At 62.3% G+C, this 57,671-nt stretch carries 48 protein-coding genes (1 of these 48 running past the window's edge); 26 read left to right on the plus strand and 22 right to left on the minus strand.

What is annotated here, in order from left to right; all coding sequences use genetic code 11:
• The 3 genes from B5P46_RS12660 to B5P46_RS12670 form a co-directional block, all read left to right on the plus strand.
• Positions 1–132 (plus strand): transposase (locus tag B5P46_RS12660; protein WP_164986452.1); only part of this gene is annotated, 132 nt, incomplete at its 5' end.
• Positions 133–886: 754 nt separating this feature from the next.
• Positions 887–1,930: a porin gene (locus tag B5P46_RS12665; protein WP_129418949.1), complete on the plus strand. Its 1,044-nt coding sequence runs from the start codon at positions 887–889 to the stop codon at positions 1,928–1,930.
• A 465-nt stretch (positions 1,931–2,395) separates the two neighbouring features.
• Positions 2,396–2,890, plus strand: coding sequence for a hypothetical protein (locus tag B5P46_RS12670; RefSeq protein WP_206735345.1), 495 nt, complete (start codon positions 2,396–2,398; stop codon positions 2,888–2,890).
• A gap of 6 nt (positions 2,891–2,896) precedes the next feature.
• Here the strand turns inward: B5P46_RS12670 and B5P46_RS12675 are convergent, their stop codons facing one another.
• Positions 2,897–3,616 (minus strand): hypothetical protein, encoded by a 720-nt coding sequence (locus B5P46_RS12675; protein WP_129418951.1) that lies wholly within the window; start codon positions 3,614–3,616, stop codon positions 2,897–2,899.
• A 232-nt stretch (positions 3,617–3,848) separates the two neighbouring features.
• On the opposite strand from B5P46_RS12675, the gene B5P46_RS12680 reads away from it, so the two are divergent.
• The gene (locus B5P46_RS12680) at positions 3,849–4,361 is read left to right on the plus strand and encodes an MgtC/SapB family protein (RefSeq protein WP_129418952.1); all 513 of its coding nucleotides are present in this window, start codon (positions 3,849–3,851) and stop codon (positions 4,359–4,361) included.
• 60 nt (positions 4,362–4,421) lie between these two features.
• Here B5P46_RS12680 and B5P46_RS34420 read toward each other — a convergent pair whose 3' ends face one another.
• Both B5P46_RS34420 and B5P46_RS12685 read right to left on the minus strand, forming a co-directional pair.
• The gene (locus tag B5P46_RS34420) at positions 4,422–4,598 is read right to left on the minus strand and encodes a hypothetical protein (protein ID WP_164986486.1); all 177 of its coding nucleotides are present in this window, start codon (positions 4,596–4,598) and stop codon (positions 4,422–4,424) included.
• 58 nt (positions 4,599–4,656) lie between these two features.
• On the minus strand, positions 4,657–4,887 hold the full coding sequence (locus B5P46_RS12685; RefSeq protein ID WP_129418953.1) for a hypothetical protein: 231 nt from the start codon (positions 4,885–4,887) through the stop codon (positions 4,657–4,659).
• A 353-nt stretch (positions 4,888–5,240) separates the two neighbouring features.
• On the opposite strand from B5P46_RS12685, the gene B5P46_RS12690 reads away from it, so the two are divergent.
• Positions 5,241–6,329, plus strand: coding sequence for a DUF475 domain-containing protein (locus tag B5P46_RS12690; RefSeq protein WP_129418954.1), 1,089 nt, complete (start codon positions 5,241–5,243; stop codon positions 6,327–6,329).
• A 99-nt stretch (positions 6,330–6,428) separates the two neighbouring features.
• On the opposite strand, the gene B5P46_RS34425 is transcribed toward B5P46_RS12690, so the two are convergent.
• The 4 genes from B5P46_RS34425 to B5P46_RS12705 all read right to left on the minus strand — a co-directional run bounded on the left by B5P46_RS34425 (position 6,429) and on the right by B5P46_RS12705 (position 9,809).
• Positions 6,429–6,599 carry a hypothetical protein gene (locus B5P46_RS34425; RefSeq protein ID WP_164986487.1) on the minus strand — a complete coding sequence of 57 codons (171 nt, stop codon included), beginning with the start codon at positions 6,597–6,599 and terminating at the stop codon, positions 6,429–6,431.
• A 171-nt stretch (positions 6,600–6,770) separates the two neighbouring features.
• Positions 6,771–8,288, minus strand: coding sequence for a tripartite tricarboxylate transporter permease (locus B5P46_RS12695; protein ID WP_129418955.1), 1,518 nt, complete (start codon positions 8,286–8,288; stop codon positions 6,771–6,773).
• An 88-nt stretch (positions 8,289–8,376) separates the two neighbouring features.
• A complete protein-coding gene (locus tag B5P46_RS12700; RefSeq protein ID WP_129418956.1) occupies positions 8,377–8,868 on the minus strand; it encodes a tripartite tricarboxylate transporter TctB family protein in 492 nt (163 codons plus the stop codon).
• Positions 8,865–9,809 (minus strand): Bug family tripartite tricarboxylate transporter substrate binding protein, encoded by a 945-nt coding sequence (locus B5P46_RS12705; RefSeq protein WP_129418957.1) that lies wholly within the window; start codon positions 9,807–9,809, stop codon positions 8,865–8,867. The genes B5P46_RS12700 and B5P46_RS12705 overlap by 4 nt, the downstream gene beginning before the upstream one ends.
• A gap of 334 nt (positions 9,810–10,143) precedes the next feature.
• Here B5P46_RS12705 and B5P46_RS12710 point away from each other — a divergent pair, with 334 nt between their 5' ends.
• Together B5P46_RS12710 and B5P46_RS12715 are read left to right on the plus strand one after the other, a co-directional pair.
• Positions 10,144–10,827, plus strand: coding sequence for a winged helix-turn-helix transcriptional regulator (locus tag B5P46_RS12710; RefSeq protein WP_129418958.1), 684 nt, complete (start codon positions 10,144–10,146; stop codon positions 10,825–10,827).
• A 221-nt stretch (positions 10,828–11,048) separates the two neighbouring features.
• Entirely contained in the window at positions 11,049–11,894 is an 846-nt protein-coding gene (locus B5P46_RS12715) for a class I SAM-dependent methyltransferase (RefSeq protein WP_129418959.1), read from the plus strand.
• A gap of 239 nt (positions 11,895–12,133) precedes the next feature.
• Here B5P46_RS12715 and B5P46_RS12720 read toward each other — a convergent pair whose 3' ends face one another.
• From B5P46_RS12720 to B5P46_RS12730, 3 genes are all read right to left on the minus strand, one after another.
• A complete protein-coding gene (locus tag B5P46_RS12720) occupies positions 12,134–13,180 on the minus strand; it encodes an ABC transporter substrate-binding protein (protein ID WP_129418960.1) in 1,047 nt (348 codons plus the stop codon).
• A gap of 64 nt (positions 13,181–13,244) precedes the next feature.
• Positions 13,245–14,114, minus strand: coding sequence for an ornithine carbamoyltransferase (locus B5P46_RS12725; protein ID WP_129418961.1), 870 nt, complete (start codon positions 14,112–14,114; stop codon positions 13,245–13,247).
• Between the two features lie 50 nt (positions 14,115–14,164).
• The gene (locus B5P46_RS12730) at positions 14,165–15,250 is read right to left on the minus strand and encodes a MerR family transcriptional regulator (protein ID WP_206735346.1); all 1,086 of its coding nucleotides are present in this window, start codon (positions 15,248–15,250) and stop codon (positions 14,165–14,167) included.
• 336 nt (positions 15,251–15,586) lie between these two features.
• Between B5P46_RS12730 and B5P46_RS12735 the strand changes: the two genes are divergently transcribed.
• The 14 genes from B5P46_RS12735 (at position 15,587) to B5P46_RS12800 (ending at position 39,662) form a co-directional block, all read left to right on the plus strand.
• The gene (locus tag B5P46_RS12735; RefSeq protein WP_129418962.1) at positions 15,587–17,455 is read left to right on the plus strand and encodes an adenylate/guanylate cyclase domain-containing protein; all 1,869 of its coding nucleotides are present in this window, start codon (positions 15,587–15,589) and stop codon (positions 17,453–17,455) included.
• 97 nt (positions 17,456–17,552) lie between these two features.
• Positions 17,553–18,230 carry a response regulator gene (locus B5P46_RS12740; protein WP_129418963.1) on the plus strand — a complete coding sequence of 226 codons (678 nt, stop codon included), beginning with the start codon at positions 17,553–17,555 and terminating at the stop codon, positions 18,228–18,230.
• Complete coding sequence (locus tag B5P46_RS12745) at positions 18,227–19,609, plus strand: sensor histidine kinase (protein WP_129418964.1); 1,383 nt, start codon at positions 18,227–18,229, stop codon at positions 19,607–19,609. Before B5P46_RS12740 ends, B5P46_RS12745 begins: the two co-directional genes overlap by 4 nt.
• Before the next feature lie 160 nt (positions 19,610–19,769).
• A complete protein-coding gene (locus tag B5P46_RS12750) occupies positions 19,770–23,096 on the plus strand; it encodes a DUF2126 domain-containing protein (protein WP_129418965.1) in 3,327 nt (1,108 codons plus the stop codon).
• A 40-nt stretch (positions 23,097–23,136) separates the two neighbouring features.
• Positions 23,137–25,554 (plus strand): circularly permuted type 2 ATP-grasp protein, encoded by a 2,418-nt coding sequence (locus B5P46_RS12755; RefSeq protein ID WP_129418966.1) that lies wholly within the window; start codon positions 23,137–23,139, stop codon positions 25,552–25,554.
• Positions 25,555–25,559: 5 nt separating this feature from the next.
• Positions 25,560–26,438: a transglutaminase family protein gene (locus B5P46_RS12760; RefSeq protein ID WP_129418967.1), complete on the plus strand. Its 879-nt coding sequence runs from the start codon at positions 25,560–25,562 to the stop codon at positions 26,436–26,438.
• 116 nt (positions 26,439–26,554) lie between these two features.
• Positions 26,555–27,784, plus strand: coding sequence for a vWA domain-containing protein (locus tag B5P46_RS12765; protein WP_348639849.1), 1,230 nt, complete (start codon positions 26,555–26,557; stop codon positions 27,782–27,784).
• A 277-nt stretch (positions 27,785–28,061) separates the two neighbouring features.
• Positions 28,062–30,524: a glycogen/starch/alpha-glucan phosphorylase gene (locus tag B5P46_RS12770; protein WP_129418969.1), complete on the plus strand. Its 2,463-nt coding sequence runs from the start codon at positions 28,062–28,064 to the stop codon at positions 30,522–30,524.
• Positions 30,521–32,728, plus strand: coding sequence for a 1,4-alpha-glucan branching protein GlgB (gene glgB, locus B5P46_RS12775; RefSeq protein ID WP_129418970.1), 2,208 nt, complete (start codon positions 30,521–30,523; stop codon positions 32,726–32,728). The genes B5P46_RS12770 and glgB overlap by 4 nt, the downstream gene beginning before the upstream one ends.
• A 19-nt stretch (positions 32,729–32,747) precedes the next feature.
• Entirely contained in the window at positions 32,748–34,010 is a 1,263-nt protein-coding gene (gene glgC / locus B5P46_RS12780; RefSeq protein ID WP_020051642.1) for a glucose-1-phosphate adenylyltransferase, read from the plus strand.
• A gap of 3 nt (positions 34,011–34,013) precedes the next feature.
• A complete protein-coding gene (gene glgA, locus B5P46_RS12785) occupies positions 34,014–35,456 on the plus strand; it encodes a glycogen synthase GlgA (RefSeq protein WP_129418971.1) in 1,443 nt (480 codons plus the stop codon).
• Between the two features lie 6 nt (positions 35,457–35,462).
• Positions 35,463–37,094, plus strand: a complete 1,632-nt coding sequence (locus tag B5P46_RS12790) for an alpha-D-glucose phosphate-specific phosphoglucomutase (protein WP_094087425.1) — start codon at positions 35,463–35,465, stop codon at positions 37,092–37,094.
• A 12-nt stretch (positions 37,095–37,106) separates the two neighbouring features.
• On the plus strand, positions 37,107–39,083 hold the full coding sequence (gene glgX / locus B5P46_RS12795; RefSeq protein WP_129418972.1) for a glycogen debranching protein GlgX: 1,977 nt from the start codon (positions 37,107–37,109) through the stop codon (positions 39,081–39,083).
• 90 nt (positions 39,084–39,173) lie between these two features.
• Entirely contained in the window at positions 39,174–39,662 is a 489-nt protein-coding gene (locus B5P46_RS12800) for a MaoC family dehydratase (RefSeq protein ID WP_027667785.1), read from the plus strand.
• A 15-nt stretch (positions 39,663–39,677) separates the two neighbouring features.
• On the opposite strand, the gene B5P46_RS12805 is transcribed toward B5P46_RS12800, so the two are convergent.
• Genes B5P46_RS12805 through B5P46_RS12830 form a run of 6 tightly spaced genes read right to left on the minus strand, consistent with a single transcriptional unit; the run spans position 39,678 to position 45,660 of the window.
• Positions 39,678–40,076: a VOC family protein gene (locus tag B5P46_RS12805; RefSeq protein WP_129418973.1), complete on the minus strand. Its 399-nt coding sequence runs from the start codon at positions 40,074–40,076 to the stop codon at positions 39,678–39,680.
• A 44-nt stretch (positions 40,077–40,120) separates the two neighbouring features.
• Positions 40,121–40,669: a sarcosine oxidase subunit gamma gene (locus B5P46_RS12810; protein WP_129418974.1), complete on the minus strand. Its 549-nt coding sequence runs from the start codon at positions 40,667–40,669 to the stop codon at positions 40,121–40,123.
• On the minus strand, positions 40,662–43,655 hold the full coding sequence (locus tag B5P46_RS12815) for a sarcosine oxidase subunit alpha (protein ID WP_129418975.1): 2,994 nt from the start codon (positions 43,653–43,655) through the stop codon (positions 40,662–40,664). Before B5P46_RS12815 ends, B5P46_RS12810 begins: the two co-directional genes overlap by 8 nt.
• Complete coding sequence (locus B5P46_RS12820) at positions 43,652–43,993, minus strand: sarcosine oxidase subunit delta (RefSeq protein ID WP_129418976.1); 342 nt, start codon at positions 43,991–43,993, stop codon at positions 43,652–43,654. Before B5P46_RS12820 ends, B5P46_RS12815 begins: the two co-directional genes overlap by 4 nt.
• Positions 43,994–44,005: 12 nt before the next feature.
• On the minus strand, positions 44,006–44,407 hold the full coding sequence (locus B5P46_RS12825) for a hypothetical protein (protein WP_129418977.1): 402 nt from the start codon (positions 44,405–44,407) through the stop codon (positions 44,006–44,008).
• Positions 44,407–45,660, minus strand: coding sequence for a sarcosine oxidase subunit beta family protein (locus B5P46_RS12830; protein ID WP_129418978.1), 1,254 nt, complete (start codon positions 45,658–45,660; stop codon positions 44,407–44,409). Before B5P46_RS12830 ends, B5P46_RS12825 begins: the two co-directional genes overlap by 1 nt.
• 255 nt (positions 45,661–45,915) lie before the next feature.
• On the opposite strand from B5P46_RS12830, the gene B5P46_RS12835 reads away from it, so the two are divergent.
• Entirely contained in the window at positions 45,916–47,022 is a 1,107-nt protein-coding gene (locus B5P46_RS12835; RefSeq protein WP_129418979.1) for a FecR family protein, read from the plus strand.
• Positions 47,023–47,027: 5 nt separating this feature from the next.
• Here B5P46_RS12835 and B5P46_RS12840 read toward each other — a convergent pair whose 3' ends face one another.
• Positions 47,028–49,199, minus strand: a complete 2,172-nt coding sequence (locus B5P46_RS12840) for a CHASE2 domain-containing protein (RefSeq protein WP_129418980.1) — start codon at positions 49,197–49,199, stop codon at positions 47,028–47,030.
• Between the two features lie 560 nt (positions 49,200–49,759).
• Here B5P46_RS12840 and rpsU point away from each other — a divergent pair.
• The 4 genes from rpsU (at position 49,760) to B5P46_RS12860 (ending at position 53,540) form a co-directional block, all read left to right on the plus strand.
• Positions 49,760–49,972, plus strand: a complete 213-nt coding sequence (rpsU, locus tag B5P46_RS12845; RefSeq protein ID WP_018072771.1) for a 30S ribosomal protein S21 — start codon at positions 49,760–49,762, stop codon at positions 49,970–49,972.
• A gap of 134 nt (positions 49,973–50,106) precedes the next feature.
• Positions 50,107–50,976, plus strand: coding sequence for a tetratricopeptide repeat protein (locus tag B5P46_RS12850; RefSeq protein ID WP_129418981.1), 870 nt, complete (start codon positions 50,107–50,109; stop codon positions 50,974–50,976).
• A 314-nt stretch (positions 50,977–51,290) separates the two neighbouring features.
• Positions 51,291–52,943, plus strand: a complete 1,653-nt coding sequence (locus B5P46_RS12855) for a sensor histidine kinase (protein WP_129418982.1) — start codon at positions 51,291–51,293, stop codon at positions 52,941–52,943.
• A gap of 114 nt (positions 52,944–53,057) precedes the next feature.
• On the plus strand, positions 53,058–53,540 hold the full coding sequence (locus B5P46_RS12860; RefSeq protein ID WP_129418983.1) for a DUF992 domain-containing protein: 483 nt from the start codon (positions 53,058–53,060) through the stop codon (positions 53,538–53,540).
• 92 nt (positions 53,541–53,632) lie between these two features.
• On the opposite strand, the gene B5P46_RS12865 is transcribed toward B5P46_RS12860, so the two are convergent.
• The 5 genes from B5P46_RS12865 to B5P46_RS12890 all read right to left on the minus strand — a co-directional run.
• On the minus strand, positions 53,633–55,027 hold the full coding sequence (locus tag B5P46_RS12865; RefSeq protein ID WP_129418984.1) for an NAD(P)(+) transhydrogenase (Re/Si-specific) subunit beta: 1,395 nt from the start codon (positions 55,025–55,027) through the stop codon (positions 53,633–53,635).
• A gap of 7 nt (positions 55,028–55,034) precedes the next feature.
• The gene (locus B5P46_RS12870; protein ID WP_003542949.1) at positions 55,035–55,433 is read right to left on the minus strand and encodes a proton-translocating transhydrogenase family protein; all 399 of its coding nucleotides are present in this window, start codon (positions 55,431–55,433) and stop codon (positions 55,035–55,037) included.
• On the minus strand, positions 55,433–56,581 hold the full coding sequence (locus B5P46_RS12875; RefSeq protein WP_129418985.1) for a Re/Si-specific NAD(P)(+) transhydrogenase subunit alpha: 1,149 nt from the start codon (positions 56,579–56,581) through the stop codon (positions 55,433–55,435). Before B5P46_RS12875 ends, B5P46_RS12870 begins: the two co-directional genes overlap by 1 nt.
• 154 nt (positions 56,582–56,735) lie before the next feature.
• On the minus strand, positions 56,736–56,960 hold the full coding sequence (locus tag B5P46_RS12880) for an aa3-type cytochrome c oxidase subunit IV (RefSeq protein ID WP_003542954.1): 225 nt from the start codon (positions 56,958–56,960) through the stop codon (positions 56,736–56,738).
• Between the two features lie 243 nt (positions 56,961–57,203).
• On the minus strand, positions 57,204–57,671 hold the 3' portion of the coding sequence (locus tag B5P46_RS12890; RefSeq protein ID WP_129418987.1) for an N-acyl amino acid synthase FeeM domain-containing protein. 285 nt of this gene lie beyond the right edge of the window; the window shows 468 of its 753 coding nt (coding positions 286–753); the start codon falls outside the window, past its right edge; it ends in the stop codon at positions 57,204–57,206.

Here is a 57,671-nt window from a genome sequence, read left to right on the forward strand (position 1 = left end):
CACCGAAAAGCCCATCTGCCAAACTGGACCCACATGTACAATTGGCATCGTCCTCATGGTAGCCTGAAATCAAAAACACCCATCGGTCGCCTCGGTCTCAACCGAGACAACCTGTTGAGGCTCCACAGCTAGACCCGGCACTTTGCGGAGCGAGTTTGCACGTGATTGGCTCGACCATGATCCGGGGCTGGATTTCAATTGGCTGTGGGATCGCCCCGCACGCGGGAAACCGGTCAGCATCAAGCTTTGGCTGATCCCGATCACGATCCTCGCGGCTGGGATAGCGATCCTCTGGGACGATTTCAAAAATCCCTAGCGAGACGACTGCTCTTCCCGTTCGACGCCCGAGCGCTCGCCGGCAAGCTGGTGAAAAGGGCAAATAGAGCGATTCCAGCACAAGTGCGCGCCAGATCTTCGTCGCTTCTCGTCGAGGCGACGTATCGTCAGCCACCGATCACTGCCCGTTAGAACCTGTGGCCAATATCGGCATGCCCCGGCAGACCCTGGCGGTCGCTGGCCTTCCTCCGACTCGCGCAGATGGCTGTTACGGCGTGTTCACATATGAGGACACGCTCATTCGAGCATCAATTGCATACCGCTGCTGAATGCTCAGCCCCGCGTTGCTCACCTATCCGGAAGCGCGGGTTTGTGACGGACAGATGACGGGTTTGTGACAAAGCGCGTGTTATTTCAGCAACATAGCCACGACAGCCTTCTGTCATGATCGATATCGTTATTGCGGCACAACATCCCTTATGTAATTTCCGCGGCGAGGCAGGCACCGAGCCAAAATGGTGCCGCTTCGGTCACACGGGTTGAAGACACGTAGGGACTGCCGAGGGCAGACGGTCTTCATCCTTTTGCATCTGAACTGGAGGTTTATTCCATGAACATCAAGAGCCTTCTTCTCGGCTCCGCTGCTGCACTTGCAGTAGTATCCGGCGCTCAGGCTGCCGACGCTATCGTTGCTGCCGAGCCGGAACCGGTTGAATACGTTCGCGTCTGCGACGCTTACGGCACCGGCTACTTCTACATCCCGGGCACCGAAACCTGCCTCAAGATCAACGGTTACATCCGTTTCCAGGTTGACGTTGCTCCGAACGCCAGCTCTATCAACGCTGCTGGCGGCGGTTCTGTTGCGAACGACTCGGACTGGGACGCTCGTACGCGCGGTCAGGTTCAGTTCACGGCCAAGAGCGACACCGAATACGGCCCGCTCACCGGCGTAATCGTCATCCAGGCTAACGCCGACAACGCTACGAACCAGCAGACCAAGCTCGACTCTGCTTACCTCGACATCGCCGGCTTCCGCGCTGGTCTGTTCTACTCCTGGTGGGACGATGGCCTCTCCGGCGAAACGGACGACATCGGTTCTCCGGTCACGCTGCATAACTCCATCCGTTATCAGTACGAAACCGACGCTTTCTACGCTGGCATCAGCGTTGACGAGCTGGAAGACAGCCCGTTCTACAATGGCGAAACTGCCAACAACGTTGGCGTTGCCGTCGGTCTCGGCGGCAAGGCTGGTGCATTCAGCTATCAGATCACTGCCGGTTACGACACCGACAACGAAGAAGGCGCCGTCCGTGCTATGGGTACGGTTGCTGTCGGTCCGGGCACGCTCGGCCTCGCAGTTGTCTACGCGAGCAACCCGAACGCCTACTACAACAAGGCTGAATGGGCTGTTGCTGCCGAATACGCCATCAAGGCGACTGACAAGCTGAAGATCACCCCGGCTGTTCAGTACTACAACAACTACGGCATCACTGCTGGCGAGTTCAACGACGACAATGATGCCTGGAAGGTCGGTCTGACGGTTGATTACCAGATCGTCGACAACCTCTCCACCAAGATTTCGGTTCAGTACCTCGATCCGGACAATGCTAGCGACGTTACCTCGGGCTTCTTCCGCCTGCAGCGCGCGTTCTGATAAAAGGCTGCCGGCTAGACAGTATGTCGTCCGAAAACCGTTCACACTTTTCGGCATCATGCTCTAAACCGGCAGCTGCAAATTCCTGATCTGACTGACCTCCGATTGGGAAAGAATGGGCCTGGACTTCCCTGCCTGGGCCCATTCCCCTTGACCAGACATGCGTCCAAGACAGCATGCTCGATGAGTGCCTTGCCACTGTCGTATCACATCGGTTCATTGCCGATGTCCGGCAGCCTATGTCGTTGCTGAACCTGGTAACCAGCAAGCTCAACCAACTTTTCATCCATCTGCCGCCGATCGCCAAGCTAGCCCGGCGGCCGACAAAATTTTTGCGCCTCAGCAATAACGGCGCCAAATTCGGACACAGAGCCATGCCATGGCGAACCGAGGGTGAGGTAGTGATTCGCTTCGCCAGGACATGGGGCCACGACATGGGGCCACGACATGGGGTTTGAGATCGAAATGAAGTTATCCGCGCTTGCCGCTGCCGCCCTTTTTTCCGCCGTCCTCGCCTTGCCGGCCTCTGCCGCGCCGGCCGCGCCCGCCGAGACCTTTCCTGGTGCTCCCGGCGTAATCACGCTTTCCGGCAAATGCGCCAAGCTGGTCGTCGCCAAATTCGACGCCACCAAGGGCTGCAGGAACGAGCTTGCCAGTGTCACGCTGGCCAATGGCGTGGTGACCTTCATCTTCACCTCGGATGGCAAGGCGCTGGGCTTCCAGGGCGACGGCAGCGGCATCAAGCCTGCCTCCAATGGCAATGCCCGCCTGCCGCTCAGCCTCGTCACCACGGGTGTCGGCAACAAGATGACCGGAGAGGTCAAGGTCGCCGGCTTCTGCACCTTCGGCAATCCCTATGCCGGCAAGCCGATCGCGATCGAATGCACCGCTGAAAGCAAGGACTCCTCCTTCACCGGCAGCTTCCGCACTGGCGGCAAGCTGGTGAAGAAGGGTAAGTAACCGCCCTCAAGCGCACCAGGCACTGCCGGCTGCCCCTGGCTTGCGTGCCAGGCCCTCATTGATCAGTTGCGCGCCGAAAGAGCGCCCGTCGCGCGAGACGACGCGCGGCGCGCCAGAGGGCTCGGCCTTACCCGCCGCATTCATGGTGAAGGGTCCGGCGTTCAGAAGCGCCAGCAGCCGCGACTTGGCGGCAAAGGCCACCCGGCGCTCGCCGTCACAGCGCGCCTGGTCGACCACCGGGCTTGCCATATCGGCAATCACGATCTTCTCGCCCTTGTACCAGAAGACGCCACCGTCGCCGACGCAATTGATATGGGCGCCCTGCCCGCAATAGCCGAAGGCGACTGTCCCGGTTTGCGAAACGGCAGCGGGGGCCGGCGGCGGCACTGCCTTTATCGGCTGGATCATCGGCGTCGGGATCGCGGCCGGCGGCTGCGGCTGCGGCTGCGGTACTGCGACTTTCGGCGTGGGTGCGGCAAGCGCTACCTGCTTCGGCGGCGCGTCCTTCCTGACGACGGGCCTCGGTTCGGCCGTGTCCCGTGTGATCGGCGTCGATTGTCTTGCAAGCATCGGCTGGATGCTCTTCCAATGGTCGTGGGCGACGATGCCGCCGATCGCGGCAATGCCGATCACCGCCCAGGGCAGCAATCCGCCACCGCTGCTGCGCGCTTTGCTCTTTCCTCTCGCCGGCGCCTTGCGGCGGCCGCGTGTCGCTGTCTTGGCCATCTGTCCGATTCCCGTGAGGCCGGGATTATCGCCGCCTAATCCTTTCCGAAAGGTTGGCACGGCGACAGGATGATGCCTGGTTCGCCGAACTTTCCCTCCAATGACATGAACGCGCTGGCGCGCACCGGAGAGGCCAACGGGACCGCCGAAACGCACGAGGGAAAAAAGCTGAACAAATTCCGCGCTCAGACGTTAGCCAGCGAAAAATTCCATCTTTTCTGGGGGAAAATTCATGGATCTTATTATCGCCGACATAATACCGGAGTCGCGTATCCACTATCCCGTCATTTTCGCCCGCCTCTTCGGCGCCATCGTCTTCGGCGGGCTGATCGGCTTCGAGCGTGAGGCACGCGACCGCCCGGCGGGCTTCCGCACTCATATTCTGATTAGTCTTGCCGCTGCCCTCTTCGCCATCATCTCGATCGAGGCAGTGCACATGCCGGGTTTTACCGATGACGAGCAGGTGCGCATCGATCCGCTGCGCGTGATCGAAGCCGTGACCGCCGGCGTCGCCTTCCTCGCCGCCGGCATGATCGTCTTTGCAAGAGGTCGGGTGCACGGGCTGACGACGGGCGCCGGCATGTGGCTCTCCGGCGCCATCGGCCTCGCCATGGGCTTCGGCTATTGGCCGATCGCCTTCTTCGCGACGCTCGTCGCCATCTGCGTACTCTTCGCCTTCGGTAAACTCGAACAATGGTTCGGCTTTAATTCCGGACAGCGTGTCGATCGCGATGAACACAAATAGAAAAGCAAAGCGCCCGGCATCATGCCGGGCGCCCGTATTGTCAGCGTAACTGTCTGTTGGTCATTCGGCGCGTGTGGCCGAAGGATCGCTTTTCCCAACCGATGCCGTGCCGCCGATGGCGGAGAGCGGCTTCTGGCGTTTGCCGATATCGATACGCTCGTCCGCCGCTTCGCGTACGGCCTGCCATTCATTTTCGTGCCGGATGAAGATCTCGCGGGGCACAAAGTTGATCGTCATATGTTTCTCACCCTGTTTCAAATCTACCGTCAGCGCCCAAGGGCTTCCGGAATGCCCGTTATTTCTTGGTCTCTGCATTGCCCTTGATGTCGGGGCCACCCTTGGAAAGATCGGCGCCGGTAACATGGGCCGGCACGTGAATGTCGTGGTAGATGCCAGGGGTCAGTGTCAGGTCGACATGATGCGGCGGCAGCACCTGCGCCTTCTGCATGCGGTTTGGCTTCGCCCGCTTCATGCGGTCGGACGCCTCCGTGCGTTTGTCGGGAAGATGGGTCGAAGTGTGCATCATCGGCCTCCTTTTTTAAGCTCAACCAAGGCCTAACGGGCGGGCATCAGGATGGTTCCAAAAAAATCACCCAATCGCGGTGTGACGACCGACCTTGACTGGCCCGCGAAGTTCATTACCTAGTGCCTATCCCGCAGCCTTCCAGACATCGGCTGACGGGGAACTTTGGTGCCGGGCCCCTCTGGCGAGAGTTTTTACGGCGCTCTCGTGATGTCGGTACCGCCTGCAGCTTAGCCGGCGGATTTTTCATCGATGAACAAGCTCACCATGCCTGACCCGCATGCCCGTGGTGGCGTGCCGCGTCTTTCCAATATATCGACCCTCGTCAAGACGATTTGCGGCCGCGAGGTGCGGCCATGAATCAACCCGTAACCCCATCCTCGCTCAGCTATTTCCGCTGGGCTTTCATCGTCACTGCCCTCGGCCTCGTTCTCGGCGCGGTGCTCGGCTGGCAGACGACCGGCACGATCGGCGGCATGGCGACCGTCTTCTTCATCTGCACGGTGCTTGCGGTGCTGGAGATCTCGCTCTCCTTCGATAATGCCATTGTCAACGCCAACAAGCTGAAGGAGATGACGCCGGTCTGGCAGCAGCGCTTCCTCACCTGGGGCATCATAATCGCCGTCTTCGGCATGCGCATCGTCTTCCCGCTGGCAATCGTCGCGATCGCGGCACAGATCGGCCCCTGGGATGCTCTGGTGCTTGCCGCCCGCGAGCCGGCCGAATATGCCCGCATCATGAATGACGCGCATCTGCCGATCGCAGCCTTCGGCGGCACCTTCCTGATGATGGTCGGCCTCAATTACTTCTTTGACTACAAGAAGGAAATCCACTGGCTTCCCGGCCTGGAAAGGGTGATGGCGCGTTCGGCCGCCATCAAGGGTATCGAAATCGCCGTCGTGCTGGCGCTGATGCTGGTTTTCTCCTGGCTGATCGGCGGGGAGGAAGCGACCGTCTTCGTCAATTGCGCCCTCTACGGCCTGCTCACCTTCCTCGCGGTCGAGGTGGTCGGCGGGCTGCTCGATGCCTCGCAAAAGACGATGAGTGCTGCCGCCAAGGGTGGTCTTGGGGCCTTCATCTATCTGGAGGTGCTGGATGCAAGCTTTTCCTTCGACGGCGTCATCGGCGCCTTCGCGCTGACGCAGAACCTCTTCGTCATCGCGATCGGCCTCGGCATCGGCGCCATGTACGTGCGCTCGATGACGATCATGCTGGTGGAGAAGGGAACGCTTGCCGAATACCGCTATCTCGAGCATGGCGCCTTCTACGCCATCCTGATCCTCTCGGTGATCATGTATGCCCAGACCCTGGTGCATATCCCCGAGGTCATCACCGGGCTCGGCGGCGCGGCCTTGATCGGCCTGTCCCTCTGGTCGTCCATCCGCCACAACAAACGCGAAAGGGTGGAGGATCACGGCGCCCAACGGGAAGAGCTTCGCGCCTGACGATGCAAGAAGCCGCAGTGCGCGGCGCCCTTGCGGCTAAAAATAAAGCCCGCGACCATCCGGTTGCGGGCTAATTCATTCATGCATGGCTTGAAGGTATTAGCGGGTGACCTGACCGAAGGAGGCCGGGTCGATGCCGAGTTCCCTGAGGTCGTTGGCGCGCGGGCGGCGGCCGGCTTCAACGGCAGCACTGACGGCATTTGCGGCACCAAGCACGGCGAATGCGCGACCAAAGAAACTCGTACGGACTGAATTGCGGATGGCGGACATTGTCCCTTTTCCTCTTGCTCTGATTGACTACCCATAGATGGCATCGCGCATACACCGCCACAATGCTCAGAAAATCACCTCAGCCATGCAAAAACAGGAGGCCGGCGCATGTCTCCATGGCCGGCCTCGAGAGAGGGGGTGGGTCGTCTTTTTCTTCTAGCCTTCTTTGTTCTAGTCTTCGTTTGCCGCCAGCTGCGACAGCACCTGCCCCCTGCCGCGCAGTCGCAGGATCAGCGGGATGAGAAAGGCCGCCGCTGCAACGATCAGCAGGCCTGCCGCGATCGGCGACATCACCAGCGTCGTCACATCGCCCTGGCTGATTGCCAGCGCCCGGCGCAGCTGCTGCTCGGCAAGCGGCCCGAGGATCAGCCCGACGACGGCAGGCGCGATTGGATAGCCGAAGAGCCGCATCACATATCCGAGCAGACCGAAGGCGAGCAGCATGCCGAGCTCGAACACCGACGGATTGGCGCCGATCGTCCCAAGCGTCGCAAACAGTAGGATGCCGGCATAGAGCCACGGCTTCGGAATGGTCAGCAACCGCACCCAAAGCCCGATCATCGGCAGGTTCAGCACCAAAAGCATCGCATTGGCGATGAGCAGGCTGGCGATCAGTCCCCAGACGAGCTGCGGATTGGTGGCAAACAGCAGCGGCCCCGGCTGCAAGCCGTATTGCTGGAAGCCGGCAAGCATGATCGCCGCCGTCGCCGTCGTCGGCAGGCCGAGTGTCAGAAGCGGTACCAGCGTGCCGGCGGCCGATGCGTTGTTCGCCGCCTCGGGACCGGCCACGCCTTCGATCGCACCATGGCCGAACTCTTCCGGGTTTTTCGCCAGCCGCTTTTCGGTCGCATAGGAGAGGAAAGTGCCGATTTCGGCGCCGCCCGCCGGCATCGCGCCGATCGGGAAACCGATTAGTGTGCCGCGCAGCCAGGGCTTCCACGAACGCGCCCAGTCCTCAGCGGTCATCCAGAGCGAACCCTTGACCGCCTCGACCTTCTCCGCGATCCGGTTGCCCTGCGCGGCGATATAAAGCGTCTCGCCGATCGCAAACATCGCCACGGCAAGCGTCGTTACCTCGACGCCGTCGAGCAGGTCGGGGATGCCGAAGGAAAGCCTGGCCTGCCCCGTCTGCTGGTCGATGCCGACCATGGCGAGAGCAAAACCGATAAACAGCGACGTCAGGCCCCGCAATGCGGAATCGCCGAAGGCCGAAGAGACGGTGACGAAGGCAAGCACCATCAGCGCGAAATATTCACGCGGCCCGAAGACCAGCGCCAGCTTGACGATGTAAGGCGCGATGAAGGCAAGCCCGAGCGTCGCGATCAGGCCGGCGACGAAGGAGCCGATCGCCGCTGTCGCCAGCGCCGGTCCGCCGCGCCCGGCGCGCGCCATCTTGTTGCCCTCGAGCGCGGTGACGATCGAGGCGCTTTCACCCGGCGTGTTGAGCAGGATCGAGGTCGTCGAACCGCCATACATGCCGCCGTAATAGATGCCGGCGAACATGATCAGCGAGCCGCCGGGATCGAGCTTGTAGGTGACGGGCAACAGCAGCGCCACGGTGAGTGCCGGGCCGATGCCGGGAAGCACGCCGACGGCGGTGCCAAGCGTCACGCCGACCAGCGCATAAACCAGGTTCATCGGCTGCATCGCAACCAGAATACCCTGCCATAGGAATTCGAATGTGCTCATCTTGGTGTCCCAAGCGGCGTTCCCGACTATCCGATTTCGGGGTCAGGCGCCGCGCAAAATCAAAAAAGCTGACAGCGCGTCCGCGCGGTCAGAAGAACAGATGTTCGAGCGGGCCGGCCGGCAGCGTCAGTTGCAGCAGCTGCGAGAAGATCGCCCAGACGACGAAGCTGAGGACGATGCCAAGCGGCAGCGAGATCCACAGCTTGCGTTTGCCGAAGCCGCGTGCTGTCAGCGCGAAGAGGATGCCGGTCGCAATCGAGAAGCCGGCGACGCGCAGGAGCAGCATCTGGCCGGCAAGACCGGCGACGATCCAGATGACGGGTGCGACTTCCTGCCGGTCACGTTCCGGAAAATCGCCGCGCCAGGCTTCGAAGGTGGTCCAGATCCCGAGACAGAAGAGGCCGAATGCCACCATTTGAGGCGCGGTCGCCGGACCGATGCGGTCGTACTGCGCAATCGTTTTCAGATGCAAGGCATCCCAGGCCATCACGCCGGCGACGACGAAGAGGAAAACGGCAATGATGAACGCCGCCCAATCAGGGCGGCGCTCGGTTGCCGAGGAGGTGTTATCCTCGCTCATTGAACAAGTCCGATATCTTTGAGAATGCCTTCAGTGGCCGCGACATCCTTTTCGAGCTGCGCCTTGAAGGCGTCGCCGGAGAGATAGGTGTCGGCCCAGCCCTTGGTCTTCAGCGTTTCCTGCCAGGTGGCGGAGCTGTGCAGCTTCTCGAAATCGGCGGTGACGGCTGCCACCTGCTCTGCCGACAGGCCGGGGGCAGCGGCGACCATGCGCCAGTTCTGGATGGTGACGTCGGTGCCGGCTTCCTTCAGTGTCGGGGCATCGACACCATCGATGCGCTTTTCACTGGATACGGCGAGAAGACGGAGCGTGCCTGACTTCACCTGCGATTCGAACTCGCTATAACTCGAGACGCCGGCCGTGACCTGGCCGCCGAGAATGGCGGCGAGCGCTTCACCGCCGCCGGAGAAGGCGACATAGTTGATCTTGGTCGGATCGACGCCGGAAGCCTTGGCGATCAGGCCGACGGTGATATGGTCGGTGCCGCCGGCAGAGCCGCCGCCCCAGGAAACCGAACCCGGATCCTTCTTCAGCGCCGCCACCAGATCGGCCATGGTCTTGATCTCGGATGCAGCGGGAACGACGACGGCCTCATATTCGCCGGTCAGGCGGGCGATCGGCGTGACGTCCTTGAGCGTCACCGGCGACTTGTTGGTGAGGATCGCGCCGACCATCACATAGCCGCCGACGATCAGCGAATTCGGGTTGCCGGCAGCCTGGCTGCTGAACTGCGCAAGGCCGATGGTGCCGCCGGCGCCCGGGACGTTCTGGACCTGCACGTTGCCGGAAATCTTCTCCTGCTGCAGCGCGGTCTGCAGCGAGCGGGCCGTCTGGTCCCAGCCGCCGCCGGGAGCGGCGGGCGCGATGATGGTGTAATCGGCCGCATAGGCCGGCAGCGCGATGGTCGCTGCAAGAAGGGTTGCGATGAACGTATGCTTCACGATGTGTCCTCCGTCGGCGGCTGAGCAAACCGCCTGCTGTTCTCTGGGAATCGGGAGGAATGGCCGGCCAGCGGACGCAAGCGTCCTGAATGACGAGCGGAATACCTCCCAAGGCTTCAGCTCTCCGCCTCCACGGAGAAGAAGTAGCCAAAGCGACCACAACAACCTGTCATTTAGCTGACATCGGCGAGATATCCAGAAGGAGAAGACACTTTTTTGCCGTAATTGGCGGGCGCCGGCTGAGATCCGCTTTCTCCTGCCGCAAGGCAAGTACATTATCTACACTGGACGTCCGTTTTTATTTGCCGGATATTTCAGGCCGGAGGGCAATCCGATGGCGAATGGCGGTTACAACCATTTTTGTCCGGTTTCCAAAGCGTGCGAGCTGCTTGAGCCGCGATGGACGCTGCTCATTCTCTGCGAGATGTGGTCCGGTTCGACCCGCATCAATGAGATCCGGCGGGGCGTGCCGGGAATGTCGCCGACCCTGATGGTTAAGCGCCTGAGGGAAATGGAAGCGAACGGATTGATTGTCCGGTCGCAAAACGATGCGACGGGCGATATAGTCTATAGAACGACCGACATGGCCAAGGAGCTGGAGCCGATCGTCCACGCGCTTGGAAAATGGGCGCACAGGAACGTCGACGCCGACGTCACGCTGGAAAGGCTCGATGCCCGTATATTGATGTGGAACATGCGCCGCAAGATCGATGCGAGTGCGCTTCCTTCCCGCAGGCGCAGCGTCATCAGGTTCAGCTACCCCGAACTGCCGAGAGACGAGAGAAATTACTGGCTGCTGGCAAAACCCGGTATGCCGGTCGACCTGTGTCTCAGTGATCCCGGCTATGACGTCGACCTTTTCGTGACGGCGGAGCTCAAGGCCATGACATCGGCATGGATCGGCCTGTCGAGCCTGGAAACGGAAATCGCCCACGACAAGATTTCCCTGATCGGCGACACGACCCTCGCCGCCAGCATGGAAAACTGGATGGTCAGAAGTTCCTACGCGATCGCCTGAGGCGCCATGTTTGCGCCTGCCAGTCCATATTCTGTATCGGGATCGCTACACTTCCTACACTAGGCCGAAACGCCAGTTCGCGGCACCATCGAACCATGAGCGGACCAGCGGCAACGCTGATTGGCGGGCCGGCCGCTTTGCAAACCCGAACGGGAGCAACAAAACCCGGCGGACGTTACGGCGGATTGCCTGCGTTTGCCGACAAGCCCAGGAGAGAAACCATGCAGACCACCCCCAGCATGTCGCGGGAGTCCGCGATATCCCAAAATACCGACCTTGCCGCCCTGAAGTCGCGCCAGCAGATCGCATGGGCCTCAGGCGATTATGCCGTTATCGGTGTGCGACTGCAGATCGTCGGCGAAAGCCTGTGCGAGGCGCTGGACCTGCGCGGCGGCCAGAAAGTGCTGGATGTGGCGGCCGGCAACGGCAACGCCACGCTTGCCGCTGCCCGGCGCTGGGCCGAGGTGACATCGACGGATTACGTCCCCGAGCTTCTGGAGCGCGGCCGCGAACGGGCGATCGCCGAAGGCATGCCGGTAAACTTCCAGATGGCCGATGCAGAGGCGCTACCGTTCGAAAACGGAGCTTTCGATGCCGTCATTTCTACATTCGGCGTGATGTTTACCCCCGATCAGGACACTGCGGCGAAGGAGATGCTGCGGGTCTGCAGATCAGGCGGCAGGATCGGCATGGCGAATTGGACGCCGAACGGCTTCATCGGCCAGGTGTTCAAGACGATCGGCCAGCACATTCCACCCATGCCAGGCGTGAAATCTCCTGCACTCTGGGGCACGACCGCCAGGCTCGAAGAGATGTTCGCAAGCAGCGGACGGATCGCCGCCACGCCGAAAATCTTCAACTTCCGCTACCGCTCCCCCGCCCATTGGCTGGAAATTTTCCGCACTTGGTACGGCCCGGTGCACAAGGCGTTCGAGGCGTTGCCCGAGCCGGGCAAGGCGGCGCTGGAACGTGATTTCCTGACGCTGATCGAGCGCTTCAACCAGGCCGAGGACGGCACGATGGTGGTGCCCGCCGAATATCTCGAAGTGGTAGTGACGAAGCATTAACACGGCTGCCGGGCTTGATCTGGCGGGATCATCGGCCCGGCCTCCCCAAACTCTGCAGCAAAGGCCCCATGGTTTAATTCCGGTGTCGTCATCGATGGCAACGGAACCCACGAAACTATCGCGAGACCACCAGCCGCCTCTTCGCCGCGCAGAAAGCCAATGGCTCCTCCCCGGGGCAATCTACTGCGTTGCCGACAGCACTTCACTCGTGGGGCGAACCGGCTGAAAGCTGACGCCCTTCACTGCGTACGCAAGACCTCGTTCCAGTGCGCGATCAGCCGCGCCCGCTTCACCTGATCTAGATAGACCATCAGCCCGGGACTGACCGGCACAGGCCGCAGTTGGGCGCCGAGCAGTTCCTGCAGCGTGTTGGCGGTATTTTCCCCCGCCACCTCGGGGCTGACGGCCGGGATCTGCAGCTCGCGCGCCATGATCGTCTGCCCTTCCCTCGACATGAAGAAGGTGAGGTAACGCCGACCGAGCTCCGGCTCGGCGGCGGCCTGCGGCACCAGCCCGATCCGCGACATCACCACGGTATAATCCTTCGGCAGCACGATGCCGACATCGGGATAGCGCGAGGCCCAATCGGCCGCATAGGAGCCGAGAATATTGTAGCCGAGCACGAAGCGCCCGTCGGCAACGCGTTCGAGGATCGCCGAACTCGTCGAATAAAGCTTGACGCCGGCAGCCCCCATCGCCCCGATCACCGACCAGATGTCGCCGAACTGCTCCTGGTCGCGCGCCATGAAAAGAAAGCCGACGCCGGAACGCTCGATATCGTAGGTGCCGATCCGCCCATAGACCTCGTTGCCCTTGCGTTTCAGATAGTCGACGAATTCGGCCCGCGAGCTCGGCACCGGCTCATGCGCAAAGCTCGGCTTGTGATAGACGAACACCGCCGGCTCGAAGGTGAGCGCATAGGCGGTGTTGCGCCAGTTCGCCCATTTCGGCCATGCAGCACTCATCGGCAGGTTGCTGACCTGTGCATATCCGTCGTTGGAAAGCTTCACCTGCAGGTCCATCGCCGAGGAGAAGGCGAAATCCGCCGTCTTCTTGCCGGCATCCGTCTCCCTGACGATCCGGTCGTAGATGTCGCCGGTCAGCATGTCCTCATATTTGACTGCGACATCGGGATTGGCGTCCTGGAAACCCCGGATCATCGGCTGCGCCAGGGGCTCGTCGAGCGAGGAATAGACCGTCAGCACCGGCGCATCGGCATTGCCCGACTTCGCTGGATAGAAGGCCTGATCGGCTAGCGCGAAGCCCGGCCAGAACGCCAGCAGCAAGATGAAAACTCTCCTCATGCCGCAACAATGCCTGAGCATGCCGGGAGGAGCAAGGCCGCCGGATCTATGTGATGACCCACTCCATCAACGCATTCTGCGCGTGCAACAGAAAGGCCTTGGCGGCGCGGCTTCGGCAGAGCGGATGCTCCATCCCCTCCGCCGTCACCTCCTGACCGCGCGTAACCGGCGGGCACGGCAGGAAGATCGCATCCTCCCGCAAACGATCTAGCACATCGGTCCCGATCCGGTAGCCGGCGAGCGCGTCCGAGGCGGCATCGCCCGGCCATGAATCGGTGATGACGACGTCGGCGTCCGATAACTCGCCCACATCGGTACTCACGCGGAAGCGTCCATTGAGCAACGCGGCGTCGCTGATGTGCCAGCGTTCGGGAAAGACCTGCACCACCTCGATCTGCAACGCGATCGACGCTTCGGCCCAGGAGCGCAGGATATTTGCGTCCGCTGCCACGCCAACGACCTTCAACCCGTCGATCGAGCCGCGCCGGCTCTTGATATAGGCAAGGTCGCCGAGCGTCTCGCAGGGATGGTTGGAGCGTGTGCGCGCGTTGATGACAGGCACCCGCGAGGCTGCCGCCACCGCCTTCAATGTCGCAAACTCCTTCGTGCGGATCACCAGCATGTCGAACCAGTTGCCGAGATAACCCGAGAGATCGCCGGTTTCTTCCCTGGTATTGAAGCCGATCGGCACATGCACGCACATACCACCCATCGCCTGGATGCCGAGATCGAAGGCGGTCGTATTGCGCCAGCCGCCGTCGTCGACAATCAACGCGACGCGTTTTCTCGCAAGGCTCTGCGGCATCGCACGCTCATCCCAGGCTTTGGCGAGCGCACCGGCGCGACCGATAATCGATCGAAGTCCGGCCTCCGGAATATCATGAAACTCCAGAAAATTCCGGACCGAACCCGTCATCCCCAGCCTCGTTGCGCTTGAAACCGTCGCCACAATAACCAGGCCCGGCCTCACGGCAATCGTCGAAAGAAAATCCCGCTGAACCGGCCATCGGCAGCAAGTACAAATCGCCATTCCATCGCAGCGTTTTCGAAGGCGACGTCGTAGACGTCCCACCCCTCCGACGATACGCCCTTGAAGGAGATCGACCGCAGCGCACCCGCCCGCTCCATGTCTGCGCGGATCATCGGCATCTGCTCCCGCCCGGCATCGGCAAGCGCGGGAACCATCCTGTCGTAGTCGACCTCGCCGCTCTGATGCTGGGCGATCAGACTGCGCAGCAGCGCTTCACTATTATCGACCGGCTGCTTGTTTTTTGTCCGGTTCTCCAGGTCGGCGAGCATCCTTGCCGCCTCCGCCGCACCGATCCGCGGCGCCTCCTGCTCATATCCGTTCTGATGCAGCACAAGACGGTCCACCCGCCCATCCGGTCCGCGGCGGAAGCTGATCTGCGCCGCCACCACGCGATAGAAGAATTCGTCCTCCTTCTCCGGATAGATATCGATAGCCTCCTGGCCGAGCACCTGCGCCGTCAGTCCGCCTTCGCGGCGGGCGATCGTGATGATGCCGCTGCCGTCGAAGAGGTAGGCGCCGAGATAATCATCATTGAGTTGAGCCGCGATCGTGCCTTCCGTGCGTGGTCGCGCCTGTTCATAGCGCCTCCAGGCGACGGCGTCGGCAGATTGGTCGGTCATGCTGGTCTCCTTGGCTATGCTGACGAGTTCGTTGATCGAGATGGGTTCTCCGGCGGCGATCCGCTGCCGCAAGGCATTGATCCGCGAGAGACTGTCTTCGACGCGGCTGCGCAGTGAGAGCAACTGCGTTTGCTGCATGGCGAGTGTCCGGTCGAGATCTGTCGCCTGGCCAGCCAGCAATTCGGTGATTCTCGCCAGACTGAGCCCCAGTCGCTTCAAGGCCAGGATCTCGTTCAGCCGCGCTATGTCTTCGATACCATAGAGCCGCCAGTTCTTGCCGGTTCTCCGTGGGTTGATCAGCCCACGTTTCTCGTAGAGGCGAAGCGCTTTTACCGTCAGCCCGATTCGCTCGGCGCATTCGGCCGCCGTCAACCAGAGATTCTCGTTCATTCGCTCGTTCATGATTCCCTCGCGAATCGTCTTCTAGCCTATGCCCTTGGGTCCGGCTCAAGCCTTAAATCGATCGGCGATCGGTTTTATGATGCCGACCCGGGAAGTGTCGGGCAAAGCAGAACACTTCGTTTTCTCCGATGTGAATTGTCTTTTCATCACAAAGGATTAGGGATTGGCTCCGTCCTTCACCCGTTTAGAGTATTGATGAAGATCGACGACGTTATATGGTCGCGCTGCCGCGTTAAAAACGTCGAGACCGCCCGAATTTATTATTCGGGGGACGACTCTACGCGACAAAAACTCTATAAAAAGCTAGACTAAACTGGGAAGATCCATGGAGGGGTCATGGAACGACGACTGAGCGCTATTCTTGCTGCAGACGTCGTCGGCTACAGCCGACTGATGGGCATCGATGAATCCGGCACGTTGCAGGCGCTGAACCGCCATCGCTGCGAGCTGGTCGACATTCGTATTTCAGACTACAAGGGCCGGATCGTCAAACTCACCGGCGACGGCATCCTTGCCGAATTCCAGAGCGTGGTGAATGCGGTCGCCTGCGCCGCCGAAATCCAGCGCAGCATGGCGGCCCGCAACGAGAACGTGCCCAAGGACGAGCGCGTCGAATTCCGTATCGGCATCAATCTCGGCGACGTCGTGGTCGAGAACGGCGACATATTCGGAGATGGGGTCAATCTCGCCGCCAGGCTCGAGCGCATCGCAGCGCCGGGCGGCATTGCCGTGTCGGCCTCGGTGCGCGACCAGGTCGGTTCGCGGCTCAATCTTGGCTTCGAATTCATCGGCGAACATACGCTGAAGAACATCAGGCAGCCCGTTCAGGTCTATACCGTCAGCTTGGCGCCGCCTTCCTCCGCCAGATTGGTCGCGCAGAACCGCAACACCTGCTTCATCGCGGTGCTGCCCTTCACCAATATGAGCGGCGACGCCGACCAGGATTATTTCTCCGACGGCATCACCGAAGACATAATCACCGATCTCTCCAAGATCTCCAGCCTGCACGTCGTGCCGCGCAACACCATTTTCACCTACAAGGGCATATCGGTGAAGGTGAAGCGGCTCGCTCAGGAGCTTGGCGTGCGCTATGTGCTCGAGGGAAGCGTGCGCATCGTCGGCAATCGCGTGCGCATTTCCAGTCAGCTGATCGATACCGCCAATGGCGACCATCTCTGGGCCGAGCGTTACGACCGCGACATGACTGACATCTTCGCCATCCAGGACGAGATCACCCATGCGATCGTCGGCCAGTTGAAGGTGCGTCTGCTGCCGGAAGAGAAGAAGGCGATTGCGACTGAGCCGACCGCCAATGTCGAGGCCTATACCTATTATCTCAGGGGCCGCCAGCTCTCCCACACCTGGACCAAATCCTATCTGCAGCTCGCAAGACGCATGTTCTGCAAGGCCGTCGAGCTCGACCCGGACTATGCCCGCGCCTATGCCGGCATCGCCGATTGCGACGCGGCGATCCGCGATTGGGCACCTGACGACGTGCCGTTGAGGCGCATCCTCGACATGAGCGCCCGCGCCCTGGAGCTCGATCCTGACCTTCCCGAAGCCCACGCCTCCCATGGTCTCGCCCTGCATCAGAGCGGCTATGACGATAGGGCGGCGGCGGCCTTCGAACGTGCCCTGGCGCTCGACCCGAACCTCTTCGAGGCGAATTTCCACTATGCCCGGTTCTTCTTCATGCACGGCAACTTCGCCGAATCCGTGCAATATTTCACCCGCGCCGCCGCCATCCGCTCCGATGACTACGTCTCGCCGATCCATCTGATGTCCGCCTATCGCTCGCTCGGCCGGGTGCTGGATACGGAAAACTGGGCGCGCCTCGGCCTGCTGCGCGCCGAACGCGCCCTCAACCTCAATCCGGAAAATTCCGGCCCCGCCCATCGCGGCGCGCTGGCGCTTGCCCATATGGGCGACGCGGCAAGGGCACGCGACTGGGCGGCCCGCGCGATCGCCATCGATCCCGACGACATCGTCGCGCAGTATAATCTCGCCTGCGTCTACTCCGTCCTCGGCGACGTCGACCAGGCGATCGATCTGCTGGAGAAGCTGCTGCCGAACAGCTCCGTCTACCATATCAAATGGTTCGACAATGATTCCGATCTCGACAACATCCGCGACGATCCCCGCTTCCGGAAGCTGCTCACCGCCGCAATGATGCAGCGCGAACGGATCGAAAGGACCGGGAGCTGAGGTCGAACCTTTCCCGGCCGTTCACCCAACCTTGAAAATCGCTGTGACATCCCTGCTTCATCTCTGTAATCTCCCTTGAAAAACAGGGGAAACATCCGTGCGCATCCTGCTCACCGAAGACAATATCGCGCTGGCGGACGGCCTGTCGGCGATCTTGCGCGGCACGGGCCATGCCGTCGATGTCGTCCATGACGGGGCGTCTGCCAATGCGGTCATCGCAGCGGAAAATTTCGATCTGGTGATCCTCGACCTCAACCTACCAGAGATGGACGGGCTCGACGTGCTGCGCGCCATGCGCGCCCGGCAGAACCAGGCGGCCGTCCTCATCCTGACCGCGCGCGGCACGCCGGAAGAGCGGGTGAAGGGGCTCGATCTCGGCGCTGACGATTATCTGATCAAGCCTTTCGATATCGCCGAATTCGAGGCCCGCGTGCGCGTGCTGCTGCGCCGCCAGGCCGGCCTGCGCTCGGCGACGGTCGGCTTCGGCGGCATCTCCCTCGATCTCAATTCCCGCACCTTTTCGGCCGGCGCCACGCCGCTCGATATTCCCGCCCGCGAGCTCGGCCTGCTCGAAATCCTTTTCATGCGGGCCGGCAAGGTCGTCGCAAAGGAGGCGATCATTCAATCGCTGACGGCCTTCGACGACGACATTTCCGCAAACGCCATCGAGCAATATGTCAGCCGCCTGCGTAAGCGCCTGTCGCCGCACGGACTGACCGTCAAGACTGCCCGCGGCATCGGCTATTATCTCGACAAGCTGCCTGAGGCCTCATGAAAGCCGCCTATTCCCTCAGGCGCCGACTGCTCTTCTGGCTGCTCGTCTCCACCGCCGTCATCGGCACGCTGGCACTCGCCGATACTTATCGCGAGGCGGTCCAGACCTCCAATATCGTCTCCGACCGCGTGCTCGCCGGTTCCGCGCTGGCGATCGCCGAGCGCGTCGTCGTCGCTGAGGACGGCACGCTGCAGGTCGATATCCCCTATGTCGCACTTGAGATGCTGACCTCGGCCGCGCAGGATCGCGTCTTCTACCGCGTCGACGGCCCGCCGGGCCAATTCATCACCGGCTACCAGTCCTTGCCGGTCCTCAAGAAGACGCCGGGCGATGCCGCCGCCTTCGCCGACGATACCTTCCGCGGCGAGCCGATCCGCATCGCCACACTCGAGCGCTCGGCCTCGACGGGCATCCGCTCCGTGCCCTTCGTCGTGACGGTCGCCGAAACCACCATCGCCCGCCGGCAGTTGGCGCAGGCGATCCTCGTCCGATCCGCACTCCGTCTCGCCTTCATGATCGCGGGCGCGGCCGTCATCGTCTGGATCTCGGTCACGGTGGCTCTGCGCCCGCTCTACAAGCTCGGCGACGCCATCGGCGAACGCAGCCCCGATGACCTGCATCCGATTAAGCAGACCGTGCCGAGCGAGGTCGAGCCGCTGGTCGATACGGTAAATTCCTTCATGGTCCGCCTGCAATCGGCGCTCGATGCGCTCCGCCATTTCACCGGCAATGCCAGCCATCAGTTGCGCACCCCGCTGGCGATCATCCGCACCCAGCTCGCCCTTTCCGCCCGTGCCGGCTCGCTTGATGAGGCGCAGGCGGCAGCACTGAAGGGCGACCAGGCGGTAGCGCACGCCGAGCGCATCCTTGCCCAGCTTCTCCTGATGGCCAAGATCGACGCCGCCACTGCCAAGGAGGCGCTGACCGCTTCCGCTATCGATCTCGCCGCCATCGCCCAGGAAATCACCGGCGAGCAGATCCCGACGGCCGCCGTCGCCGGCATCGATCTCGGCTTCGAGGGCGAGAGCCCGGCGATGGTCCGCGCCGAGCCGCTGCTGATCGGCGAAATGCTGCGCAACCTTGCCGGCAATGCCATCGCCTATGCCGGCAAGGGAGCTGAGGTCACCGTCCGTATCATCGCCGCGTCAGAGACGATCCGCCTCGAAGTCGAGGACAATGGCCCCGGTATTCCCCGCGAGAAGCTCGAGGCAGTGCGCCGCCGTTTTTCGCGCGGCAATGATTCCGGTGCGCCCGGTGCCGGCCTCGGCCTGCCGATCGTCGAAGAAATCGCCAATCTTTTCAACGCCGCACTAACGCTGGAGCCGGGTACTGACGGCAAGGGCCTGAAGGCGGCCGTCACCTTTGCCAAGGCGGCGTAAAAGCCTGCTGCAATTCAATATGCGACAGCGTCCTTTGCGCATCTGAAAAGACGCGTGGCGCTGTAGACCTTTCCGCCTTGCTTTCTTTCGCTGCATTGCACACACTGATTTTCGGGAACAGCAAGCCGCACGACGATGCGAGCCGGATAAAAAGAGAAATATGTCGATCAAAGCCAGCATCTATCATCTGACGCATTACACCTATGACAGGCCGGTCCGCCTCGGCCCACAGATCATCAGACTGAAACCTGCCTCGCATTCGAAGACACGGGTGCTCAGCCACTCGCTGAAGGTCACGCCCTCCAACCATTTCGTCAACCTGCAGCAGGATCCATACGGCAACTACCTTGCCCGCTACGTCTTTCCGGATCCGGTGACCGAGTTCAAGATCGAGGTCGATCTCGTCGCCGACATGACGGTCTACAATCCCTTCGATTTCTTCGTCGAGGAAGAGGCGACCAAGTGGCCCTTCGGATACCCTGAGACGATCCAGGAGGATCTGTCGATCTACATGACGCCAGAGCCGGCCGGTCCGCGCCTCAAGGCGCTGCTGCCGACGCTCGACTGGTCGCCCGACCAGCCGACGGTGGACATGGTCGTCGGCCTGAATGCCCGCCTGCAACGACAGATCGGCTATGTCATCCGCATGGAAACCGGCGTGCAGACGCCGGAGGAGACGCTGGAAAGCGCCAAGGGTTCCTGCCGCGACACCAGCTGGCTGCTCGTCCAGATCCTTCGCCATCTCGGCCTCGCCGCCCGCTTCGTCTCCGGCTACCTCATCCAGCTGACGCCGGACCTGAAGGCGCTTGACGGTCCCTCCGGCACCGAAGTCGATTTCACCGACTTGCATGCCTGGGCTGAGGTCTATCTGCCTGGCGCCGGCTGGGTCGGCCTCGATCCGACTTCTGGCCTGCTGACCGGCGAAAGCCACATCCCGCTTGCCGCCACGCCGCATTATCGCAACGCCGCTCCGATTTCCGGCGGTTATTTCGGCGAGGCCGAAACCGAATTCGCCTTCGACATGAAGGTCTCGCGCGTCGCCGAGCACCCGCGCATCACCAAGCCCTTCTCCGATGAAAGCTGGGAGGAGCTCAACGAACTCGGCGAGAAGGTCGACCGTGTCCTCGAAGCCGAGGACGTGCATCTAACGATGGGCGGCGAACCAACCTTCGTTTCGATCGACGATTTCCAGTCCGAGGAGTGGAACACCGCCGCGGTCGGCCCGACCAAGCGCGAAAAGGCCGACATCCTGATCCGCAGGCTGCAAGAACGCTTCGCCCCCGGCGGTTTCCTGCATTACGGCCAGGGCAAATGGTATCCGGGCGAAAGCCTGCCGCGATGGACCTTCTCGCTCTACTGGCGCCGCGACGGCAAGCCGGTCTGGCAGAACCTCGATCTGGTCGCCGCCGAAGGCAAGGATACCGGCGTCACCGCCGAGGATGCCGAGAAGCTTCTGACGGCGATCGCTAAGGAACTGGCGATCAAACCTGACATGGTGCAGCCGGCCTATGAAGATCCGGCCGACTGGATCATCAAGGAAGGCAACCTTCCCGAAAATGTCGATCCGGCGAATTCGAAGCTGAAGGATCCTGAGGAACGAAACCGCATCGCCCGCGTCTTCGCCCGCGGCCTGACTGTCGCGACCGGTTACATCCTTCCGGTCCAGGCATGGAACGCCAAGGCAGCGGAAAGCCGAGTCTGGATCAGCGAGAAATGGCGCACCCGCCGCGGCAAGATCTTCCTCGTCCCGGGCGACAGTCCGATCGGTTACCGCCTGCCACTCGGCACGTTGCCCTATGTTCCCCCGGCGCGTTACCCCTATATCCACCCCGCCGATCCGACGATCCCGCGCGAACCGCTGCCTGATGTCTTCGTACCGGCCGGCCGCGCCATGCCGGAAGCCTCTTTCCATGCCGACGAGAGCAATCGCGGCCGGATCGAACAGACGCTCGGGGAACTCCGCGGCGCCGTGCGCACCGCCATGTCGGTCGAGCCGCGCGACGGCAGGCTCTGCGTCTTCATGCCTCCGGTCGAACGCATCGAGGATTATCTCGAGCTGATCGCTGCTGCCGAAAACGCCGCCGCCGAGCTCAAGCTTCCCGTCCATATCGAAGGTTATCCGCCGCCGCAGGACGAGCGCATCAACGTCATCCGTGTCGCCCCGGATCCCGGCGTCATCGAGGTCAACATTCATCCGGCCTCGAACTGGAAGGACTGCGTCGACATTACGACCGCGATCTACGAGGAGGCGCGCGCCACCCGGCTCGGCGCCGACAAGTTCATGATCGACGGTCGCCATACCGGCACCGGCGGCGGCAACCATGTTGTCGTAGGCGCGGCCAATCCGAACAACAGCCCCTTCCTGCGCCGTCCCGATCTCTTGAAGAGCATGATCCTCCACTGGCAGCGCCATCCCTCGCTCTCCTACCTCTTCTCCGGCATGTTCATCGGCCCGACCAGCCAGGCGCCGCGCATCGACGAGGCTCGCCACGACACTCTCTACGAGCTGGAGATTGCCATGGCGCAGATCGGAGCCCCCGGCCGCGGCCAGCAGCCGCTGCCCTGGCTTATCGACCGCCTGTTCCGCAACCTTTTGACGGATGTCACCGGCAACACCCACCGCGCCGAGATCTGCATCGACAAGCTGTTCTCACCCGACGGCCCGACCGGACGGCTCGGGCTCATCGAGTTTCGCGGCTTCGAGATGCCGCCGAACGCGCGCATGTCGCTTGCCCAGCAACTGCTGGTGCGCGCGCTGATCGCCCGCTTCTGGGTCAACCCGGTCGACGGCAAATTCGTCCGCTGGGGCACGACCCTGCACGACCGCTTCATGCTGCCGCATTTCGTCTGGGCCGACTTCCTCGACGTGCTTGCCGACCTTCGCCAAAACGGCTTCGACGTCAGCCCGGAATGGTTCAAGGCCCAGCTCGAATTCCGCTTCCCCTTCTGCGGCGAAGTCGAATACGAGGGCTCGAAGCTGGAACTGCGCCAAGCGCTGGAGCCATGGCATGTGATGGGCGAGGAAGGCGCGCCGGGCGGCACCGTCCGCTACGTCGACAGCTCCGTCGAACGCCTTCAGGTGCGGCTCGAAACCAGCAATACCGCGCGTTACACCGTCACCTGCAATGGCCGCACCCTGCCGCTGACGCCGACCGGCACCGCTGGCGTGTCGGTCGCCGGCGTCCGTTACAAGGCGTGGCAACCATCCTCCGGTCTGCATCCCGTCCTGCCGATCAACACGCCTTTGACTTTTGACATTTATGATACATGGTCGAAGCGTTCGATCGGCGGCTGCATCTATCATGTTGCCCATCCGGGCGGCCGGACCTATGACACCTTCCCGGTCAACGGCAACGAGGCGGAAGCAAGGCGGCTCGCCCGCTTCGAGCCGTGGGGACATACGGCGGGCGGTTATATCCCGCGCGCCGAGACGGGTTCGCTTGAATTCCCGCTGACGCTGGATCTGCGGCGGCCCGCCGGAATTTAAGGCCGAAGGTTAGGGCCGGGGGGTTAGGGTTTCAGTTTTGATGAGTAAGAGGCCGGCAGCGGAGCGCAGGGGAGAGGCAGAGGACCGCATCGGCAAGGGTGCGGCCTTCGACTATGCGCCGCTTCCTGGCACTGCTGACGAGATGGTCGACAACAAAGGCGCGGTCCGCCCGGTCTGGCAGCGTTTTCTCTCGCATCTGAGCGCAATGCCGGAAAAGGATCTCGCCGAGCGTTTTGCCCGCGCCGACCGCTACCTGCGCGATGCCGGCGTCTTCTACCGCGCCTATGGCAGCAAGGGCACCGGCGAACGCGCCTGGCCGATTTCGCATATCCCGGTGCTGATCGACGAGCGCGAATGGAAGACGCTGTCGGCGGGCCTCGTCCAGCGCGCCGAACTGCTGGAGGCGATCGTTGCCGATATCTATGGCGACAACCGGCTGGTGGAAGAAGGGGTCCTGCCGCCGGCGCTGATGGCCGCCAATCTCGAATTCCAGCGCCCGCTCGCCGGCATCCGGCCGGGCTCCGGCCATTATCTGCATTTCTGCGCCTTCGAGATCGGCCGCGGACCTGACGGCAACTGGTGGGTGCTGGCCGACAGGACGCAAGCACCGTCAGGTGCCGGTTTCGCGCTGGAAAGCCGCGTTGCGACGACTAGGGCCTTCTCGGATATCTACGCCGAAACCCCGGTCCACCGCCTCGCCTCTTTCTTCGGGGCTTTCCGCGACGCACTTCAAGGCATGAAACATTCGGGCGACGACCGTATCGCCGTGCTGACGCCAGGCCCCGCCAACGAGACCTACTACGAGCACGCCTATATCGCCCGCTATCTCGGTCTCATGCTGCTCGAGGGCGAGGACCTGACCGTCGTCAAGGGCCGCGTCATGGTGCGCACCGTCGCCGGCCTGAAGCCGATCGGCGTGCTCTGGCGCCGTCTCGATTCGGCCTTTGCCGACCCGCTGGAGTTGAACCAGAATTCGCATATCGGCACGCCCGGCCTGGTGGAAGCGCTGCGCGCCGAAAGCGTCACCATCGTCAATGCGCTCGGCACCGGCGTTCTCGAAACCCGGGCGCTTCTGGCCTTCATGCCGACTATCTGCCACCGCCTGCTGGGGGAGGATCTGCAACTGCCCTCGATCGCCACCTGGTGGTGCGGTCAGAAGGAAGAGCGCGAGCACGTCGCAAAGAACATCGAGAAGATGGTGATCGGCCCGGCCTATTCCCGGGCACCCTTCTTCGACGACAACGGCGAGTCCGTACTCGGCTCGTCGCTGCGTGCGGCCGCCAAGGATTCCATCACCGACTGGCTGAGTTCGGACGGCCCGAAACTGGTCGGCCAGGAGGTCGTCACGCTGTCGACGACGCCCGCCTGGGTGGACGGCAAGCTCGTGCCGCGGCCGATGTCACTGCGCGTTTTCGCTGCCCGCACGGCAAACGGCTGGCAGATCATGCCCGGCGGTTTTGCCCGCATCGGCTCCGGCGCCGATGTCGCGGCGATCGCCATGCAGTCGGGCGGAGCAGCCGCCGACGTCTGGATCGTCAGCGACAAGCCGGTCGAGCGCCACACGCTGCTGCCGGCGGAGGGCAGCTTTACCCGCAACATGCCGGGCAGCCTGCCGAGCCGGGCAGCCGACAATTTGTTCTGGCTCGGCCGTTACATCGAACGTGCCGAGGGGGCGCTGCGCATCCTGCGCGCCTGGCATGCGCGCTACGCCGAAGCTGCCGATCCGAGCCAGCCGCTGCTCGCCGACGTCTCCGAGTATCTCACCGCCGTCGATATCGATACCGCCGAGGCCGTGCCGGAAACGCTCCTGCGCAACATCGAAAGCGCCGTCTATTCGGCCAGCAACATCCGCGACCGTTTCTCGCCGGACGGCTGGCTGGCGCTCAACGATCTCGCCAAGACCGCCCGCCGCTTTCACGTCACGGTCGCCGCCGGCGACGACGCCAGCCATGCGATGACGATCCTTCTGCGCAAGCTCGCGGGCTTCGCCGGCCTCGTGCACGAAAACATGTACCGCTTCATGGGCTGGCGCTTCCTCTCGCTCGGCCGCTACATCGAGCGCGGCCTGCATATGACCCGGCTGCTCGGCCACATGTCCGGCCCGGACGCGCCCGACGGCGCGCTCGACATGCTGCTCGAGATCGGCGACAGCGTCATGACCCACCGCCGCCGCTACAACGTCAACACCGCGCGGCTGACCGTCACCGACCTCTTGGCGCTCGACCCCCTGAACCCCCGCTCGGTCCTCTTCCAGGTGAACGAGATCCACCACGAGGTCGAGCAACTGCCGAATGCCCTGATCAACGGCCAGATGTCGCCCTTCTACCGCGAGGCGATGCGGCTCCATTCCGGCCTGGCGGTGATGACGCCGGAGGGCATGGGGGTCGAGGTCTATCAACGGCTCGAACGCGAATTGGAGCAGCTTTCCGATCTGCTCGCCCAGACCTATCTCGGGTGACGGCGATGCTCTACGATCTCTCCCTCCACATGGGTTACATCTACGACGTGCCGGCCTCCGGCGCCCGCCACGTCATGCGCCTGATGCCGCTGTCGCTGACCAATCGGCAGCGCCTGGTCGCCGGCTCGATCACCATCTCGCCGACGCCGGACGAGCAGTCGCATTTCGTCGATTTCTTCCATCATCCCGCCACCTCCTTCATGCTGCGCGCGCCGCACGAGACGCTCGACATTCGCATGCAAGCCCGCGTGCAGGTGGAAAGCCAGCCGATCGCCGCCGATTTCTCGCCGCTGCTTGCCGACCTGCCGGAGGAGGTCGCCGGCATCTGGTCGCTGGCGCCGGATTCGCCGCACCATTTCCTTGGTGAAAGCCCGCGCCTGACCCAAGCCCGCGAGATCGCCGACTATGCGCAAAGCTGCGCCATGCCTGATCTGACGGCGATGCAGATCGCCCATGCCCTCTGTACCCGCATCAACAAGGATTTCACCTACGACCCCGACGCGACGACGGTGGACACGACGCCGCTCGAGGCGTTCAGATTGAAGCGCGGCGTCTGCCAGGATTTCACCCACATCATGATCCTGGCGCTCCGAAGCCTCGGCATTCCGGCCGGCTACGTCTCCGGTTTCCTACGCACCATCCCGCCGCCCGGCAAGGAACGGCTGGAAGGCGCGGACGCCATGCATGCCTGGGTCAGGATCTGGTGCGGTGAGACGAATGGCTGGATCGAGCTCGACCCGACCAACGACATCCCCGCCGGCACGGACCACATCGTCGTCGCCTATGGCCGGGACTATTCCGACGTCGTTCCCGTCATCGGCGTATTGAAAAGCTATGGCGGCCAACGCGCCGTCCAAGCGGTCGACGTGATCCCGCTGAAATAATCCCAAAACTGGAAAAATCCGACGATTCGTTAAAATAGTATTGACGCCGTAAGGACGGCGGAAAGGAGGAGCGTGCGTAATATCACCTCACAGGGCCTCCTATACGGGTGAACATGATGAGCACCTCCTATTTTTACAATTCCTGCTTGCGTCGTTTGCTTGACGACCGCCGCGGCAACTTCGGCATGATGACGGCGATCATGATACCCGTCCTGCTCGGTGCCGCCGGCCTGGCGATCGACTATTCAAACATGGCGCTGTCGAAGCGCGAATTGCAGGAGGCCACCGACTCGGCGGCTCTCGCGGCAGCGACCGCGCTCGCCAATGAGAAGACTGACGAGGCCGGCGCGAAAAGCCTTGCCAAGAATTTTGTCGCCGGACAGATGGCACAGGTTCTTGCGAATAATTCCGTCCAAGGCTCGATCAAGGATGCAACGAACGTCAACGTCACGACCACGGCGAACGGCACGAAAAGCAAGATCTTCAAGGTCGATGTCAACACGTCCTTCAACCTTCCGCTCAGTCCCCTGATGCGCGTCTTCGGTAAGACGACGCAGGCCATCAGCGCGACAAGCACCGGCGAGAACGGCCAGACCGATACACAGGGCGCACTCTCGATGTATCTGGTCCTCGACCGCTCCGGTTCGATGTCTTTCATAACCGATCAGAAGAAAACGACGCCGTCGAAATGTGACAACTACACTAAAGACAGTTGGCCGAATCCGGACAAAGATTTGAAGTCCGATTGCTATACCCGCAAGATCGAGGCATTGCAGACAGCGGCCGCCGGGCTTTTCACCGAACTTAACAAAGCCGATCCGGAGCACGAATTCGTCCGTGTCGGCGCTGTCTCCTATACGGACAAACAACAGGCGGCCAAGGCGATCAATTGGGGCACCGCGGACGCCGCGAACTACGTCTCGGCTCTCCCCTATAAGCCGACCGGCGGCACAGATGCGAGTGATGCCCTCGATACGGCTTACAAGGCTCTGAAGTCCTCCACCAACGGCACCGATACGGAGACCAGGCAGCACGAATCCAAGAATCACGACAGTTTCCAACGATATATTATCCTGATGACCGACGGTGAAATGACGGGCGACAGTAGTTTTTGGAGCCAGCCGATTGACAAGGAAGTCCGCGATCTCTGCACTGCGGTAAAGGGCGATGGCATTACCATCTTTACCATTGCCTTCATGGCTCCGCAGAAGGGTAAGGATCTGCTGCAGGCCTGCGCAAGCAGTACCACCAACTATTATGCTCCCGACAACATGGCCAAACTGGTCGAAGATTTCGGCGACATCGCCGCAAAGGCGACAAGCTCGATTACCCGTCTGACGAACTAAGTCACGGAATCAGCTGCGAGGTCGATAAAAAAGCCGCTCCGGAACAAACCGGAGCGGCTTTTCGTTATGCCTATCCCGTGCATCAGATCGGGAAAAGCGATTGAAATCAACCCCCTCAGCCTCCGTGAGTATGAAGGTTTCGCAAATTTTTCGTTTGTCCAAATCCTTTGTTGCAAGTGCTTAGTAACGATGCATAAACTGTCGGCTGCGCAAGCGACAAATTGATTGAATCAGGCATAACATCCTGAAACCAAATTAAAATTGGCGAGACCTGACGATGAACACTGTTTCCAAGCCGATCATCCCCTCCCCCGCCCCGCGCAGCTCAAAGCCGGAAATTCTCGCCGAAGAAATTATCGAACGTCTGACCTACCGCATCGGCAAGGATGCCAAGGTGGCAAAGCCGCATGACTGGCTGACCGCGACCATCCTGGTGGTGCGCGACCGCATCATCGACAAGTGGATGGCTTCCACCCGCGAGGTCTATGCGACAGGTGCCAAGCGCGTCTATTATCTTTCTCTCGAATTCCTGATCGGCCGCCTGATGCGCGACGCCATCTCGAACCTCGGCCTGATGGAGGAGGTGCGCGATGCACTCGCCTCGCTCGGCGTCGACGTCAACGTCATCGCCGGCCTGGAGCCGGATGCCGCACTCGGCAACGGCGGCCTCGGCCGTTTGGCTGCCTGTTTCATGGAGAGCATGGCGACGGTCGAGGTTCCGGCCTATGGTTACGGCATCCGCTATGTCCACGGCCTCTTCCGCCAGCAGCTGGCCGACGGCTGGCAGGTGGAGCTGCCGGAAAACTGGCTCGCCCACGGCAATCCCTGGGAATTTGAGCGCCGCGAAAGCTCCTATGAAATCGGCTTCGGCGGCGCCGTCGAATTCATCACCACCCATGACGATCAGCCGCGCTATGTCTGGAAGCCGGCCGAGCGCGTCATCGCCGCCGCCTTCGACACGCCGGCGGTCGGCTGGCGCGGCAAGCGCGTCAACACGCTGCGCCTCTGGTCGGCGCAGCCGATCGATCCGATCCTGCTCGATGCCTTCAATGCCGGCGACCACATCGGAGCGCTGCGCGAAAGCAACAAGGCCGAAAGCCTGACCCGGGTTCTCTATCCTGCCGACGCCACCCCGGCCGGCCAGGAGCTGCGCCTGCGCCAGGAATTCTTCTTCTCGTCGGCCTCGCTGCAGGACATTCTGCGCCGCCATCTGCAGCAATATGACGATTTCACCTCGCTGCCGGATAAGGTGGCGATCCAGCTGAACGACACTCATCCCGCCGTCTCGGTCGCCGAGCTCGTGCGCCTGCTCTGTGACGTTCACGGAATGGATTTCGACCAGGCCTGGGAAATCACTCGCCATACCTTCTCCTACACCAACCACACGCTTCTGCCCGAAGCGTTGGAAAGCTGGTCGGTGCCGCTGTTCGAGCGCCTGCTGCCGCGCCACATGCAGATCATCTATGCGATCAATGCCAAGATCTTGATCGACGCCCGCAAGGGCAAGAACTTCTCCGACGGGGAAATCCGCTCGATCTCGCTGATCGATGAAAGTGGCGACCGCCGCGTGCGCATGGGCAACCTCGCTTTCGTCGGCTCGCATTCGATCAACGGCGTCTCGGCCCTGCACACCGACCTGATGAAGGTCACGGTCTTCGCCGACCTGCACAAGCTCTATCCCGACCGCATCAACAACAAGACCAACGGTATCACGCCACGCCGCTGGCTGCAGCAGTGCAATCCCGGTCTCACCGGCCTGATCCGCGAGGCGATCGGCGACGAATTCCTCGATGATGCCGAAAAGCTGCGTGCGCTCGACGTGCATTCCTCCGATCCGGCTTTCCAGCAGAAATTCGCAGCGATAAAGCGCGCCAACAAGGTGGCACTCTCCAACCTCGTCGCCAGCCGCATGGGTGTGAAGCTCGATCCGTCGGCGATGTTCGACATCCAGATCAAGCGCATCCACGAATACAAGCGCCAGTTGCTTAATATCATCGAGGCCGTCGCGCTCTATGACCAGATCCGCTCGCATCCCGAGCTCGACTGGGTGCCGCGCGTGAAACTCTTCGCCGGCAAGGCGGCGCCGAGTTATTATAACGCCAAGCTCATCATCAAGCTGATCAACGACGTCTCCCGCACGATCAACAACGACCCGGCGGTACGCGGCCTGCTGAAGATCGTCTTTGTCCCAAACTACAATGTCTCTCTCGCCGAAGTCATGGTTCCGGCCGCCGACCTCTCGGAGCAGATCTCGACCGCGGGCATGGAAGCATCCGGCACCGGCAACATGAAGTTCGGCCTGAACGGCGCGCTGACGATCGGCACGCTCGATGGCGCCAATGTCGAGATGCGCGACAATGTCGGCGAGGACAACATCGTCATCTTCGGTCTCAAGGCCGACGAGGTGTCGAAAGTCCGCAGTGATGGCCACAATCCCCGCGCCATCATCGAGGGATCGCGCGAACTCGCCCAGGCGCTTGCGGCCATCGGCTCCGGCGTCTTCTCGCCCGATGACCGCAACCGTTACACGGCACTGATCGACGGCATCTATTCGCACGACTGGTTCATGGTCGCGGCCGATTTCGACGCCTACGCCCAGGCCCAGCGCGACGTCGACCAGATCTGGACCAACCAGTCCGCCTGGTACACCAAGACGATCAACAATACGGCGCGGATGGGCTGGTTCTCTTCCGACCGTACGATCAGGCAATATGCAGACGAAATCTGGAGAGCCGGATGAAAACGCCGAAAACCGTCCCTGAAGTAAAGCTTTCCTGGGAAATTTCGGCAGATGAAATCACGGCGATCCTTGCCGGCTCGCATTCCAATCCCTTTGCCGTCCTAGGTGTGCACCAGGCCGGCGACGCTTTCGTCGCCCGGTGCTTCATCCCGGGCGCGGAGGAAGTGACCGCCATGACGCTCGACGGCGGCGTCATCGGCGAACTGAAGCAGCTCCATGCCGACGGCGTCTTCGCCGGTCCGGTTTCCCTCACCAAACTCCTGCCGGTGCGTTACCGCGCCCGGCGCGGCGATGCCGAATGGGCTGTTACCGATCCCTACAGCTTCGGTCCGGTGCTCGGACCGATGGACGATTATTTCGCCCGCGAGGGCTCGCATCTGCGCCTGTTCGACAAGATGGGCGCCCACCTCATCAAGCATGACGGCGCCCAGGGCATCCATTTTGCCGTCTGGGCGCCGAACGCGCAGCGCGTCTCGGTCGTCGGTGATTTCAACAATTGGGACGGCCGCCGCCACGTGATGCGCTTCCGTGCCGACAGCGGCATCTGGGAAATCTTTGCCCCTGATGTAGCGATCGGCGTTGCCTACAAGTTCGAGATCCGCGGCCAGGACGGCGTATTGCTGCCGCTGAAGGCCGATCCCTTCGCGCGCCGCAGCGAGCTGCGGCCGAAGACCGCCTCGGTCACCGCCGCCGAGCTGGAGCAGGAGTGGGAAGACGAAGCCCATCTGAAGCACTGGCGCGAGACCGACAAGCGCCGCCAGCCGATCTCGATCTACGAGGTTCATGCCGCCTCTTGGCAACGCCGGCAGGACGGCACGATGCTGTCCTGGGACGAGCTCGCCTCCAGCCTCATCCCCTATTGCGCCGACATGGGCTTCACCCATATCGAATTCCTGCCGATCACCGAGTACCCCTACGACCCCTCCTGGGGTTACCAGACGACCGGCCTCTACGCGCCGACTGCGCGTTTCGGCGAGCCGGAAGGCTTTGCTCGTTTCGTCAACGGCTGCCACAAGGTCGGCATCGGCGTCATCCTCGACTGGGTGCCTGCGCATTTCCCGACCGACGAGCACGGCCTCGGCTGGTTCGACGGCACGGCGCTCTACGAGCACGAAGACCCGCGTAAGGGCTTTCACCCGGATTGGAGCACGGCGATCTACAATTTCGGCCGCACCGAGGTCGTTTCCTATCTCGTCAACAACGCGCTCTATTGGGCCGAAAAATTCCATCTCGACGGTCTGCGAGTCGATGCCGTCGCCTCGATGCTCTACCTCGATTATTCGCGCAAGCACGGCGAATGGATCCCGAACGAATATGGTGGCAACGAGAACCTCGAAGCGGTCCGCTTTCTCCAGGATCTCAACATCCGCATCTACGGCAATCACTCCAACGTCATGACCATCGCCGAGGAATCGACCTCTTGGCCCAAGGTCTCGCAACCCGTCCATGAAGGCGGCCTCGGTTTCGGCTTCAAGTGGAACATGGGCTTCATGCACGACACACTGAGCTATATGAGCCGCGATCCGATACACCGCAGGCATCATCACAACGAGCTCACATTCGGCCTGCTTTATGCCTATTCGGAAAATTTTGTCCTGCCGCTCTCGCATGACGAAGTCGTCCACGGAAAAGGCTCGCTGATCGCCAAGATGCCGGGCGACGACTGGCAGAAGTTCGCCAATCTGCGCGCTTACTACGCCTATATGTGGGGCTATCCCGGCAAAAAGCTGCTGTTCATGGGCCAGGAATTCGCCCAATGGAGCGAGTGGAGCGAAGAGAAGGCACTCGACTGGAACCTGCTTCAATATCGCATGCACGAGGGTATGCGGCGCCTGGTGCGCGACCTCAATTTCACCTATCGCAGCAAGCCGGCGCTGCATGAGCGCGACTGCGAGGGCGAAGGTTTCGAATGGCTGGTCGCCGACGACCACCAGAATTCCGTCTTTGCCTGGCTACGCAAGGCGCCGGGCCAGAAGCCGGTCGCCGTCATCACCAATTTCACCCCTGTCTATCGCGAGAATTACTCGATCCGCCTGCCGTCCGCAGGGCGCTGGCGGGAAATCCTGAATACCGATGCCGACATCTACGGCGGCAGCGGCAAGGGCAATGGCGGGCGCGTGCAGGCCGTCGATGCCGGCGGCGAAATCACCTGCTCGATCACCTTGCCGCCCTTGGCGACAATCATGCTTGAACCTGAAAATTAGTGACTGGTGGGAGGAGAAAATGGTAGAAAAGCGCGTTCAGCCACTTGCCCGCGATGCAATGGCTTATGTTCTGGCGGGCGGTAGGGGAAGCCGTCTCAAGGAACTCACCGACCGGCGTGCCAAGCCGGCCGTCTATTTTGGCGGCAAGGCCCGCATCATCGATTTCGCCCTGTCGAACGCCCTGAATTCCGGCATCCGCCGCATCGGCGTCGCCACGCAATACAAGGCGCATTCGCTGATCCGCCACATGCAGCGCGGCTGGAACTTCTTCCGCCCCGAGCGCAACGAAAGCTTCGATATTCTGCCCGCCAGCCAGCGCGTCTCCGAGACGCAATGGTATGAAGGCACGGCCGACGCCGTCTATCAGAACATCGACATCATCCAGGATTACGGCGTCGAATACATGGTCATTCTTGCCGGCGACCACGTCTACAAGATGGACTATGAATGGATGCTGCAGCAGCACGTCGATTCCGGCGCCGACGTGACCATCGGCTGCCTGGAAGTGCCGCGCATGGAAGCGGTCGGCTTCGGCGTCATGCATGTCAACGAGAAGGACGAGATCATCGCCTTCGTCGAGAAACCGGCCGATCCGCCGCCCATTCCCGACAAGCCGGATTTCGCCCTCGCCTCGATGGGCATCTACGTCTTCCACACCAAGTTCCTGCTCGATGCGCTGCGCCGCGACGCAGCCGACCCGACCTCGAGCCGCGACTTCGGCAAGGACATCATCCCCTATATCGTCAAGAACGGTAAGGCGGTCGCCCACCGCTTCGCCAAGTCCTGTGTCCGCTCCGATTTCGAGCACGAGCCCTACTGGCGCGACGTCGGCACGATCGATGCCTATTGGCAGGCCAATATCGACCTGACGGCGATCGTTCCGGAACTCGACATCTACGACAAGTCCTGGCCGATCTGGACCTATGCCGAGATCACCCCGCCGGCGAAATTCGTCCATGACGACGAGGATCGCCGCGGCTCGGCCACCTCCTCCGTTGTGTCAGGCGACTGCATCATCTCTGGCGCCATGCTCAACAACAGCCTGCTCTTCACCGGTGTCAGGGCCAATTCCTTCTCCAAGATGGAAGGTGCGGTCATTCTGCCGAACGTGAAGATCGGACGGCGCGCGCAGCTCAAGAATGTGGTGATCGACCATGGTGTCGTCATTCCGGAAGGCCTGGTCGTCGGCGAGGATCCCGAGCTCGATGCCAAGCGCTTCCGGCGGACGGAAAGCGGCATCTGCCTGATCACGCAACCGATGATCGACAAGCTGGATATCTGACTTATGAAAGTTCTTTCGGTTTCGTCCGAAGTCTTCCCTTTGATCAAGACAGGGGGTCTGGCCGATGTGTCCGGCGCCCTGCCGATTACTCTGAAAGCCTTCGGGGTCGAGACCAAGACCCTCCTGCCCGGCTATCCCGCCGTGATGAAGGTCATTCGCGACGCCGTCGTCAGGCTCGAATTCCCCGACCTGCTCGGTGAGCGGGCGACCGTGCTCGAGGTCCAGCACGAGGGCCTCGATCTGCTCATCCTCGATGCGCCGGCCTATTACGACAGGCCCGGCGGCCCCTATCTCGATCCCCTCGGCAAGGACTATCCGGACAACTGGCGTCGTTTCGCCGCCCTGTCGCTCGCTGCCTCCGAGATCGCCGCCGGCCTGCTGCCCGGCTGGCGGCCGGATCTCGTCCACACCCACGACTGGCAGGCGGCGCTGACCTCGGTCTATATGCGTTATTACCCGACGCCGGAACTGCCGAGCGTGCTGACCATCCACAACATCGCCTTCCAGGGCCAGTTCGGTTCCGAGATCTTTCCCGGCCTGCGCCTGCCTGCCCATGCCTTCGCCACCGAAAGCATCGAATATTACGGCACTGTCGGCTTCCTCAAGGGCGGCCTGAAGACTGCCCATGCGATCACGACGGTCAGCCCGACCTATGCCGATGAGATCCTGACGTCGGAATTCGGCATGGGGCTCGAGGGCGTCATCGCCAGCCGCATCGACGATCTTCACGGCATCGTCAACGGCATCGACACCGATATCTGGAACCCGGCGACCGATCCTGTCGTCCACACCCATTATGGCCCGACGACGCTGAAGAACCGCGAGGAGAACCGCCACTCGATCGCCGAATTCTTCGGTCTCGACAATGACGACGCCCCGATCTTCTGCGTCATCAGCCGTCTCACCTGGCAGAAGGGCATGGATATCGTCGCCAACGTCGCCGATGAGATCGTCGCCATGGGCGGCAAGCTCGTCGTGCTCGGCTCCGGCGAAGCCGCCCTTGAGGGCGCGCTGCTCGCCTCCGCCAGCCACCACCCCGGCCGCATCGGCGTTTCGATCGGCTATAACGAGCCGATGTCGCACCTGATGCAGGCCGGCTGCGATGCGATCATCATCCCCTCGCGCTTCGAACCCTGCGGCCTGACCCAGCTTTACGGCCTGCGTTACGGCTGCGTGCCGATCGTCGCCCGCACCGGTGGTTTGAACGACACGGTGATCGACGCCAATCACGCCGCACTTGCGGCGAAAGTCGCAACCGGCATACAATTTGCCCCCGTGACCGAAACAGGCATGCTACAGGCAATCCGCCGTGCGATGCATTTTTATCAGGACCGAAAACTCTGGACCCAATTGCAAAAGCAGGGCATGAAATCGGATATCTCCTGGGAGAAGAGCGCCGAACGCTACGCTGCCCTCTATTCAAGCCTCGTCTCGAAAGGCATGTGACCTAAAATGATCAAGTCCGTATCCACCACGCCCTATCTGGACCAGAAACCCGGCACGTCGGGCCTGCGCAAGAAGGTTCCGGTCTTCCAGCAGCCGAACTATGCGGAGAACTTCATCCAGTCGATCTTCGATTCGCTGGAAGGCTATCAGGGCAAGTGCCTCGTCATCGGCGGCGACGGACGCTACTACAATCGCGAAGTCATCCAGAAGGCGGTCAAGATGGCCGCGGCCAATGGCTTCGGCAAGGTCATGGTCGGCAAGGGCGGCATCCTGTCGACGCCGGCCGCTTCCCACATCATCCGCAAATACAAGGCTTTCGGCGGCATCATCCTCTCCGCCAGCCACAATCCCGGCGGCCCGACCGAAGATTTCGGCATCAAATACAACATCAACAATGGCGGCCCGGCGCCGGAAAAGATCACCGACGCGATCTATGCGCGCTCCAAGACGATCGACAGCTACAAGATCGCTGATTTCGCCGACGTCAATCTCGACCGCATCGGCAAGGACGAGCTTCCCGGCGGCACGATCCTCTCGGTCATCGACCCGGTCGAGGACTATGCCGCGCTGATGGAAGAGCTGTTCGATTTCGGCGCCATCCGCAATCTGATCAGCCTCGGCTTCCGCATTGCCTTCGATGGGATGAGCGCCGTCACCGGTCCCTATGCCAAGGAAATCTTCGAAAATCGTCTCGGTGCTCCCTCGGGCTCGGTGCGCAACTTCATGCCGCTGCCGGATTTCGGCGGCCATCATCCGGACCCGAACCCGGTGCACTGCAAGGAACTCTTCGATGAGATGATGGGCGATGACGCGCCCGATTTCGGCGCTGCTTCCGACGGCGACGGCGACCGCAACCTGATCATCGGCCGCGGCATCTTCGTCACGCCTTCCGACAGCCTGGCGATCCTTGCCGCCAACGCCAATCTCGCCCCCGGCTATTCCGGCGGCCTTGCCGGCATCGCCCGCTCGATGCCGACATCGGGTGCTGCCGACCGCGTCGCCGAAAAGCGCGGCATCGGCATGTACGAAACGCCGACCGGCTGGAAATTCTTCGGCAACCTGCTCGACGCCGGCATGGCGACGATCTGCGGTGAGGAAAGCTCCGGCACGGGCTCCAGTCACGTCCGCGAAAAGGATGGCCTCTGGGCCGTGCTTCTATGGCTGAACATTCTTGCCGTGCGCGGCGAGAGCGTCGCCGATATCGTCACCCAGCACTGGCAGACCTACGGCCGCAACTATTATTCGCGCCATGATTACGAAGGCCTCGACACCGATGCGGCGAACGGCCTGGTGGACAATCTCCGCAGCCAGCTTCCCACCCTGCCAGGAAAGAGCTTCGGCAGCCTGAAGGTGGAGAAGGCCGACGACTTCGCCTACCACGATCCGATCGACAAATCGGTGAGCGAGCATCAAGGTGTCCGTGTGCTCTTCGAGGGCGGCTCCCGCGTCGTCTTCCGCCTGTCCGGCACCGGCACGTCTGGCGCAACCTTGCGTGTCTATATCGAGCGCTACGAGCCGGATTCGACTCGCCACAACATCGAAACGCAGGAAGCGCTCGCCGATCTGATCGCCGCCGCCGAAAGCATAGCCAGCATTCGTGAACGCACGGGACGCGATGCGCCAACCGTGATCACCTGATCCGGGGGGAACATGCGGGGGAACAGTTCGGCGCAAGCCGGCGCGATCGTCTTCGAGACCGGCGTCGAATTTGCCGTGTGGTCGCATCATGCCGCACAGATTGAACTCTGCCTCTTCGAGGATGACGGCAACAGGGAATTCGCGCGCCTGCCGATGGCGCGCGACAGCAACTACTTCCATCGTCTCTTTGTCGACGGACTGAAGGAGGGCGCGCGCTACGGCTATCGCGCCGACGGTATCTATGCGCCCGATAACGGCCTCTGGTACGATCCTTCCAAGCTGCTGATCGATCCCTACGCCAAGGAGATCGATAGGCCGTTCCGCTACGATCCCCGCCTCGGCATCTATGGCGAGGACAGCGAGGATCTGATGCCGAAGGCGATCGTCACCACCGATACCCGAGCCGCGATCCGCAAGCCGCTGTTCAAGCCGGGCGGCTTTATCTATGAGGTGGCGGTGCGGCCCTTCACCATTCTCCACCCCGACGTGCCGGAGGCTGAGCGCGGCACGGTCGCAGCGCTTGCCCATCCCTCCGTCGTCGCGCATCTGAAGCGGATCGGTGTCGATGCCGTCGAACTGATGCCGATCACTGCCTGGATCGACGAACGCCATTTGCCGCCGCTCGGCCTCACCAACGGCTGGGGCTACAATCCCGTCGCCTTCATGGCGCTCGATCCGCGGCTCGTCCCCGGCGGCATGACGGAACTGCGCGAGACGGTCGCGGCCCTCCATGCCGAAGGCATCGCCGTCATCCTCGACCTCGTGTTCAACCACACCGGCGAGAGCGACCGTTACGGCGCGACGCTGTCGCTGCGTGGCCTCGACAACCTGCATTATTATCGCCACGCCCAGAATTGCCCGGGCGAACTCGTCAACGACACAGGCACCGGCAACACGCTGGCCTGCGATCATCCTGAGGTTCGCCGCCTCGTCGTCGACAGCCTGCGCCATTTCGTGCTCAACGCCGGCGTCGACGGTTTTCGCTTCGATCTCGCCCCGGTGCTCGGCCGCACCGCGACGGGCTTCGAACGCGACGGAACACTGGCCGCGATCCTCTCCGACGATGTGCTGGCCGACCGGATCATGATCGCCGAACCCTGGGATATCGGCCCGGGCGGTTACCAGCTCGGCAATTTCCCGCCGCCCTTCCTTGAATGGAACGACCGGGTTCGCGACGACCTGCGCTGCTACTGGCGCGGCGACGATTGGAAGACCGGCGCGCTTGCAACCGCACTCGCCGGCTCCTCCAACATCTTCTCCCGCAACGACGGCAAGGAGACGCGCAGCGTCAATTTCCTCGCCGCCCATGACGGCTTCACGCTGATCGATCTCGTCTCCTATGCCGGAAAGCACAACGACGCCAACGGCGAACACAATCGCGACGGCCATAACGAGAACCACTCCTGGAACAACGGCGTCGAGGGGGAAACCGTCTATCCGACGATCCGCAAGCGTCGCCGGGACGATGTGATGGCGCTGATCTCAACGCTCTTTGCCACCCGCGGCAGCATCATGCTGACGGCGGGCGACGAGGGCGGCCGCAGCCAACACGGCAACAACAACGCCTATTGCCAGGACAACGAGATCACCTGGCTGGACTGGAAAGCGTTGGACGGGGATCTCATCGCCCACACTGCCTTCGTTGCAGGGCTGCGCCGCCGCTTCACCGTCTTCTCCGAAACGGGCTTCCTGTCAGGAAACGGCGACGTCGAATGGATTTCGCTCTCAGGTGAGCCGATGACCGTTGCCGAATGGGAGACGCCGTCGCTCTCCACTCTCGGCATGCTGTTGTCGACCGGAGACCGCTCCTCTCGCGGCAGGCAGACCCGACTTGGCGTGCTTTTCAACCGCTCCGGGAGCCGCCAATTTTTCACGCTGCCTTCTGAGGGCGAACCGGGATGGCGCCAGTTGACCCCGGATGGAACGAAGAAAGCCGGTGGCCGCGCAACCGTCGAGCCACGCTCGATTGCCTTTTTCGTAGAAAATTGACCGCCTCCCCTTCCTCGCGCAAATCCTTGTCGCAATCGTCACAAATGCACGATAAGGCTTTGCCGCGGCGGCTTATTTCACGAGGAATTCATGGTCACGGAAATTTCACTCTCCGACGTGCGGGGATTGATCGGCATGGAAACGGGCCTTTCGGATTGGGTCACCGTCGACCAGACGATGATCGACGCCTTCGCGTCGGCGACCGACGACCATCAGTTCATCCACGTCGATCCTGAGCGCGCGGCGGCCGAGAGCCCCTTCGGCGGCACCATTGCCCACGGCTTCCTGACCCTGTCTCTGCTGTCGACGATGAACTACAATTGCCTGCCGAAAGTGCGCGAGCAGACACTGGGCATCAATTACGGCTTCGATCGCGTCCGCTTCATGACGCCGGTGAAAAGCGGCGCCCGCGTCCGCGGCCGCTTTCTGCTCTCCGAAGCCCGCTTCCGTGGCGCCGGCATGCTGATGACCACCTATGACGTCACGATCGAGATCGAAAACGAGAAGAAGCCGGCGCTGACGGCAAAATGGATCACCATCATCCAATTCGACCCAAAGGACCGTCCCGAGGACGTCTGAGCAAAACTGCTTTTGTTACTCGGCCGAATTGAAGACGGCTTCGAGAGCGTGTCCGTCGGGATCCATGACAAACGCCGCGTAATAGTGCTCACCGTAATGAGGCCGCAGGCCGGGACGGCCATTGTCACTGCCGCCTTGCGCGATTGCCGCCACATAAAACTGATCGACTGCCTGGCGGCTCGGCGCGGCAAACGCCAGATGAAAACCCGGGCCGGGCGCACGCTGACCGTCCGGGCGATGCTTGATCGCCAGTTTGTCCCCGCCGCCGGGAAGGCCGTAGCCGATTGCCTGCCCTGTTTGCCCCGGCCTGATATCGTCCCAGACCCTGATATAACCGAGCGCGGCAAGGGCAGCATCGTAAAATGCCGCCGACCGCTCGATGTCGGAAACGCCGAGGGAGGCATGGTGCAGCATTCGCTTACCTCTTGAATGAGCGCACGCCCGCGATTTGCTTAGATTCAGTGCCCCGCGTCATGAGCCGCCTCGTTCAGCAGCCCGAAGACATAATCCGAAAACGACCGCCAGCACTCCACCCGGAACGTGTCTTCTTCCGTACGGAAAAGCACGATTTCCGCTTTGCCGAAGACCGTGCGCGATGCGGCGCCGACCGGAAAGGAAGAAAGCGACAGATCCTGCGGGCAGCCGGCCGAAAGCGTCGCCTCCGCACCCGGTCCCGAGACGATGATCGCGAGATTGCGGTGGGAAACGTCGGTCGCCGAATGCAGCGTGCCGGCGCCGGAAAGTGCTGCCATCAGATCGGCGCCGGCCTCGTCGATCACCAGCCACTCGTCCGGCCCAATCCAGAGCGCTGATCGGGCGCCGGCCCGGCCGGATGTCTTCGGGGCATCCGGCACCGTCAGGCCCAGAGCAGAGGAAAGTGCCGCGAGCGATTCCGCCGGCGCGCGTAGCGCCACCCGGCTGGCAGTGGGTGTGGTCGTCAGCCGCACCGCTGCGGAGCCGCCGAGACGTCCGGCAAGCGCCGGTTTGCGAATTGCGACATCAGCCATGAATGCGGCCCCCTTCCTTGTCAAAGAATACCAGATCCGTCACTTCGACGGCGATCGTCCGGTCCGGCATCGGCACATAGAGCGTCTCGCCCATCCGCGCCCGGCCGCCGGCGACCAGCGCGAAGGCGATCGACCTGCCGCAATTTTCCGACCAATAGGCCGATGTGACGTGCCCGAGCATGGTCATCGGCTTCGGCTCGTTCGGGCTCGCGACGATCTGCGCGCCTTCTTCGAGCACCAGCTTCGGGTCTTTGGGGACCAGGCCGACGAGCTGTTTGCGCCCATCCTTGACGAGATCCGGCCGCTTCAGCCCGCGAATGCCGACGAAATCCGTCTTTTTCTTCGAAACCGCCCAGGAAAGTCCGGCGTCATCGGGGGTCACTGTCCCATCCGTATCCTGCCCGACGATGATGTAACCCTTCTCGGCGCGCAGAACGTGCATCGTCTCCGTGCCGTAGACGCAGGCGCCGAGCGGTTCGGCATTGGCCCAGACCGCTTCGAGCACCGACTGGCCGTAATCGGCCGGCACGTTGATTTCGAAGCCGGTTTCGCCGGTGAAGGAGACGCGGAAGAGCCGCGCCGGCACGCCGCAGACCGTGCACTCGGCAACGCTCATATGCGGGAAGGCCTCGTTCGAAAGATCGAGCCCTTCGACCAGCGGCGCGACGATCTCGCGCGCCTTCGGCCCCTGCACGGCGATGACAGCCCATTGTTCGGTTACCGAGGTCAGCCATACCTTCAGATGCGGGAATTCCGTCTGCAGGTAATCTTCCATGTGATGGAGAACGCGCGGCGCGCCGCCGGTCGTCGTCGTCACATGGAAACGGTCGTTCGCCAGGCGCCCGACAACGCCGTCGTCATAAACGAAGCCGTCCTCGCGGGTCATGATGCCGTAGCGGGCCTTGCCGGGTTTCAGCGTATCCCAGGCATTGGTGTAGATGAGGTTGAGAAATTCCGCCGCATCCGGCCCCACCACCTCGATCTTGCCGAGCGTCGAGGCGTCGAAGATACCAGCCGCCTCGCGTGCCGTCCGGCATTCGCGAGCGACCGCCTGGTGCATGGTTTCGCCGGCCTGTGGATAGAACCAGGCACGCTTCCAGTTGCCGACATCCTCGAAGACCGCGCCATGGGCTTCTTCCCAGCCGTGCAGCGGCGTCTTGCGCGTCGGATCGAACAGCTCTCCGCGTGAATGGCCGATCAGCGTACCATAGGTGACCGGCGTATAGGGCGCACGGAAGGTGGTGAGCCCGACCTGCGGGATTTCCTTGCCGAGCATTTCGGCGGCAATCGCCAGGCCATGCATGTTGGAGAGCTTGCCCTGGTCCGAGGCCATGCCGTTGGTCGTAAAGCGCTTGATATGCTCGATCGAATGCATGCCCTCGCGCACGGCGAGGCGGATATCCTTGGCGCAGACGTCATGCTGGAAATCGATGAAGGCCTTGGCGCTGGTCTTCGGCCCAGCGCCTTCGGCAGCGCCGATCATGCCGCCCGTCCAGTCATAAGCCTGCTCAGCCGAAACTGCGATCTTCTCGCCGCTGCTTCTGCCGGTGGCCTGCGCCATCAGCTCGCCGGCGGCAAGCGATTCCTCGATCGTCCGCTGCAGGTCGTCGGTGCCGTTGCAGGCGCCGACCGAGAGGCAGTCCTGCGCATAGGAGCCGGGCAGGAAACGCTGGCTTTCGGCATCGAAGGCCACTTTGCCGCGCGACTGCGAGAATAGATGGACCGACGGCGTCCAGCCGGCCGAAACCAGCAGCGCATCGATCGCGATCTTACGTGGCGAACCGCCGCCGTTGCGCGCCACCGTCATGGATGAGATGCGCAGCCGTCCCGACGTATTGACGACCGATTGGCCGGCCAGAACATCGATGCCGAGCGCCCGCGCCTCTGCCAGCACAGCCGCTCCCGGCGTCTGCCTGCTATCGACGATGGCGGCGATCGAAACACCGGATCGTTTCAGATCGAAGGCCGCCTCATAGGCGGAGTCGTGCGCCGTATAGATGCCGACCTTGGTCCCGACCGCGACGCCGTAATGATTGAGATACATCCGCCCCGCCGAGGCGAGCATGATGCCCGGCCGGTCGTTGTTCGGAAAGACCATGTGCCGCTCGATCGCGCCGGTGGCAAGGATGACCCGCTTGGCCCGGACCTGCCAAAGCCGCTCGCGCGGCAGATCGCGGGAAGGCTTGGCGATATGATCGGTGACGCGCTCGGCAAGACCGACGAAATTGTGGTTGTAGTAGCCGAAGGCGGTCGTGCGGGTGAGCACTTCGACATTGTCCATCGCCTTCAGCCGCGCCACGGCCTTCTGTGCCCAACTATTGCCGTCCTGTCCGTCGATCGTCACGCTGGCATCGTAGCGCAATGCGCCGCCCGCTTCCGCCTGCTCGTCGCAAAGGATCACCCGCGCGCCGGTCTCGGCCGCAGCCAGCGCCGCCGAGAGCCCGGCAACACCGGCGCCGACCACCAGCACGTCGCAATGGGCATAGCGGCTGGCATAATGGTCAGGATCCTCCTCCGTCGGCGCAACGCCGAGGCCGGCAGCGCGACGGATGAGCGGTTCGTAGACGTGTTTCCAGGCGGCGCGCGGCCACATGAAGGTCTTGTAGTAGAAACCGGCGGCGAAGAACGGCGACATCAGATTGTTGACCGCGCCGATGTCGAAGGCAAGCGAGGGCCAGCGGTTCTGCGAGCTGACGATCATGCCGTCGAAGACTTCCTGCACGGTGGCGCGCACGTTGGGCTGCTTGCGCGCCGTATCGCGGGAAACATCGATCAGCGCGTTCGGCTCCTCGGCCCCTGCCGACAGAATGCCGCGGGCCCGGTGATATTTGAACGAACGTCCCAGAAGATGCACGCCGTTGGCGATCAGCGCCGAGGCCACGGTATCGCCTTCGAGCGCCGTATAGCTCTTGCCGTCGAAGCTGAAGCGCGCGGTCCTGGCCGGTGTCAGGCGCCCCTTGCCGGCGATACGGTTCGCGCCGCTCATTGCGCCTCTCCTTCCACGGCTTCATATGTCTCGACAGGCCCATGCTGCGCGGCCGCCGCACCGATCTCAGGCTTTGGTTCACCCGCCTTGTAGGTCACGATGAACTTGTCGGTCACCGTATCGCGCGCCGCGTTGAAGAAGCGCCCGCAGCCGTGAATATGCCGCCAGCGTTCGAAGATCAGCCCCTTCGGATTGTCGCGGATAAAGAAATAAGACTCGAACTCCTCGTCCGAAATCGAGGCGATATCGGCGGACCGCGCGATATGCGCGTCACCCGCGCCACGGAATTCGAGCTCGGAGCGCTCTTCCTGACAGTAGGGGCAATAGATCAGCAGCATGTGTTACCCGTCTTAGAGTTCCGATCCGGAAACATTGGTTCCGGGAGGTTGATTGCAGAGACGCTTTCCCATCGTCACATAGGGAATGAGGCGCTTGAGAAGCTGTTCGAAATTGTCATAGGGCTCCAGCACACCGGTCATGCCGATATTCGCAAAAGCCATCATGGCGATATCGTTGTCGATCACGAAGGCACGTCCCGGCGTTCCGCCGACCTCGGGCACGAAATAGACGGCTGGTTGGCGCAGGATCATCGCGCAAAGCAGCGTGCCGCTCTCGGCAACGAAGGGCCATTCGCTTTCGCCGGCGGCCCTGTTGATCTTCTGCAGGCGGAAATCTCCGACGCCGGGAAAGACGTCACCGGCCGGCATTGCCGCGCCGCTGATCCCGATCGTCAGGAGAGCCGCCGTCCACATCAGTGCGCCACCGCCGCTGCCGCCGCCTCGTCGATCAGCCGGCCGCTGCGGAAGCGCTCCAGCGTCAGCCCGGCATTGAATTTGTGCGGCTCGTCGCGGGCAATCAGATGCGCGAAGAGATTGGCCGAGCCCGGGGTCGCCTTGAAGCCGCCGGTGCCCCAGCCGCAATTGACGTAAAGCCCGGGAACCGGCGTCTTCGACTGGATCGCCGAACGATCCGGTGTATTGTCGACGATGCCGCCCCATTGCCGCATCATCTTGACGCGCCGGAACATCGGGAAGAGCTCGCAGATAGCGTCGAGCGTGTGCGTGATGATCTGCAGCCCACCGGTCTGGGAATAGGAATTATACTGGTCGGTGCCGGCACCGATGACGAGCTCTCCCTTGTCGGACTGAGAGATATAGGCATGCACCGTGTTCGACATGACGACGCAGGGAAAGATCGGCTTCAGCGGCTCGGAGACCAGCGCCTGCAGAGGGCTCGATTGCAGCGGCACACGTACATCAGCCATCTGCATGATTGTTGTCGTATGGCCGGCCGCCGAGACGGCGATCTTTCTGGCGCCGATGAAGCCGCGCGAGGTCTCGACCCCGGTCACCTGTCCGTCCGGACCGCGCCGGATGCCGGTCACTTCGCAATTCTGGATGATGTGCACCCCGCGGTCTGAGGCCGCCCGCGCATAACCCCAGGCAACCGCGTCGTGCCGCGCCGTGCCGCCGCGCCGCTGCAGTGCTGCCCCGTTGATCGGGTAGCGCGCGCTGGCCGAGATATCGAGCGGCGGACAATAGGCCTTCGCCTGCTCCGGCGTCAGCCATTCATTGTCGATGCCGTAGAGCCGGTTGGCATGGATATGCCGTTTGAAGGACTGCTGGTCGTGAATATTGTGCGAGAGCATCATCACGCCGCGCGGCGAATACATCACATTATAGTTGAGCTCCTGGGAAAGCCCCTCCCAGAGCTTCATCGAATGCTCGTAGATGTGCATGCTCTCTTCATAGAGATAGTTCGAGCGGATGATGGTGGTGTTGCGCCCGGTATTGCCGCCGCCGAGCCAGCCCTTCTCGATCACCGCCACATTGGTGATGCCGTGCTCCTTGGCGAGATAATAGGCAGCACCCAGCCCGTGGCCACCGGCGCCGATGATGATGACGTCATATTCGGCGCGCGGCTCAGGCGAAGTCCACTGCTTCTCCCAGCCCTTGTGGCCGCGAAGGGCCTCCCGTGCCACGGCAAAAACCGAATATTTCCGCATCCGCCTTCTTCTCCTTCGGGAAAGGGCCTGTTCTCCGCGCCCATACAAATCGCAAATCCAAATGCGGCACAACGGTTCTTTTGCGACGCGCGAGAGCTTTGGTTTCGACACGCCGAAGAGAATGCCGCTTCAAGCGGAAGACGCAAGCCGCGGCATATCCGCTTAACCGTCGGCCGGCGACCTAACCCAAGAGGGTGAGAAGACAAGCAATTGCTAAAATGTTAACGATCGCATGTTCCCGGGGGTACGTGTATCATGTGGGGTTGGCGCGCAGTATCAGTCGCGATGCTTTGCATCGCGTTAAGCGGCGCATCGCCGGCGCTCGCCGCCGAGCCGGTCGGCCAGGCTGTCGTCATCAAGACGCAGGTGACCGGACAGAGCGGGCCGATCGAGGTCGACACCCGCGTTCATCGCAACGAGCGCATCAAGACATCGCAATCGGGGCTTGGCCAATTCCTGTTTCGTGACGGCACGAAGCTCGCGGTCGGCTGGGGTTCGTCGGTCGTGATCGACAAATATGTCTTCGACGATTCCCAATCGGTCAAGAAACTGACGATCAGGGCGGCAAAGGGCACATTCCGCTGGGTCAGCGGCAGTTCCAACTCCTCGGCCTACCAGATCCTGACGCCCGCCGGCACGATCGGCGTGCGCGGCACCGCTTTCGATTTCTACGTCGGCCCGGATGGCACAACGGCCATCGTCCTGCTGAATGGTGCTGCCCGTTTCTGCGGCCCGGGCGGCTGCCGCCAGTTGCAGCAGCGCTGCGATTGCGTGGTGGCCAAGCCGAATGGCGATATGTCCGCGGCAGGCCGGGTCGACCCCAGCATCCTCGAGACGCTCGGAAATCAGCGCGCCCTGCCCTTCCTCACCGGCAATCAGCGACTTGCCGGCGGCATCGGCATGCTCGGCGGCTGCAATATGGCGTCAGCCGCGCCGGAAAGAAAGGACAGGAACCGGCCGCCGCCTCCGGCTTCGCCCGATCTGCAGAAACAAGATCCGCCGCAGAAACAGGCCGAGCCACAAAAGGAGCGGCCGAACAAGCCCGACAAGCCGCATCACGACAAACCGCATCATGATAGGCCGCATCACGATAAGCCGCATCACGACAGGCCGGATAGGCCCGACAAGCATGATGGGCATGACAAGCCGGACGGCCATGGCCGGCATGACGGTCACGACAGGCCGGGAAATCACGGCCAGAATCACGGGAATGACCGGGACCATCGAGGACACGACCGCGACCATGATGGAGATCGTGATCGCGGCAAAGATCGCGATCGTAATCACGATAAGGATCGTGATCGGGATCACGACAGGGATCGGAACCACGACAAGGGCCGGGGTTTCAATCGTAACCGCTGATGCCTTCAGTCGGCCGCGCTCTTCTCGAACCCGTCAGGCACCTTCCGAAAATGATCGGTCCTGCCGGAGATCCGCTGATAGAATTCCGCCAAACCGTCGATCACCTGCCCCGCCCTCAGTTTTGCCGTGCCGATAAGCTTGCGGGTATTCTTCGAATGCGAAAGCAGGGCCTGCATCAGTTGCTGGTGAACGACAATAAGTGCTGCAAACTCGGCAGATGCTGCAACGCGTTCGTCGCCGACGACGGCGAGGATCTGTGTGCGGTTGCTCTTGCCCTTGAGCGGAATGGCGCCGGCCTCGATCAGCGCCATTCCCCGCACCAACCTTGCCGTGCTGTCGGATATCAGAATATCGAAACCGACTTCTTTGCAGCATGATTCCAGCCGCGCCGCGGTGTTGACGGCATCACCAACCGCCGAATAGTTGAAGCGCGTCTTGGCGCCCATATTGCCGACACAGGCAAGGCCGGTATGGATGCCGATGCCGATCCCGACCTGTTGCCCGGGCCCGAAGCCGAAGGCGTCGCCGGCATTCAATTCGGCCAGCGTTTCGCGCATGGCAAGGGCTGCACGAACGGCCTTGGTTCCATGATCGGCCACATCGACGGGCGCATTCCAGAACGCCATGATCGAATCGCCGATGAACTTGTCGAGCGTGCCTTCATTGGCCACCACATGGCGGCTCAGCGCGTCGAGCAATGTGTTCAGGAACGCGACGACATCCGTCGGCGCCAGCCGCTCGCTGATCTCGGTGAAGTTCCTGACGTCGACGAACATCACCGTCAGCTCGCGGTCGTCGCCGCCAAGGCGCAAAGCATCTGGGGTATGCTCGATGCGGTGGAGCAGCGATGGAGAAAGATAATGCCCGAAGGCGCGCCGCACCGCGCGCCGCTCCCGGTCGATCACCAGGATCCGGAACGAGGTCGCGGCAAAATGGATGATCGATCCGCTGACGATCGGAGCCAGTGGATCGAAGAGAAGCCCTGCATAAAGAAACGAGAGCCAGGACGCCACCAGCGCCATGGCCGTGATCAGCAAGCCACAGATCAGAGCGACGGCAGGGCTGACGAAGGTCGTCACCACGACGAGCAGGCAGCCGAGCACCGCGATCAGCAGGATTTCCAGCCCGTCGGCCCAGTCGGGCCGCGACAGGAAATGGCCGGAGAGGATCTGCTCGACGGCCTGCGCATGCAGCGAAACGCCGGGAACGTTCTCGCCGAGCGCGGTGACGCGGATGTCCTGCAGCCCGGCCGCGGATGTGCCGACGAAGACGATGCTGCCGTCGATGGCGGCCGCGACCTCGGGAGAGGCCCCTCCGGCTGCGAGCACCTGACGGGCGGATATGTATCGCTCGGCCCGGTCGGGGCTGACATAGAGCCAGAGTTCGCCCGCCGCCGTCAGCGGCACGACGAAATCCCCGATCTTTGCCGATGTCATGATTCCGGCGCGATCGGGCGCTCCCGATAGCACATAGGTCGATACTCCCTGCGCCACGCGAAGAGCTTCGATCGCGAGATTCGGATAGAGCTGCTCGCCGTCTGCCAGGAACAGCGGCACCGCCCGCACCACCGGCGAGGGATTGCCGGGATTGAGGCTGATATGGCCGAGCCCCGCCGCATTGGCCTCCAATTGCGGTCTGAGCGGCGTCGAGGCGCCGAGATGGGGCGGAGCCGAGACAGGGCTTTCGCCGGTGAAGGCAAAGCCCGCCTTGGCGGGCGGCCGGTAGTTGCCCTCGTTGGAAAGACCGAAGCCGAGCACGACGGGCTTTCCGGCAATCGAACGGGCGAATACCTCGTCATTGTCGGGCAGCTGCTCGGCGAGGGAAGGATCCACACCGGCAACGTCGCGCACAACATTGCGCGGCGACAGCCGGTCCGGCTCGGCGAAGAGAACATCGAAGGCGATAGCCGAGGCACCCATCTCCGAAAGCCGGTCCACCAGCAGAGCCATGCGGTCCCGCGGCCACGGCCACTGGCCGAATTCGCGCAGCGACGTCTCGTCGATGTCGATCACGCGGACCGGCATCGGCTCGAAGGTCCTGGGAACCAGCCGCTGATACTCGTCGAAAGTCACGCCGCGGATCAGCTTGAAAATCCCAGGATCGCCTGCCCGGAGGATCGTCAGCACAGCCACGATCGCCAGGCCGATAACGACACCGATTTGCTGCACGCGCGTCATGATCTCACCGGCTGTCCCCCCGACGGCCGACAGAACGGCCCGCACCTGCCGGCAGACAGGCTACGCCGCTTTCGGTCCAAACGCCATTCGCAGATGCATCAGGGACGCTGTCTTTTCAGCCTCCCGCTTTTCGCTTCCGGCCGGACGGCAGGCAACCGTCTTCAATCAGGCCACGCCTCCAGTTTTGGCCGGGCTTTTGCCTGGATGACAAGGCTTCGACCTTGCCCGGCGTGCGGCGAAATGCTCTTGTAACGATCGAAAATCGAATGCTTTTCGAGAAAAGGATGAAGGTCGCCGTGATTTCCGAATCCGCCGTCAGGACGACTCTCAAGGAGGGAATCGCCGCGCTGGATGAAGCCGCGCCTGAACCCGGCCGGATCATGACCGGTTCAGGCGAAGCGTGATTTTTCCGCCCGCCTTCCATATCCATCTGGACTTCCCGTACCCAATCTGCTATCCCGCATCACCAATCGCAAGGCTGCGGCCGCGCGAACGTTATTGTTTTGCCTCTGGCCGCTGCGCCGCCTCCGGCATCAACCAACCAAAGGAACGTGATTCTCGTGCAGGTACTTGTCCGCGATAACAATGTTGATCAGGCTCTCCGCGCTCTCAAGAAGAAGATGCAGCGCGAAGGCATTTTCCGCGAAATGAAGATGCGCGACTACTACGAGAAGCCGTCGCAGAAGCGTGCTCGCGAAAAGGCCGAGGCTGTTCGCCGTGTTCGCAAGCTGGCCCGTAAGCGCGCCCAGCGCGAAGGTGTGGTCGCACGCTGAGCGTTGCCGTCGTTTTTTCGACGTTTTCAGATGCATTGTGGCGGGGGCGATGGGTTCGCCGCCGCTTTTTTAGTTTGCCGCTGAAGATCGCATATCCGCGCACCGGATATGCCGCATGGGGAAAGCGAGCCCGAATGGCTGTCAACACCTTTAATCCGTCCCGCGCTTTGCGCTTGCAGAAAATGGCATTCCTGCCCGCTTTGGCGCTGGCGGCAATGTTCGGCCTCGCCGGCTGCGAGACGACCAATACCACGGATGCCGTGATCCGCATCGACAAGGCGCAGGGTTCGGAAGAGAATATCGCCTCGCTGACGGCGGTCATCAACGCCAATCCGAGGGATCCCGAAGGTTACAACGTCCGTGGTTCCGCCTATGGCCGCGCCGGCCAGTTCCGCCCGGCGCTGAACGATTTCAACACGGCATTGCAGATCAATCCGCGGTTTTTCCAGGCTTACGCCAACCGCGCTCTCGTCTATCGCAATATGGGCCAGCAAGCCCAGGCGATTGCCGATTACAATGCCGCCCTGCAGATCAATCCGAGCTACGACGTCGCCTATATCGGCCGCGGCAATGTCTATCGCATGGCCGGCCAGGACGACCAGGCCTTCAACGATTTCGACAAGGCGATCCAGCTCGGCACCACCGATGGCCGCGCCTATCACAATCGTGGTCTGATCTATCAGAAGCGCAATCAGCAGGATAAGGCGATCGACGACTTCTCGAAAGCGATCTCGCTCGCGCCGAATTCGGCCGAGCCCTATAATGGCCGCGGCATTTCCTATATCGCGCTGAACGACGACGACAACGCCTTTGCCGATTTCAATCATGCGATCGAGCTTAACGGCAACATCGCCGAATCCTGGGCCAACCAGGCGCTCGTCTACGAACGCCGCGGCGACAAGGCGAAGGCTGCCCGCTCCTATCGCCACGCGATCGGCCTCGATCCGAAGTACCAGCCGGCTCGTGACGGCCTTGCTCGCGTCGGCGTCGCCCCAGCCGGCTAACGAAATGGTCGGGCGGCAGGAGCGATCCTGCCGCAAAAGCGGCCGCAAGGCCTCAAAACGAGACGCCGCAAAAGATCCGCCGCTCTCGACGACCTGTCATAGTATGTTGCAACCTGCTCTTGCTCCCCCTAACATGGCGCTGCTTCGATAGCCTGCTATCGGGCATTCTAAAAACGAGTTGAGGGCGGTTTGCGAGAGATGCGGATCTTTGCTTTCCTGGCCGCAAACGAAAACCGTTGCGGGCCACGCGCATTACAGCGCCGCGCGTCTTTTCAGACGGGCAAAAGACCCTGTAACACTCTGTGGCGCAACAGATGAAGATTGTCGCGCTGTTCTTTCCCAAAGCCTCGATCGGCACCTATCTCGTCGCCATGGCGGTGGCGATCGCGCTGCCGATCTTCGCTTTTGTGACACTGCTTCTGCTGCAGCTGGAAGACAACCAGCGTTCGACGCTGCGGCGCGAGACGGCCCAGGATGCGCTCGCCCTTTCGCGCATCATCGACCGCCAGCTTCAGGATATGGCAACGACGCTGCGGCTGCTTTCGAGTTCGCCGGAGCTGGAAAACGGCAATCTCGCCTCCTTCCACGAACGCACCGAAACGGCCCTCAGAGACAATACGCTGTTCGTCATCGCCGTCGACCGCACCGGCCAGCAGCTGCTCAACACCCGCCGGGCGTTCGGCACGCCGCTTGGCAAGACCGCGAACATCCCCGCCCTCGAGGCGGTCATGGCGTCCGGTCGCATCGAGGCCTCCGACGTCTTTCGCGGCCGAACCAGCGGCGAATGGGTCTATAACGTCACCCTGCCGCGGAAGAACGATCCGGTCGCAGCCCTCATCATTACCCAGAATGCCACTGATCTGCGCAAGCTCGTGACCACCGAGGGCCTTGCCCCCGGCTGGTCGGCCGCCGTCATCGATCAGAGCGGCCACGTCGTCGCCGCGACCGGCCCCGCCAATCTCGAACCCGGCACGCCCTTCGATCCGCGCATCCTGCCGGCCTTCACTGCTTCCCGCGGCGTCTTCCAGGACGAGGCGATCCTGCCGCACATGCTGCTCGGTTATGCCCGGATTCCCGGCTGGTCGTGGAAGACGGTGATCTGGGGACCGATCGCCCAGGCTTCGATCCTCAGCACCTGGCGTTTCCTCATCATCGGCGGCGTGGCCCTTGTGCTCGTCGCCGTGCTGGGTGCCTATGCCGTCGCACGACAGGTGCGCACCACCATCCGCGATATCGCCGACATGGCGAACCGCATGGGCGAAGGCCATATCGTCTCGCCGGTCGAGACCAGCGTCATCGAAGCCAACCAGGTGGCAATTGCCCTTTCGAATGCCTCTTTCGACCGTAGCGAGACCGAGGACCGGCTGCGTTTCGTTATGCACGAGCTAGTCCACCGCACCAAGAATCTTCTGACGCTTGCCCAGGCAATGATGCGCCAGCTCGCCAAGCAATCCGACAGCGTCGAGACCTTCCGCGCCGCCGTCGCCGACCGCCTCGAAGGGTTGGTGCGTTCGATCGAGCTGCTGACCAGCGAACAATGGGGAGGCGTATCGCTGCGGCGGGTCGTCGACATCCATTTGCACGCCTTCCCGCAATCGCGCGAGCAGATCGACATCAGCGGCGAAGACTTCGTGCTGAAGCCGGATGCAGTGCAGAATCTCGGCCTCGCCTTGCACGAACTCGCCACCAATTCGGTGAAATACGGTGCGCTCTCCGTACCGCAAGGCCGTGTCCGCTTCGAATGGCGCGATGTCAGCGAGGAAGACAAGCCGGATGCCCTGCTCCGCTTCACCTGGGAAGAGCGCGGCGGCCCGCCGGTCACCGAGCCGTCGCGCTCGGGCTTCGGCACGACCGTTATCAAGGCTCATGCCGCCTCCGCCTTCCGCGGCACGGTTGAGATCGATTTCCGGCCCGAAGGCCTGTTATGGGTGCTGACGGCGCAGCGCGCCACGCTGGAGCGGGAATAGAGCGCCGCGCGTCTCTTCAGACGCGCTAAGGACGCTCTATCACTTTGAATCTGCGCCCCGGAACAATCGCTACCTCCACCCGTTTCGGACAGGTCGTTCCAAAGGAGAAAGACCATGTTCAAGCAAACGATGATCGCAGCCGCGGCACTGACAGCCGCTGCCTGGGCGAGCCCGGCGGGCGCGGAAAACTATGTCACGCTTGGCCGTCTGGTTTGTGGATCGGATGGCGGCCAGGGTCTGATCGTCACCTCGCAGAAGAACCTTATCTGCACCTATACGTCGGCGGCCGGCGGCGCCAAGGCGGTCTATGCCGGCAAAATCGAGAAATTCGGCCTCGATATCGGCCAGACCGGCAAAAGCGTCATGATCTGGCAGGTGCTGGCAAAGACCGGCACGGATATCCCGCAATTCGCCCTTGCCGGCGAATATTACGGGATCGGCGCCGATGCGAGCATCGGTGCAGGCGCCGGCGCCAAGGTCATCGCCGGTGGCACCGACAAGGCCTTCATGCTGCAGCCGTTGAACGTCCAGGCTCAGGAAGGTTTGAACCTGGCAATCGGCGTCGAGAAGATGACACTCGTACCGGGCGAGACTTGACGAAGCGCAGACAGCGATTGCCGACCGTTCAGGCAGGGCGATCCAGTCTATGAATCAAACAGCCGCTCGAAGGGCGGCTGTACTGGCGTCGATCAATGCGCGAGCGCCTTGTTGATATCCTCGGTCATCTTCTTCGCGTCACCGAGCAGCATCATCGTGCCGTCCTTGTAGAACAGCGTATTGTCGATGCCGGCATAACCCGAGCCGAGCGAGCGCTTGACGAAGAGGCAAGTCTTTGCCCGGTCGACGTCAAGGATTGGCATGCCATAAATCGGCGAGGTTTTGTCGTCACGCGCCGCCGGATTGGTGACGTCATTGGCGCCGATGACATAGGCGACATCGGCCTGGGCGAATTCCGAATTGATGTCCTCAAGCTCGAAGACTTCGTCATAGGGGACATTCGCTTCGGCGAGCAACACATTCATGTGGCCGGGCATGCGGCCCGCGACCGGGTGGATCGCATATTTCACCTCGACGCCGTTCTTCTTGAGTTTATCGGCGAGTTCGCGCAGCGCATGCTGGGCTTGGGCGACCGCCATGCCGTATCCCGGCACGATGATGACCTTCGATGCGTTCACCATCAGATAAGCCGCATCCTCGGCCGAGCCGAGCTTGACCGTCCTGTCTGACGTGTCAGGTCCGCCGGACGCCGTCTCGCCGCCGAAACCGCCGAGGATGACGGAGACGAAGGAACGGTTCATACCCTTGCACATGATGTAGGAGAGGATCGCGCCGGAAGAGCCGACGAGCGCGCCGGTGATGATCAGCGCCAGATTGCCGAGCGTGAAGCCGATGCCGGCCGCAGCCCAGCCTGAATAGGAGTTCAGCATCGAGACGACAACGGGCATATCGGCCCCGCCGATCGGCACGATCAGCAGAACACCGAGCGCCAGCGACAGCGCGACGACGGCCCAGAAGTCGAAATGGCTTTCGGTGGCGGCAAGGCCGATGATGAAGAGCACGATCAGCACCAGCAGGCTCGCATTGATCACATGCCGGTAGGGCAGCAGGATCGGCTTGCCGGACATGCGTCCGTCGAGTTTCAGGAAGGCGATGATCGAGCCGGTGAAGGTCAGCGCTCCGATCGCCACGCCGAGCGCCATCTCGACGCGCGCCTCGGTGTGGATGTGGCCGATCTCGCCGATGCCGAAGGAAGCAGGCGTGTAGAGTGCGGAAGCCGCGACCAGCACGGCGGCAAGGCCGACCAGCGAATGGAAACCGGCGACGAGCTGCGGCATCGAGGTCATGGGGATCGTGCGGGCGACATAGGCGCCAACGCTGCCGCCGATGGCAAGGCCAAGGACGATCAGCACGAAGCCGCCGAAACTCGGCGTCGCAAGCACCAGCGTCGTCAGGATCGCTATCCCCATGCCGATCATGCCGTAGAGATTGCCCTTGCGGCTGGTGGCCGGATGCGACAGGCCGCGCAGCGCCAGGATGAAAAGCACGCCGGAAACGAGGTAGAGGAAGGCTGCGATATTGGTCATCAGTCCCTCACCGGTCCTTCTTGCGGTACATCGAAAGCATCCGCTGCGTGACCAGGAAACCGCCGAAGATGTTCACCGAGACGAGCACGAGGGCGACGAAGCCGAAGCCAGTCGCAAGCCCGCTGGTCGAGATGCCGACCGCCAGAAGCGCGCCGACGACGATGACGGAGGAGATCGCGTTGGTGACGGCCATCAGCGGCGTATGCAGCGCCGGCGTCACCGACCACACGACGTAATAGCCGACGAAGATCGACAATACGAAGATGGCAAGCTGGAAGACGAAGGGATCGATCGCCCCGCCGGTCGCAGCACTTGCCGCTTCCGGTGCCTGGGCCGCTGCCGTGATGACGGCGGTCACCGCCTGGTCGAGCTGCTCCAGCGCTCTGTCCATTGCTTCACTGGCCATCAGATGTCTCCCTTCTTCGCGCCGCCGAAGGCGGGATGAACCACATCGCCGGCATAGGTCAGCATCGTCGCCTTGACGAGTTCGTCGTCGAGATTGACGACGACGCTCCGGGTTTCCTTGTTGACCATGGTCTCGAGGAAGGTGACGAGGTTCTTGGCGTAGAGCGCCGAAGCGCTGGCCGCAACTCGGCCCGGCACGTTGGCGAAACCGATCACCCTGACGCCTTCGACATCGGCAACCTCGCCGGGAACGACGCCCTCGATATTGCCGCCGCGCTCGACCGCAAGGTCGACGGCGACCGCACCTGATTTCATCGAAGCGAGCATGGCGCGCGAAACGAGGCGCGGCGCCGCACGACCGGGGATCAGCGCGGTGGTGATGACGATATCCTGCTTGGCGATGTGTTCGGCAACCAGATCCGCCTGTTTCGCCTGATAGTCGGCGGACATTTCCTTGGCATAGCCGCCGGCCGTTTCCGCCGCCTTGAACTCCTCGTCCTCGACGGCGATGAACTTGGCGCCGAGCGAGGCGACCTGCTCCTTGGCGGCGGGGCGAACGTCGGTGGCCGAGACCGCCGCGCCGAGACGGCGCGCGGTCGCGATCGCCTGAAGACCGGCGACGCCGGCGCCCATGACGAAGACCTTGGCAGCCGGCACGGTGCCGGCCGCCGTCATCATCATCGGCATGGCGCGGTCATAGACCGCCGCCGCCTCGATGACGGCCTGGTAACCGGCGAGATTGGCCTGGGACGACAGCACGTCCATGGACTGAGCGCGGGTAATGCGCGGCATCAGTTCCATCGCGAAAGCCGAGAGCCCGGCACTTGCCAGTGCCGCGATCGCTTCGTCATTGCCGTAAGGGTCCATGATGGCGATGATCACGGCGCCGCTTTTATAGCCGGAGATTTCCGATCCGCTGGGACGGCGCACCTTCAGCACCACGTCGGCGGAGGCTGCATCCGCAAAACTGCCGATCCTGGCACCGGCTGCCTCGAACTCCCCGTCCGGAATGCGCGAAGCCGCACCGGCACCGGCTTCGACGACGACGTCGAAGCCGAAACTCTTCATCTTCTTCACGGTCTCGGCGGAGGCGGCGACGCGCGTCTCCTCACCCGTGTTTTCCCTTGCAACGAAAACGATATTGCCCAACTGCCCCCTCCTCCGGGTCAGCCAGACCGCCGCAGGCTACCCTGCGCGGGCCAAGCACCTCATGCAAAAAGCTTCGGAGAAGCTCTCCTCCCCTCAGAGCGCCGTGCGTCCTTTCGGACGCCAAAGAGCGCTCTGACCCTCTAAATCTACGCGATCAGCGGAGCAGGAAGATGCCGGCAGCGAGTAGAATGATGAAGACGAAGAGACCGCCGAGAAGGCCGGCGCCGCCGAAGAAACCGGCGGTCATTGCAAGCAGTAGGACGATGAGAAGCATCGAGCCGTATTTCGCGCTGGCGATGAACATGTCGTAGGTCTTTTCATGTTCCTTGTAATCCATTGGCGCGCCGGTCTCGACCGGTCCGGTATGATGTTCGGCCATAAATATCGTCTCCCTGAAATGCCTCTGCGCTGCTTGATTCCCCAGCCTGAGCGAGGGAAATCCCTTCCTGCAGGGATTACACAATGACAGGCGAAAGTGCAATGCATGAGAACGCCGCAGGCGCGCGTGGCAACCGCGATGCCAGAGGCCCGAACAGACCTGAAGAACGGCTGATATCGCCTGCGTCCGTCGCCCCTCATCTGCCCCGGCGAAGATCATCTCTCCGTCGGGAACAAGGGTTGATTACAGCGGCAGGTCGGTGCCGAGTTCGCCTTGCGGTACGAAACGCGCCGTCGGAATGATGGTGAGCGGCGGCAGCGTGTCGTTGGGATTGCGAGAAAACATCATGCGCTGCTCGCTGGCGCTGGAGATGAAGAAGGGATAGCGCGTCAACAGCTTGCGCCCGACCTCGATCACGTTCGTCGCCATCAGCGTCACGTCAACCCCGTAACTCTCCGCCAGCCGGCCGGGCACGATGGTATCGGCATAGAAGACCCGCTTGTAGAAGGCGGCATGCGGGGGCCGGACGGACTGAATAACGCGATCCGCCCGGAAATACGCTGCCGCAACGATGGCGGGTCTCAGCGTCAGATAGGGAACCCATGGCATGTCGGCGATGAACTCCGGATCGACCGCGAAACGCGCCGGGTCGATCAAGGTCAGCCCGGCGTCCAAAAGCTCATCCATCGCCTCGGGAAAGGCCTCTCCGGA

The organism is Rhizobium leguminosarum, from assembly GCF_004123835.1.
In the GTDB taxonomy this organism is placed as follows: domain Bacteria; phylum Pseudomonadota; class Alphaproteobacteria; order Rhizobiales; family Rhizobiaceae; genus Rhizobium; species Rhizobium leguminosarum_M.

Excerpts from the sequence above, each read along its gene's own strand:
- B5P46_RS12810 (WP_129418974.1), bottom strand. The coding sequence starts at position 40,669 with ATGGCTGATGTCGCAATTCGCAAACCGGCGCTTGCCGGACGTCTCGGC.
- B5P46_RS12850 (WP_129418981.1), top strand. The coding sequence starts at position 50,107 with ATGGCTGTCAACACCTTTAATCCGTCCCGCGCTTTGCGCTTGCAGAAA.
- B5P46_RS12770 (WP_129418969.1), top strand. The coding sequence starts at position 28,062 with ATGAACACTGTTTCCAAGCCGATCATCCCCTCCCCCGCCCCGCGCAGC.
- B5P46_RS12710 (WP_129418958.1), top strand. The coding sequence starts at position 10,144 with ATGGCGAATGGCGGTTACAACCATTTTTGTCCGGTTTCCAAAGCGTGC.
- B5P46_RS12825 (WP_129418977.1), bottom strand. The coding sequence starts at position 44,407 with ATGTGGACGGCGGCTCTCCTGACGATCGGGATCAGCGGCGCGGCAATG.
- B5P46_RS12835 (WP_129418979.1), top strand. The coding sequence starts at position 45,916 with ATGTGGGGTTGGCGCGCAGTATCAGTCGCGATGCTTTGCATCGCGTTA.
- B5P46_RS12680 (WP_129418952.1), top strand. The coding sequence starts at position 3,849 with ATGGATCTTATTATCGCCGACATAATACCGGAGTCGCGTATCCACTAT.
- B5P46_RS12745 (WP_129418964.1), top strand. The coding sequence starts at position 18,227 with ATGAAAGCCGCCTATTCCCTCAGGCGCCGACTGCTCTTCTGGCTGCTC.
- glgX (WP_129418972.1), top strand. The coding sequence starts at position 37,107 with ATGCGGGGGAACAGTTCGGCGCAAGCCGGCGCGATCGTCTTCGAGACC.
- B5P46_RS12730 (WP_206735346.1), bottom strand. The coding sequence starts at position 15,250 with ATGAACGAGCGAATGAACGAGAATCTCTGGTTGACGGCGGCCGAATGC.
- B5P46_RS12700 (WP_129418956.1), bottom strand. The coding sequence starts at position 8,868 with ATGAGCGAGGATAACACCTCCTCGGCAACCGAGCGCCGCCCTGATTGG.
- B5P46_RS12735 (WP_129418962.1), top strand. The coding sequence starts at position 15,587 with ATGGAACGACGACTGAGCGCTATTCTTGCTGCAGACGTCGTCGGCTAC.
- B5P46_RS12675 (WP_129418951.1), bottom strand. The coding sequence starts at position 3,616 with ATGGCCAAGACAGCGACACGCGGCCGCCGCAAGGCGCCGGCGAGAGGA.
- B5P46_RS12870 (WP_003542949.1), bottom strand. The coding sequence starts at position 55,433 with ATGGCCAGTGAAGCAATGGACAGAGCGCTGGAGCAGCTCGACCAGGCG.
- B5P46_RS12760 (WP_129418967.1), top strand. The coding sequence starts at position 25,560 with ATGCTCTACGATCTCTCCCTCCACATGGGTTACATCTACGACGTGCCG.
- B5P46_RS12765 (WP_348639849.1), top strand. The coding sequence starts at position 26,555 with ATGAGCACCTCCTATTTTTACAATTCCTGCTTGCGTCGTTTGCTTGAC.
- B5P46_RS12805 (WP_129418973.1), bottom strand. The coding sequence starts at position 40,076 with ATGCTGCACCATGCCTCCCTCGGCGTTTCCGACATCGAGCGGTCGGCG.
- B5P46_RS12690 (WP_129418954.1), top strand. The coding sequence starts at position 5,241 with ATGAATCAACCCGTAACCCCATCCTCGCTCAGCTATTTCCGCTGGGCT.
- B5P46_RS12880 (WP_003542954.1), bottom strand. The coding sequence starts at position 56,960 with ATGGCCGAACATCATACCGGACCGGTCGAGACCGGCGCGCCAATGGAT.
- B5P46_RS12665 (WP_129418949.1), top strand. The coding sequence starts at position 887 with ATGAACATCAAGAGCCTTCTTCTCGGCTCCGCTGCTGCACTTGCAGTA.
- glgC (WP_020051642.1), top strand. The coding sequence starts at position 32,748 with ATGGTAGAAAAGCGCGTTCAGCCACTTGCCCGCGATGCAATGGCTTAT.
- B5P46_RS12670 (WP_206735345.1), top strand. The coding sequence starts at position 2,396 with ATGAAGTTATCCGCGCTTGCCGCTGCCGCCCTTTTTTCCGCCGTCCTC.
- B5P46_RS12800 (WP_027667785.1), top strand. The coding sequence starts at position 39,174 with ATGGTCACGGAAATTTCACTCTCCGACGTGCGGGGATTGATCGGCATG.
- glgB (WP_129418970.1), top strand. The coding sequence starts at position 30,521 with ATGAAAACGCCGAAAACCGTCCCTGAAGTAAAGCTTTCCTGGGAAATT.
- B5P46_RS12715 (WP_129418959.1), top strand. The coding sequence starts at position 11,049 with ATGCAGACCACCCCCAGCATGTCGCGGGAGTCCGCGATATCCCAAAAT.
- B5P46_RS12865 (WP_129418984.1), bottom strand. The coding sequence starts at position 55,027 with ATGACCAATATCGCAGCCTTCCTCTACCTCGTTTCCGGCGTGCTTTTC.
- B5P46_RS12750 (WP_129418965.1), top strand. The coding sequence starts at position 19,770 with ATGTCGATCAAAGCCAGCATCTATCATCTGACGCATTACACCTATGAC.
- glgA (WP_129418971.1), top strand. The coding sequence starts at position 34,014 with ATGAAAGTTCTTTCGGTTTCGTCCGAAGTCTTCCCTTTGATCAAGACA.
- B5P46_RS12820 (WP_129418976.1), bottom strand. The coding sequence starts at position 43,993 with ATGCTGCTGATCTATTGCCCCTACTGTCAGGAAGAGCGCTCCGAGCTC.
- B5P46_RS12855 (WP_129418982.1), top strand. The coding sequence starts at position 51,291 with ATGAAGATTGTCGCGCTGTTCTTTCCCAAAGCCTCGATCGGCACCTAT.
- B5P46_RS12790 (WP_094087425.1), top strand. The coding sequence starts at position 35,463 with ATGATCAAGTCCGTATCCACCACGCCCTATCTGGACCAGAAACCCGGC.
- B5P46_RS12840 (WP_129418980.1), bottom strand. The coding sequence starts at position 49,199 with ATGACGCGCGTGCAGCAAATCGGTGTCGTTATCGGCCTGGCGATCGTG.
- B5P46_RS12755 (WP_129418966.1), top strand. The coding sequence starts at position 23,137 with ATGAGTAAGAGGCCGGCAGCGGAGCGCAGGGGAGAGGCAGAGGACCGC.
- B5P46_RS12830 (WP_129418978.1), bottom strand. The coding sequence starts at position 45,660 with ATGCGGAAATATTCGGTTTTTGCCGTGGCACGGGAGGCCCTTCGCGGC.
- B5P46_RS34420 (WP_164986486.1), bottom strand. The coding sequence starts at position 4,598 with ATGACGATCAACTTTGTGCCCCGCGAGATCTTCATCCGGCACGAAAAT.
- B5P46_RS12815 (WP_129418975.1), bottom strand. The coding sequence starts at position 43,655 with ATGAGCGGCGCGAACCGTATCGCCGGCAAGGGGCGCCTGACACCGGCC.
- B5P46_RS12725 (WP_129418961.1), bottom strand. The coding sequence starts at position 14,114 with ATGACGGGTTCGGTCCGGAATTTTCTGGAGTTTCATGATATTCCGGAG.
- B5P46_RS12695 (WP_129418955.1), bottom strand. The coding sequence starts at position 8,288 with ATGAGCACATTCGAATTCCTATGGCAGGGTATTCTGGTTGCGATGCAG.
- B5P46_RS34425 (WP_164986487.1), bottom strand. The coding sequence starts at position 6,599 with ATGTCCGCCATCCGCAATTCAGTCCGTACGAGTTTCTTTGGTCGCGCA.
- B5P46_RS12860 (WP_129418983.1), top strand. The coding sequence starts at position 53,058 with ATGTTCAAGCAAACGATGATCGCAGCCGCGGCACTGACAGCCGCTGCC.
- B5P46_RS12685 (WP_129418953.1), bottom strand. The coding sequence starts at position 4,887 with ATGATGCACACTTCGACCCATCTTCCCGACAAACGCACGGAGGCGTCC.